The 57,671-nt window shown below is 33.6% G+C and carries 54 protein-coding genes and 1 other annotated feature; of the genes, 6 read left to right on the plus strand and 48 right to left on the minus strand.

All coding sequences use genetic code 11. The features are described 5' to 3' along the window. Positions 1 to 152: 152 nt before the first annotated feature. The 5 genes from J7E16_RS00930 to J7E16_RS00950 form a co-directional block, all read right to left on the minus strand. On the minus strand, positions 153 to 1,736 hold the full coding sequence (locus J7E16_RS00930; RefSeq protein WP_214887656.1) for a peptide chain release factor 3: 1,584 nt from the start codon (positions 1,734 to 1,736) through the stop codon (positions 153 to 155). Between the two features lie 145 nt (positions 1,737 to 1,881). Next, positions 1,882 to 2,430, minus strand: coding sequence for a thermonuclease family protein (locus J7E16_RS00935; protein WP_214887659.1), 549 nt, complete (start codon positions 2,428 to 2,430; stop codon positions 1,882 to 1,884). A gap of 150 nt (positions 2,431 to 2,580) precedes the next feature. Continuing rightward, positions 2,581 to 3,936, minus strand: a complete 1,356-nt coding sequence (locus J7E16_RS00940) for an FAD-dependent oxidoreductase (protein WP_214887662.1) — start codon at positions 3,934 to 3,936, stop codon at positions 2,581 to 2,583. Positions 3,937 to 4,070: 134 nt separating this feature from the next. After that, the gene (locus J7E16_RS00945; protein WP_214887665.1) at positions 4,071 to 5,165 is read right to left on the minus strand and encodes an AI-2E family transporter; all 1,095 of its coding nucleotides are present in this window, start codon (positions 5,163 to 5,165) and stop codon (positions 4,071 to 4,073) included. A gap of 18 nt (positions 5,166 to 5,183) precedes the next feature. Beyond that, positions 5,184 to 6,218, minus strand: coding sequence for a M42 family metallopeptidase (locus J7E16_RS00950; protein ID WP_214887668.1), 1,035 nt, complete (start codon positions 6,216 to 6,218; stop codon positions 5,184 to 5,186). A gap of 158 nt (positions 6,219 to 6,376) precedes the next feature. On the opposite strand from J7E16_RS00950, the gene J7E16_RS00955 reads away from it, so the two are divergent. Next, on the plus strand, positions 6,377 to 6,811 hold the full coding sequence (locus tag J7E16_RS00955) for a GNAT family N-acetyltransferase (protein WP_214887671.1): 435 nt from the start codon (positions 6,377 to 6,379) through the stop codon (positions 6,809 to 6,811). A gap of 108 nt (positions 6,812 to 6,919) precedes the next feature. Here the strand turns inward: J7E16_RS00955 and J7E16_RS00960 are convergent, their stop codons facing one another. From J7E16_RS00960 to yjbM, 6 genes are all read right to left on the minus strand, one after another. Continuing rightward, positions 6,920 to 7,159, minus strand: coding sequence for a DUF3006 domain-containing protein (locus tag J7E16_RS00960; RefSeq protein WP_251006014.1), 240 nt, complete (start codon positions 7,157 to 7,159; stop codon positions 6,920 to 6,922). Further along, complete coding sequence (locus J7E16_RS00965) at positions 7,149 to 8,165, minus strand: ComEC/Rec2 family competence protein (protein ID WP_214887674.1); 1,017 nt, start codon at positions 8,163 to 8,165, stop codon at positions 7,149 to 7,151. The genes J7E16_RS00960 and J7E16_RS00965 overlap by 11 nt, the downstream gene beginning before the upstream one ends. 75 nt (positions 8,166 to 8,240) lie before the next feature. Continuing rightward, entirely contained in the window at positions 8,241 to 9,605 is a 1,365-nt protein-coding gene (gene mgtE, locus J7E16_RS00970; RefSeq protein ID WP_285439359.1) for a magnesium transporter, read from the minus strand. Positions 9,606 to 9,634: 29 nt separating this feature from the next. Continuing rightward, positions 9,635 to 10,546 (minus strand): RluA family pseudouridine synthase, encoded by a 912-nt coding sequence (locus tag J7E16_RS00975; protein ID WP_214887677.1) that lies wholly within the window; start codon positions 10,544 to 10,546, stop codon positions 9,635 to 9,637. After that, positions 10,536 to 11,348 (minus strand): NAD kinase, encoded by an 813-nt coding sequence (locus J7E16_RS00980; RefSeq protein ID WP_214887680.1) that lies wholly within the window; start codon positions 11,346 to 11,348, stop codon positions 10,536 to 10,538. Before J7E16_RS00980 ends, J7E16_RS00975 begins: the two co-directional genes overlap by 11 nt. Before the next feature lie 65 nt (positions 11,349 to 11,413). Continuing rightward, positions 11,414 to 12,070 carry a GTP diphosphokinase gene (gene yjbM / locus J7E16_RS00985; RefSeq protein WP_034548115.1) on the minus strand — a complete coding sequence of 219 codons (657 nt, stop codon included), beginning with the start codon at positions 12,068 to 12,070 and terminating at the stop codon, positions 11,414 to 11,416. Between the two features lie 195 nt (positions 12,071 to 12,265). Between yjbM and J7E16_RS11370 the strand changes: the two genes are divergently transcribed. From J7E16_RS11370 to J7E16_RS00995, 3 genes are all read left to right on the plus strand, one after another. Further along, a complete protein-coding gene (locus tag J7E16_RS11370; RefSeq protein ID WP_251006007.1) occupies positions 12,266 to 12,634 on the plus strand; it encodes a CYTH domain-containing protein in 369 nt (122 codons plus the stop codon). Continuing rightward, entirely contained in the window at positions 12,628 to 12,837 is a 210-nt protein-coding gene (locus J7E16_RS11375; protein ID WP_251006008.1) for a CYTH domain-containing protein, read from the plus strand. Before J7E16_RS11370 ends, J7E16_RS11375 begins: the two co-directional genes overlap by 7 nt. A gap of 186 nt (positions 12,838 to 13,023) precedes the next feature. Beyond that, positions 13,024 to 13,710, plus strand: coding sequence for a DsbA family protein (locus J7E16_RS00995; protein ID WP_214887683.1), 687 nt, complete (start codon positions 13,024 to 13,026; stop codon positions 13,708 to 13,710). Between the two features lie 222 nt (positions 13,711 to 13,932). Here the strand turns inward: J7E16_RS00995 and pepF are convergent, their stop codons facing one another. The 8 genes from pepF to opp3b all read right to left on the minus strand — a co-directional run bounded on the left by pepF (position 13,933) and on the right by opp3b (position 22,769). Beyond that, positions 13,933 to 15,750, minus strand: coding sequence for an oligoendopeptidase F (gene pepF, locus J7E16_RS01000; RefSeq protein ID WP_214887686.1), 1,818 nt, complete (start codon positions 15,748 to 15,750; stop codon positions 13,933 to 13,935). A gap of 89 nt (positions 15,751 to 15,839) precedes the next feature. Beyond that, positions 15,840 to 17,000, minus strand: coding sequence for a competence protein CoiA (locus J7E16_RS01005; RefSeq protein WP_214887689.1), 1,161 nt, complete (start codon positions 16,998 to 17,000; stop codon positions 15,840 to 15,842). 127 nt (positions 17,001 to 17,127) lie between these two features. Then, the gene (locus tag J7E16_RS01010) at positions 17,128 to 17,805 is read right to left on the minus strand and encodes an adaptor protein MecA (protein ID WP_214887691.1); all 678 of its coding nucleotides are present in this window, start codon (positions 17,803 to 17,805) and stop codon (positions 17,128 to 17,130) included. Positions 17,806 to 17,957: 152 nt separating this feature from the next. Then, positions 17,958 to 18,356 carry a transcriptional regulator SpxA gene (spxA, locus tag J7E16_RS01015; RefSeq protein ID WP_214887694.1) on the minus strand — a complete coding sequence of 133 codons (399 nt, stop codon included), beginning with the start codon at positions 18,354 to 18,356 and terminating at the stop codon, positions 17,958 to 17,960. A 374-nt stretch (positions 18,357 to 18,730) separates the two neighbouring features. Next, the gene (locus J7E16_RS01020) at positions 18,731 to 19,672 is read right to left on the minus strand and encodes an ABC transporter ATP-binding protein (protein WP_214887697.1); all 942 of its coding nucleotides are present in this window, start codon (positions 19,670 to 19,672) and stop codon (positions 18,731 to 18,733) included. Then, a complete protein-coding gene (locus tag J7E16_RS01025) occupies positions 19,673 to 20,758 on the minus strand; it encodes an ABC transporter ATP-binding protein (RefSeq protein WP_034548103.1) in 1,086 nt (361 codons plus the stop codon). It lies immediately after the preceding gene. Positions 20,759 to 20,772: 14 nt separating this feature from the next. Next, positions 20,773 to 21,822, minus strand: a complete 1,050-nt coding sequence (opp3C, locus tag J7E16_RS01030; protein WP_214887700.1) for an oligopeptide ABC transporter permease — start codon at positions 21,820 to 21,822, stop codon at positions 20,773 to 20,775. Then, on the minus strand, positions 21,822 to 22,769 hold the full coding sequence (gene opp3b, locus J7E16_RS01035) for an oligopeptide ABC transporter permease (RefSeq protein WP_034548100.1): 948 nt from the start codon (positions 22,767 to 22,769) through the stop codon (positions 21,822 to 21,824). Before opp3b ends, opp3C begins: the two co-directional genes overlap by 1 nt. Positions 22,770 to 23,047: 278 nt before the next feature. On the opposite strand from opp3b, the gene J7E16_RS01040 reads away from it, so the two are divergent. After that, the gene (locus J7E16_RS01040; protein WP_214887703.1) at positions 23,048 to 23,419 is read left to right on the plus strand and encodes a DUF3899 domain-containing protein; all 372 of its coding nucleotides are present in this window, start codon (positions 23,048 to 23,050) and stop codon (positions 23,417 to 23,419) included. 91 nt (positions 23,420 to 23,510) lie between these two features. Then, a complete protein-coding gene (gene trpS, locus J7E16_RS01045) occupies positions 23,511 to 24,515 on the plus strand; it encodes a tryptophan--tRNA ligase (RefSeq protein WP_034548099.1) in 1,005 nt (334 codons plus the stop codon). 51 nt (positions 24,516 to 24,566) lie between these two features. Here the strand turns inward: trpS and lplA are convergent, their stop codons facing one another. From lplA to polA, 29 genes are all read right to left on the minus strand, one after another. Further along, on the minus strand, positions 24,567 to 25,586 hold the full coding sequence (lplA, locus tag J7E16_RS01050; protein ID WP_214887705.1) for a lipoate--protein ligase: 1,020 nt from the start codon (positions 25,584 to 25,586) through the stop codon (positions 24,567 to 24,569). Positions 25,587 to 25,638: 52 nt separating this feature from the next. Further along, positions 25,639 to 26,385 (minus strand): MBL fold metallo-hydrolase, encoded by a 747-nt coding sequence (locus tag J7E16_RS01055; RefSeq protein WP_214887707.1) that lies wholly within the window; start codon positions 26,383 to 26,385, stop codon positions 25,639 to 25,641. Positions 26,386 to 26,450: 65 nt separating this feature from the next. Then, entirely contained in the window at positions 26,451 to 27,923 is a 1,473-nt protein-coding gene (hemG, locus tag J7E16_RS01060) for a protoporphyrinogen oxidase (RefSeq protein ID WP_251006009.1), read from the minus strand. A 196-nt stretch (positions 27,924 to 28,119) separates the two neighbouring features. Then, positions 28,120 to 29,205 carry a M42 family metallopeptidase gene (locus tag J7E16_RS01065; protein WP_214887709.1) on the minus strand — a complete coding sequence of 362 codons (1,086 nt, stop codon included), beginning with the start codon at positions 29,203 to 29,205 and terminating at the stop codon, positions 28,120 to 28,122. Positions 29,206 to 29,372: 167 nt separating this feature from the next. Further along, a complete protein-coding gene (locus tag J7E16_RS01070; protein ID WP_034548088.1) occupies positions 29,373 to 31,031 on the minus strand; it encodes a peptide ABC transporter substrate-binding protein in 1,659 nt (552 codons plus the stop codon). Positions 31,032 to 31,210: 179 nt separating this feature from the next. Then, positions 31,211 to 32,887 carry a peptide ABC transporter substrate-binding protein gene (locus J7E16_RS01075; protein WP_214887711.1) on the minus strand — a complete coding sequence of 559 codons (1,677 nt, stop codon included), beginning with the start codon at positions 32,885 to 32,887 and terminating at the stop codon, positions 31,211 to 31,213. 338 nt (positions 32,888 to 33,225) lie between these two features. Further along, the gene (gene rplT, locus J7E16_RS01080; RefSeq protein ID WP_034548083.1) at positions 33,226 to 33,588 is read right to left on the minus strand and encodes a 50S ribosomal protein L20; all 363 of its coding nucleotides are present in this window, start codon (positions 33,586 to 33,588) and stop codon (positions 33,226 to 33,228) included. A gap of 106 nt (positions 33,589 to 33,694) precedes the next feature. Continuing rightward, entirely contained in the window at positions 33,695 to 33,892 is a 198-nt protein-coding gene (rpmI, locus tag J7E16_RS01085; RefSeq protein WP_034548081.1) for a 50S ribosomal protein L35, read from the minus strand. A 25-nt stretch (positions 33,893 to 33,917) separates the two neighbouring features. After that, the gene (infC, locus tag J7E16_RS01090) at positions 33,918 to 34,439 is read right to left on the minus strand and encodes a translation initiation factor IF-3 (RefSeq protein WP_034548079.1); all 522 of its coding nucleotides are present in this window, start codon (positions 34,437 to 34,439) and stop codon (positions 33,918 to 33,920) included. A 28-nt stretch (positions 34,440 to 34,467) separates the two neighbouring features. Further along, positions 34,468 to 34,610 (minus strand) — a sequence feature (ribosomal protein L20 leader region). Positions 34,611 to 34,749: 139 nt separating this feature from the next. Further along, entirely contained in the window at positions 34,750 to 35,562 is an 813-nt protein-coding gene (locus J7E16_RS01095) for a TspO/MBR family protein (RefSeq protein WP_214887713.1), read from the minus strand. Positions 35,563 to 35,732: 170 nt separating this feature from the next. After that, complete coding sequence (locus J7E16_RS01100) at positions 35,733 to 36,248, minus strand: flavodoxin domain-containing protein (protein ID WP_214887715.1); 516 nt, start codon at positions 36,246 to 36,248, stop codon at positions 35,733 to 35,735. Next, positions 36,245 to 37,846 (minus strand): phytoene desaturase family protein, encoded by a 1,602-nt coding sequence (locus tag J7E16_RS01105; RefSeq protein ID WP_214887718.1) that lies wholly within the window; start codon positions 37,844 to 37,846, stop codon positions 36,245 to 36,247. Before J7E16_RS01105 ends, J7E16_RS01100 begins: the two co-directional genes overlap by 4 nt. A 4-nt stretch (positions 37,847 to 37,850) precedes the next feature. Next, positions 37,851 to 38,780 (minus strand): SDR family NAD(P)-dependent oxidoreductase, encoded by a 930-nt coding sequence (locus J7E16_RS01110; RefSeq protein ID WP_214887721.1) that lies wholly within the window; start codon positions 38,778 to 38,780, stop codon positions 37,851 to 37,853. An 11-nt stretch (positions 38,781 to 38,791) separates the two neighbouring features. Continuing rightward, positions 38,792 to 39,247 carry a DUF2358 domain-containing protein gene (locus tag J7E16_RS01115; protein ID WP_214887724.1) on the minus strand — a complete coding sequence of 152 codons (456 nt, stop codon included), beginning with the start codon at positions 39,245 to 39,247 and terminating at the stop codon, positions 38,792 to 38,794. 386 nt (positions 39,248 to 39,633) lie between these two features. Continuing rightward, positions 39,634 to 41,337 carry a SulP family inorganic anion transporter gene (locus J7E16_RS01120; protein WP_214887727.1) on the minus strand — a complete coding sequence of 568 codons (1,704 nt, stop codon included), beginning with the start codon at positions 41,335 to 41,337 and terminating at the stop codon, positions 39,634 to 39,636. A 1-nt stretch (position 41,338) separates the two neighbouring features. After that, entirely contained in the window at positions 41,339 to 41,896 is a 558-nt protein-coding gene (locus J7E16_RS01125) for a TetR/AcrR family transcriptional regulator (protein ID WP_214887731.1), read from the minus strand. 466 nt (positions 41,897 to 42,362) lie between these two features. Then, on the minus strand, positions 42,363 to 42,791 hold the full coding sequence (locus J7E16_RS01130) for a hypothetical protein (RefSeq protein ID WP_214887733.1): 429 nt from the start codon (positions 42,789 to 42,791) through the stop codon (positions 42,363 to 42,365). Between the two features lie 483 nt (positions 42,792 to 43,274). Next, a complete protein-coding gene (locus J7E16_RS01135; protein WP_214887736.1) occupies positions 43,275 to 44,234 on the minus strand; it encodes a Gfo/Idh/MocA family protein in 960 nt (319 codons plus the stop codon). Positions 44,235 to 44,422: 188 nt separating this feature from the next. Beyond that, positions 44,423 to 44,761 (minus strand): hypothetical protein, encoded by a 339-nt coding sequence (locus J7E16_RS01140; RefSeq protein WP_214887739.1) that lies wholly within the window; start codon positions 44,759 to 44,761, stop codon positions 44,423 to 44,425. Positions 44,762 to 45,363: 602 nt separating this feature from the next. After that, positions 45,364 to 46,029, minus strand: coding sequence for a DUF998 domain-containing protein (locus J7E16_RS01145; RefSeq protein ID WP_214887742.1), 666 nt, complete (start codon positions 46,027 to 46,029; stop codon positions 45,364 to 45,366). Between the two features lie 231 nt (positions 46,030 to 46,260). Further along, entirely contained in the window at positions 46,261 to 47,184 is a 924-nt protein-coding gene (locus J7E16_RS01150) for an SDR family NAD(P)-dependent oxidoreductase (protein WP_214887745.1), read from the minus strand. A gap of 17 nt (positions 47,185 to 47,201) precedes the next feature. Then, positions 47,202 to 47,582: a DUF4332 domain-containing protein gene (locus tag J7E16_RS01155; RefSeq protein WP_214887748.1), complete on the minus strand. Its 381-nt coding sequence runs from the start codon at positions 47,580 to 47,582 to the stop codon at positions 47,202 to 47,204. 479 nt (positions 47,583 to 48,061) lie between these two features. Beyond that, the gene (gene thrS, locus J7E16_RS01160; RefSeq protein WP_214887750.1) at positions 48,062 to 49,999 is read right to left on the minus strand and encodes a threonine--tRNA ligase; all 1,938 of its coding nucleotides are present in this window, start codon (positions 49,997 to 49,999) and stop codon (positions 48,062 to 48,064) included. A gap of 385 nt (positions 50,000 to 50,384) precedes the next feature. Beyond that, entirely contained in the window at positions 50,385 to 51,314 is a 930-nt protein-coding gene (gene dnaI, locus J7E16_RS01165; protein WP_214887753.1) for a primosomal protein DnaI, read from the minus strand. 2 nt (positions 51,315 to 51,316) lie between these two features. After that, on the minus strand, positions 51,317 to 52,765 hold the full coding sequence (locus J7E16_RS01170; protein ID WP_214887754.1) for a replication initiation and membrane attachment family protein: 1,449 nt from the start codon (positions 52,763 to 52,765) through the stop codon (positions 51,317 to 51,319). Between the two features lie 21 nt (positions 52,766 to 52,786). Further along, positions 52,787 to 53,257: a transcriptional regulator NrdR gene (gene nrdR, locus J7E16_RS01175; RefSeq protein WP_034548050.1), complete on the minus strand. Its 471-nt coding sequence runs from the start codon at positions 53,255 to 53,257 to the stop codon at positions 52,787 to 52,789. Between the two features lie 184 nt (positions 53,258 to 53,441). Continuing rightward, positions 53,442 to 54,038: a dephospho-CoA kinase gene (coaE, locus tag J7E16_RS01180; protein WP_214887755.1), complete on the minus strand. Its 597-nt coding sequence runs from the start codon at positions 54,036 to 54,038 to the stop codon at positions 53,442 to 53,444. A 16-nt stretch (positions 54,039 to 54,054) separates the two neighbouring features. Further along, complete coding sequence (gene mutM / locus J7E16_RS01185; RefSeq protein WP_214887756.1) at positions 54,055 to 54,894, minus strand: DNA-formamidopyrimidine glycosylase; 840 nt, start codon at positions 54,892 to 54,894, stop codon at positions 54,055 to 54,057. A gap of 71 nt (positions 54,895 to 54,965) precedes the next feature. Then, complete coding sequence (gene polA / locus J7E16_RS01190; protein ID WP_214887757.1) at positions 54,966 to 57,626, minus strand: DNA polymerase I; 2,661 nt, start codon at positions 57,624 to 57,626, stop codon at positions 54,966 to 54,968. Positions 57,627 to 57,671: the final 45 nt, after the last annotated feature.

Here is a 57,671-nt window from a genome sequence, read left to right on the forward strand (position 1 = left end):
CCTCCAATCGAATGGTAGTGTGGTAACTTCATTCTATACGAGGACGTCATGGGTTTCTTTTATTTCGTCTTGGGTGTTGCACTTAATATTACAATTCATCTAATAAAAAAAAAACAAACCATTCTAAATTAAAATAGAATGGTTTGTTTTTTTTATAATAATGACGTTAATTCGACATCTGGGTATTTATCGGCAAACCAACGCAATGCAAATTGATTTTCAAATAAGAATAAGGGATTCCCGAAACGATCACGTACCAGTAAATTACGACTTGAAGACATATTTTCGTCCAAATCTTCAGGTTTGATCCAACGGGCAATTTTATTTCCCATAGGGGTCATAATGGTTTCTGATTTGTATTCGTTTAACATACGGTATTGAAATACCTCAAATTGTAATTGTCCAACTGCCCCAATGATATAATCTTCCGTATGGAACGTTTTATACAGTTGAATGGCACCTTCTTGAACTAATTGTTGCACACCTTTATGAAATGATTTCTGTTTCATCACATTTTTAGCATTCACTTTCATAAACATTTCCGGAGTAAATTGAGGAAGTTTTTCATATTCCACATTCAATTTTCCCTCAAAAATGGTATCACCAATTTGGAAATTACCAGTGTCATAAAGCCCTATGATATCTCCTGCAACAGCATGCTGCACAACTTCGCGAGTTTCAGCCATAAATTGAGTTGAATTTGATAATTTTATTCTTTTGTTTGTTCTCGCTAATGTAACATCAATTCCACGGTCAAACGTTCCTGAACATATACGCACAAAAGCGATCCGGTCTCGATGGGCAGGATTCATATTAGCTTGGATTTTAAAAATAAAACCAGAAAATTCATTTGTCGTTGGTTCTATTTTTTCACCACTCGTTGTCGTATGAGCTGTCGGGCTTGGTGCAAAATTGATAAAGGTATTTAAAAAGGTTTCTACTCCAAAATTGGTTAATGCTGATCCAAAGAATACAGGGGTAAGTTTGCCCGAAGCAATCTTCTCTTCTGAAAATTCATTTCCAGCTTCATTCAACAACTCGATGTCATCTAAAGCTTGCGAATATAAACTTGACGCTTTAATAGGATGGTCTCCTTCGATCTCCCCAGCCTCATTCAATTTTATGACCTTCTGTCCATTTAAGCCGTTAATTTCAGGACGATGGATCTCAATTGTTTTATTGTAGTTATCGTAAAGTCCTAATAATCCTTTACCCATACCAATCGGCCAGTTCATCGGATAAGAATCAATTTCTAAAACTTCTTCTAATTCTTCTAATAAATCTAACGGCTCTCTTCCATCGCGGTCTAATTTATTAATGAACGTGAAAATTGGAATGCCACGCATTCGACAAACTTTAAATAGTTTTTTTGTTTGGGGTTCGATACCTTTTGCACTGTCAATGACCATCACTGCGCTATCGACCGCCATTAGTGTACGGTAAGTATCTTCAGAAAAATCTTCATGTCCTGGTGTATCTAAAATATTGATTCTTTTATCCTTATAATCAAATTGCATAACCGAACTGGTAACAGAAATTCCACGTTGTTTTTCAATTTCCATCCAATCTGATTTAGCAAATTTCCCTGTTTTTTTTCCTTTTACCGTGCCTGCTTGACGAATTGCTCCACCAAATAGCAGCAGCTGTTCAGTGATCGTCGTTTTCCCCGCATCCGGATGGGAAATAATTGCAAATGTCTTTCGCGACTCTACTTCCTTTTTTAAATAATCTTCCATAATTTATCCCTCATCTAATAAGTCTTTTATTTACCTTAATTAATCTATAACCGTATCCTTAGTCAAACATGCCTCAAGTATGGCAGCATGTATCGTCACCTGAATTATTATAGCATATTTAGTATTACATTTTATACCCTATTCGCTATTTATTAAATCCGTAATCTCCAACATACCCTTCAATAGACCAGATATTCACTTCAACAGCACTTGCTTTTTGTTCTGCCTCTTCAAGTTCCCCCAAGTAAACTTCATCTCCATTTTCGTATCCTACGCGTGCCAAACCTTCTTCAACCATTACTTCTTGTACTAGTTCTCCATCTGCATAAAGGTAGGCTAGCACTCTTTCATAGTCATCGATTTTCTCATGAGAAGGATCATATTCTATTGATAAGTTTTTCTTTTTCAAATAATTGGCAAGAAATTCTTTCGCTTCTATACCGTATGGCTGAGCAGAACCGGTTTTAGTTTTACTGCTTTCTGGAGTATCAATAAGAAGTAGCCTTAACTTTTTTTCTGCACCATTTTCATTAAAGACGATGGTATCTCCGTCAATGGTTCTTACGAGTTCAATAGCTATTTGTTCTGTTTTTAGAGTAGAAGTTGTTTCCTTATCTTGATCTATGATGTATAGCCCACTAACAGAAAGGACAAGAGCGGCTAGTCCAGATATAATTTTTTTGTTCATTTTCATGACTTGCCTCCTAATTATTTACCTATAAAAAGGGTCTGAGAAAGATATCTCAGACCCTTTACTATTTTATTATGAATCTCTTAGACAATCAAGTTTCAGAAATTTATTTTTTCATATAATGTAATGCATTTACTTGATTTACAGTGTCTATTATTTAGCTAATTGATCTTCTTGATCACAAGCTGCTTGAGCTAAGATGTTCAAGTAGTTCCAAGGACGGTCAAAATAAGGTTGGAAGAAGAAATCAACATAAGCTAAATCTTCAATCGTCATTTTATTTTGAATAGCTAATGAAAGTGTATTAGCAGAAGCTGTTACATCATATTTAGACATGATTTGTCCACCAACGATGCGGTTTGTTCCCACTTCATAAACTAATTTCATCATAACTTCTTCAGTTGTAGGCATAAATTCTGGACGGTAATTGTCTTTAACAAAAACTGAACGAACCTCTAGGCCGAAGTGTGAAGCACTATTGACGTTAACACCTGTTGACCCAATATTGTATCCATATAAGTACAGACCAGAAGTAGATTGTGTTCCTCTGTATTTTATTTTAGGCTCAATAATATTTTTACCTACTAAAGTACCCATACGAACAGCATTTGTTGCTAAAGGAATATATGCAGATCCGTTATTTGGATTGTAATGAACTGCACAACTATCTCCAGCTGCGTATATGTCTTTATCACTTGTTCTCATGTAATCATCCACAAGGATCGCACCGTTTGGCATCATATCAACTTTACCTTTTAATAATTCATTGTTTGGACGGAAGCCGACACATAAGATAACTAAATCTGCTTCATATTCTCCTTCTGGAGTTGTTACAGATTTAACTGAACCATTTTCATCAGCATTAAATGAAGTAACTGCTTGATTCAACGCCACTTTAACGCCATGTTCTTCTATAGCACTCTCTAATACATCCGTAAATTCTGGATCTAAATATTTATTAAGAATACGATCTAATCCATCAATTAAGGTTACTTGCTTGCCTGATTGCTCAAATGCTTCTACTAATTCAATACCAATGTATCCTCCACCAACAATTACGACTTTTTTAGCTGTTTGGTTTTGTTTGATCACTTCTTGAGCTTGATTATAGTTTTTGCATAATAAAACATTTTTTGTTTTAATACCAGGAATCGGCGGTATGATAGGCCAAGAACCTGTTGTGTTAACTAACTTATCATAAGTTTCTTCAAATACTTCTCCAGTAGTCATGTTTTCTACAACTACTTTTTTAGCTTCAGTATCAATACTTGTAACATTATGTTCCATTTTAACACTTGCACCCATTTGAGTTAATTCTTCAGGATTAGAATAGAACAAACCAGCAGCATCTTTTACAACTCCGCCAACGTACATTGCAATTCCACAAGATAAGAACGAAATGTTATCATTTCTTTCAAAAACAGAAACTTCCACAGATGGATTTTCTTTTAAAATTGTTTTAACAGCTGAGGTACCAGCATGAGTACATCCAATAACGATTACTTTCATTTTTTGTATCCTCCTACAAAGCTATTTTTTATGTGTTCGTAACTATAACATCTTTTTTGTGAAAAAATGTTCATACTCTCACTATGAAAATTATATCACAAACCGTATGAATAAAACAACGATTTATTATTTTTTTAAGTTGAAGCATGTTTTTTTCTAATCATAAACATATCTTTTAAATAAACAACAATTGTTTTAACAACAGCATATGTCGGAACCCCTAAAATCATTCCGATGATTCCAGCGATATTTCCTGCAACTAATAATAAGATAATAATGGTCAAAGGATGGATTGATAATGTTTTCCCAATCACATTCGGTGAAATAAAAGCACTATCAATTTGTTGGACCACTAAAACAACTAATACAACCAATAATGCTTGTGTTGGTGAAATAGTTAATGCGATAATGACTGCCGGTGCAGCCCCAATATAAGGACCGATATAAGGGATAATATTGGTGATTCCCGCAATGCTGCCTAATAATAAGCCATAAGGCATTCCTGTAATTAAATAGCCTAAATACGTAAATACTGCTACAAATAGGCAAACTAGCGTTTGTCCGCTTATATAAGAAGCAATTGTCTCATTCATTTGGCCTAACAGTTCAATCATTTGGCCCCGATAATCTTTTGGAAAGAATTTAGCAACTGACGGACGGAAATTTTTACCGTCTTTAAACATATAAAATAGAATAATTGGAACAGTAAATATGACAATTGTTGTATTCGCCAATGCTCCTATCAAAGAACCTACACTTGAAGTTAGTGTCGTAAATATTGTATTTGCAATATTCTCGATCGATAAGTCCATTTGGCTTAGACTTTTTTCCAAATCAAAATTATCAAACATCGGTTTTTGAAGAAGTTCATTAGAATAGTCTTCTAATGCCTTCAAAAATGACGGTATACTCGTGATCAATTGTCCTAATTGTTCAAGTATATTAGGAATAACTGAAATAGCTAGAAATACTAAAGATCCTAGAAATAATAAAAAGACGATTATAATACCATACTTTCGTTTAATTTTAATTTTTTCTAATTGTCCAATCAAAGGATTCAATAAGTAATATAAAAATCCAGCTATAATAATCGGTGTAAATAATGTCGAAAAAAATGTAGTTAAAGGTTGAAAAACGAAATCAATTTTTGTACTCATAAATATCAATGTTGCACTAACCAATAGCCAAACTGTCCAAAACATTAATTTTGATTTTTTTAAATAATCCATAAAATTTGTCCTCTCCGATTAATCTAGCATATTGCTTAATAAATAGTACTCAATCAATTGTTCTGTTGCTGTTATCGATTCTTCATGTGTTCTCTCATAAGCATGACTTGCTTCAATACCTGCACCAATCAGCGCATGACGAACATCTGCCCCAGCTGCCATCGCAGCGGATGCATCACTACCGTAAAATGGATAAATATCTAATTGATATGGAATAGCATTATCTTCACAAATTTGTGTAAGTTTTTTTCTCATTTCGTAATGATAAGGACCGCTGCCATCTTTAACACATATAGAAACAGAATATTCGTCGGTTTGTTGGTCGTCACCCATTGCGCCCATATCAACAGCTAGATACTCTACCACTTTATCAGAGATATTTGAATTTCCACCGTATCCAATTTCTTCATTAGTTGAAATATAAAAATGTGTTGTATAAGGGAGGCTAACTTTTTCATCATTAATTTTTTTTAAAAATTGTAATAATATAGCTACACTAACTTTGTCATCTAAATGACGAGATTTAATAAAACCATTCGCTGTAATTTCAGTTCTAGGATCAAAACTGATAAAGTCTCCTACAGATATGCCCAAGGCTTTTGTCTCGTCTTTTGTGTGAACTTTCTCATCGATACGAACTTCCATATTTTCTTGATTTCTTTCGGCAGTTCCTGCATCTTTGTAAACATGGACACTCGTTTGATGCATCAAGATCGTACCGGATATCTTTCCCTGATCTGTATGTACTGTACAGTATTCGCCTTCAATTGCGTTGTAACGAAAACCGCCAATTAAATCCAGTTTTAGGCGTCCATTGGGTTTAATAGCTCTCACCATTGCACCTAATGTATCCACATGTGCTGTTACGAATCGTTGTTTTTGATGGTTTGTTCCTTTTACAGTAACCATTAAGCTTCCTTTATTTGTTTTTTTAGCTTCATAGCCTAACTTGTTTAAATAGTTTTGGATAAAAGCAATTATTTCATACGTATTCCCAGTTGGAGAAGGAATTGTTGTTAATTTTTCAACAAGTTGGATCGTTCTTTCATTCATCACATTAGCCACCATTCTTTTTAGTTTACATTCTTTAGTATAGTTCATCCACAGCAATAAATAAAGAATCTCAAGATAAAAGCTGCAGTAGATTTATTATTATAGCTTCCTTTAATAAGTTATGTTACGATTTTAATTACATAGAAAGAAGGGATATTATGGAATATATTTGGACAACCGATTTAAACACAAGCTATTATAATGATGCCCTAGAAATTAGAAAAAAGGTCTTCATAGAAGAGCAACACGTTCCGCTAGAATTAGAAATTGATGATTTAGAAGATCAAACGGTCCATGTTATTGGTTACTTAGAAAATAAACCTGTTGCTACAGCAAGACTCTATCAAAAAAATGCGACAACCGTTAAAATTCAACGTGTTGCTGTTTCTATTGATTTTCGAAAAAAGAATTTGGGAAATCAATTGATGCTTGAAATAGAGCGTTATGCGCAAACCAAACGTTTCACAAAATTGATACTTGATGCACAAGACCATGCTCTAAATTTTTATAAAAATTTAGGTTATCAAGTTGAAGGTGAAGGCTTTATGGATGCTGGTATTCCACACCATACGATGATCAAGGATCTTAAATGATTTCATTATGGGATGCGCAAAAAATAGTGCTGTAACCAAACGGAATATTGTTCTGTTTGGTTACAGCACTATTTTTCAACCTTAAATCAAATGAATTTTCTTGATATTTCAATGATTTTCATTTTTTTTATTTAGTAGATCTACTCGTTTTTGTTTCATTTTAGCAAGTCGTTTCTGTGTCTCTTCTTTTAAAGGGACAATGTCAAGAACTCGTTCACCTTCAATGGTCACCTCATAGATTTCACCGATTCGATAATTATGTGGCAAATTTTTTTTTGCCACATGAATGGGTGAACCTTCATCAGGGATAAATCGGGCTTGCTCACCTTCTATTTCTTCAAGCATCATCTTCAACAAGATTATCCCCCTTCTCAGTTTCAATACTGTAAGTTCCATCTTCATGAATAGTTGCTGTTATCGTTCCATTTTCAATCGTTCCATAAATTGAAATAGATTGTTTTCTTAAACGATCTATTGCCTCTTCACCAGGATGTCCATAGCTATTATTTTCGCCTGCTGAAAAAATAGCAAATTTTGGTCGACTAGCTTTTATCCACTCTTCACTAGTACTGGTATCCGATCCATGATGCCCCATTAAAATGTAATCTGCTGTTAGATCTGTTCCAGATTCAACAATAGTCTTTTCGATGCCCTGAGAAGCATCTCCACTGAATAGACCACTTACTTGATTGACAGTAATTTTAGTTATAATCGAATCATCATTTTGATCATTTTTTGATTGCTCATTAGGGTTTAACACTTCAATTTTAAAAGGTCCTACTTGATAGTTTTCACCTGTTTTTGGTTCTGTATAAATGGTATTGCTTTTACCGATAGCGTCTAAAAGTCGCTCATAGATTTGACTTGTAGCATCATTTCCATTCATCCAAACTTCTTTGACATCATAATAGTTTGTAATAAGATCTCCATTACCAATATGATCTGAGTCGTTGTGCGTGAAGATAAGCAAATCAATTTTCCCACCTGTTCCAACGTATTGATCCAATTGTTGAATGATTTTTTTATCTTTATCTTCATATCGCCCGCTATCCATCAAAATCGTCGTACCGTCTTTTGCTTGGATCAGTGTTGCAGATCCTTGATTAGCATCCAAGAAACGAATCGTTGTTTCTTGATTTTCTGTTTGATCCATTTCTTCTTTCGTATTAAAAAGAGTGAACAGTTCTTCTTTAAATAACTCTATTCCTCTATTTAAAGTAAGATCAGACTGTTTATTCTCCCCTAAAAATAATCCTACTGAGAAAACTAACAGAAGGACTAATCCAGCAGAAATAAATTTTGTTCTTTTTTCTTTTTGTTTTTTGGTTATCTTCTTTTTCTTTCTTACTGACACAAATGTTCATCCTTTTCTAGCGCAATTGTAGCTTCCATCTTCATAAATTTATTCACTATTTCGCTAATAATTTTTCTAAACTAAATATTCCATAAACAATGCAGCAATATTAAAGTAAATTAATACACTGGTTAAATCTGTAAGTGTCGTAATAAATGGGCCACTAGCAACTGCAGGGTCAAACCCTATTCTTTCCATTAGAATAGGGATGAAACTTCCGGCAAGATTGGCAATTGTGATTGCTACTAGCATTGCTATACCTATAACTGATCCTAAAACAAAATTTTCTTTCCAAATCCCTACTGCTAAGAATATTGTGGCTCCCGTCACAACACCGGTGATTAGACCGGAAGCTATTTCACTTATAATTAATTTCTTGAAATTTCTTTTATTTTCATCATTATCTGCTAATTTACGAACAGCAACCGCTAATGATTGGGTTCCTGCATTACCTGCAGTTCCTGTTATCAATGATATAAATACAGCTAAAATGCTTGCTTTACTGATCATTTCTTCATAATTGCTGATTAAAGTGGAGGTTCCAATTCCAAGGAATAATAATATGATCAACCAAGGAAGCCTTTTTGAAGCAACAACAAATGGGTTTTCAGATCGTTCTTCCACATCGACCCCAGCTAAACCGGAGTAATCGCTAGCTGCTTCATCACTGATAACATCCATGATATCATCTACAGTAATGATCCCTATCAACCGTTCTTCATCGTCTACTACAGGAATGGCTAGAAAGTCATAATCTTGCATAGTGCGCGCGACGTCTCTTTGATCATCATTGCCGTTTACAGATATTAAACGGTCACCCATAATGTCTGAAATCATTTCATCGTCTTCATGCACGATTAAGTCTCTTAATGATATAACACCAACTAATTTTCTATTTGCATCTACTACATATACATAATAAATCGTTTCAGCTTCTGGTGCTTTCTTTTTTAAAATCGCCATGGCTGACTGAATCGTCTGATTTGCAATAATTGAAATATACTCAGTTGTCATAATTGAACCAGCAGTATCGTCTTCATACTTCAATAATTTTTTAATGCCATCAGCAGCTTTTTTTGGCATTAAACTTAAGTATTTTTTGATCGTATAAGGTTCTAGTTGATTCAGCATATCTGCTGCATTATCTCGGTACATTTCACTCAGCATATTTGCAGCATACTGAGGGTTCATTTCTTCCAAATATTTTTCGACTGATTCTTCTTCTTCTTCAAGTATTTCGAACGTATCTGCCATTTCATTAGGAGATAAAAAGTTATATGCTCTTAAACGTTCATCCTTTGACAAGGATAGATAAACTTGACTTTGTTCATAAACGTGTAATTCTAAAAAACTTTCTCTGAATGAATTGATATCTTCAGCTACTAAATAGCTTTTCAACTGTTCTATTTGCTCTTCAAATTCTACTTGTACTTCTTTCAAGGGCTACACCCCTTCCTAAATTCATTTCATTAACGATTGACCTCTTGCTGCTTATGCTGATGTAGCCATTGGGCAATATCTTCAGGATGGTCTAGTGTAAGATTTATTTTTTCGTTTGTAAAAGGGTGTATAAAATTTAACTCGTTACAATGCAACGCTTGCCTAACTATCCAATTATTCTTCTCACCGCCATATAAGTCGTCTCCCATTAACGGGTGGCCAATATGAGTGAAATGAACCCTTATTTGATGAGTTCTTCCGGTATGCAATTGAATATCGACCAAGGTTGCTTGTGGGAAAGACTTTTTGACCCAATATTCTGTTAAAGCTTCTTTTCCAGAGGAATGAGCTCTTCTTGTAATAATGGAATCGACAGTTCGTGCAATAGGGGCATCAATAAATCCGTGTTTTCCTTCGTCCAGCTGACCCTTTATCAGTGCAGTATATTTTTTTTGAATTTCTTTACTTCTTAACTGCACATCCATTAATGCGTGTGCGTAGCCATGTTTAGCGAACAACATTAATCCTGTAGTATCTCGATCAAGTCGAGTCACAATATGAATAACTTGATCAACGTAACCTTGACGCACATAGTAACCTTTAACTCGATTTGCCATGGTACTTTCAGGGTGAACTTGAGACGGTACCGAGGCAACTCCATAAGGTTTATTTACAACTAAATAATGTTGATCTTCATACACGATATCAATCGGAATATCGATAGGAACGGTTGTTTCATGAGGAGCTTCATTAGGAATCGTGATTTGTACGCTATCGTTTTCTTTCAAGAGATAACGCACAGTTACTTCAGTTTCATTGACTTCAATTTTCCCGCCGTGAAACTTTATTTTTGCTAGTAAACTACGTGAAATTCCTTTTGTTTTTAAAAATGATTTCACTTGTAGACTAGTTGGCAGATCATATATCCAACTAAATTTCATATTTTTTTTTCGCTCCAATAAAAGCATCTTCAACTCGGCTCCAGAAATGAGTATGTCTGTAACGAGCAAAGTGAATGCGTTCTTTCGCAATGCTATAATTTAATTCAGTAATATTTTTTTCGGAAGATGTCAATTGATCGATGGTTAAAACAAAACCCTCAGTTGTGATTGGTTTGATTCTGATCCATTCATCCCGTGCAACAATTAAGGGTGAACCTAGAATACGAAATACCCGATTATTAATAGGAGCGATTTCAGTCAGCTGTAGTGCTTCAAGTCGAGGATGGATAACTGCTCCTCCTACTGACTTATTATAGCCAGTCGAACCAGTAGGTGTCGAAACACACATTCCATCTCCTCTAAACCTTTCAAACAGTTCATCCTTTATGAATACATCACACACCATTGTTCCGTCTATCCGTTTCATTGTTGATTCATTTAAGGACAAAAAGTGAGAAGATTCCTTTTGCCCTTGGTATGTTACCTTAACATCAAGCAATGGATAGCTAACACTTTCACCTTCATCTCTAAGCAAACTTGAGACTAAATCTTCTAACTCGTAATCTCGCCAATCTGTATAAAAACCTAAATGTCCTGTATGTACCCCTACAAATCGCACATGATCTAACATATGGGCATACCTATGAAAAGCGGACAACAATGTTCCATCTCCACCGATCGTTACAACGACATCTGGATTTTTATCATCTAATAGAAGACGGTTTTTCAAGCAGAGTATCCGAAATTCTTTAGCTAGTTTTAAAGATTGCTCTCCATTATTATTAACTACTGCTATTTTCAAAGTTGTCCCTCCTTTTTAATTACATCTGATAATGCTGAAATCTCAAACAATAGCTACAAAATAAATTAATATCTGTTTGATGTTTCATCAATAACTGGTCTTTTACTGTGAGAAAATAAGTGTTGTGCTTCTTGTATTTCTTCTCTAATTTGAGACATTTCTTCATCTAGTTGAAAAGCAGCTTCTGCAGCCCGTTTTAAACGAACATTAATAGCATCTGGAAACTCACCCTGGTATTTATAGTTTAATGAATGTTCAATCGTAGCCCAAAAATTCATTGCCAATGTGCGCACCTGTATCTCAACAAGTATTCTTTTTTCACCATCGATCAATTGCACAGGATACTCAAATACAACATGGTACGAACGGTAGCCACTTTCCTTCTTATTCGTTATATAATCTCGTTCTTCAATTATTTTCATATCATTTCGATTTCTTAAAAGTCTAACTACTTCATGAATATCTTCTACAAATTGACACATGATTCTTAATCCTGCTATATCTTGCATCTCAGTATCTATTTTATCGAAAGGAATATTCCTTAAAGCTGCTTTTCCAATAATGCTATTTACCGGTTTTACTCTCCCAGTAACAAATTCGATTGGAATATGCCGATTCCCTTTACTAAATTCTTTACGAATTCCTTTTAGTTTTATTTTTAATTCTTCAACAGCCTGATTATAAGGTATTAAAAAATCTTCCCACTTTTGATCTTGATTCATCACTTTATACCCTCTTCTAGGAACTTATGATTTCGCACTTTTCAAAGCGCTATATGGCTTCATTTTAACATATTTAATTAGAAAGATGAAATATACTAAAATAGAAATAAAATGATATGATAGATAGATAATTTAGTACTAGTAAAATATATACTTATCACAATACTTAAATCAAGTTAAAAAGGGATGAAACAAATGGCTCAGCAGGTAGAAATTGAATTTAACAATAGTTTAACAAAAAGTGAATATACTAAATTGTTAAGCAGCTTAAACTTATCTGAAAAAGATTTTTATCTTCAAGAAAATTATTATTACGATACGAAAGATTGGAAACTAAAAAAATTACATTCTGCTTTACGCATACGTTTATTTTCGGACTCTGCAGAACTAACACTAAAAACACCTACTGGAAAAGATTTTTTAGAAACGACTGATAACTTATCATTGAAGCAAGGAAAACTGCTCTTAAATACTCATACGATTAAATTAGATGGCCATGTAGCTAAGCAATTAACTGAATTGAACGTTAATTTAAAGAACTCTTTTTATTTGGTTCATTGGTAACAAAGCGTTATGAAAAAAAAATTGAGCAAGGTCTAATTGTAATAGACGAAAGTTCGTATAGCTCTAAAACAGACTATGAGTTAGAATTCGAAATAAATTCTCGTGAAGTAGGGGAAGTTTATTTTGACCATTTACTTCAGCTCTATTCAATCAAAAAACGATCAACGAAAAATAAAATCAAACGAATGATGGAATCAAGTTGATTAATTATTGATGGTATTAAGATAGAAAAACCGAAATGTGGCGGCTTTGTTACAATTTGTACAAAAAATCATCCGAAAATGAGACCCTTTATTATATTTTCTTAGCTATTTTTGATAAAGTATACTTGTAAACAACAATAGAGTACGCAAATAGATTTAAAAATACTAAGACTAAGGTGAAGATAAATGTTCTCAACTACGTATACTAAAAATGGATCAGCTCATAATGAGTTAATTGAAATTTATTTATTTATTAATCCAATTGATTCTACTTGTTTCCAAGCTGAAAAGGAAGTATTAAATTTTATTGAAAAAGCTGCTAGTAAAATTCGTGTTAATTTTATTCCAGTTCATAATTTAGCCACGGTGACTCAGTATCTTTCTACAAACAACTTACCAAAAAGTGATTTAGAGTTACGTAATTCTGTACATTCTGTAGTGTATGACATTTGTCTTTATTATACTGCTGCAACTATGCAAGGAAAGAAAAAAGGCCGTAATTTCCTACTTGGATTGCAACATGCATTACTTGAAGAAAATAGAGTCTTTTCAGAAAATCTTGTTTTGGAATCTGCTGAGCAAGCCAAATTAGATATTCCTATGTTTCTTGAAGATAAAGAATTAGACTTTACAAAAACTTCTTTTGAATCTGATCAAAAAATAGCTTGTGAGGTAAATGCTTTTAATACCCCTTCTTGTTTACTATTTAATGACAATCATAAAGAGCACGGTTTATTGATTGAAGAAGGTATTACGGTCGAACTGCTTCAAGCACTGCAAAACCCTAATCCAATGATTATTGAAGCAAGAAATCAAATAATCTCAAAAGATAAAACTCGCTTAATTAATAAAGCTTCATTGCAAGTACTTTAAGATTCAATTTGATCTAATTTTTAATGATACTAAAAAACTAAGCCAACATATCATTTGGCTTAGTTTTTTTTAGTTGCATACTATTAAATTTTTGGTCTATATTTTTTTAGTGCGAGTAAACTAAATTAATTACATGAAAATTTTTCAGGGATGGCAATTTCAATGAAGCCCTTGATTGCTAAAGGAAGCACTAATATTGTAACTGCTTTATTTTCAAACGGCCTAACTTTTTAAGGTTTCAATCAATTCTTCTAATTCATTTAATCTAGCTTCAAACACTTTCATAGCGTCCTCTATGTAGGTTTTATTGGTCATGTCTACTCCCGCTTTTTTCATTACTTCAATAGGATAATCGCTGTTTCCAGATTTCAAATAGGTCAAGTATTTATCTAAAGCTCCTTCTTCACCCTTAACGATTTTATCTGCTAAAGCTGTAGCAGCTGAAAAACCTGTTGAATATTGATAAACATAGTAATTGTAATAAAAATGTGGAATTCTAGTCCATTCGATAGCGATTTCAGGATCTTTTTCAACATCTGGACCATAATACTGTGCATTTAATTCTCCATAATAATCTGTTAAAAAATCACTTGTTAAAGGTGTCCCTTTTGCTGCTTCTTCATGTATAAAATGTTCAAACTCAGCAAATTGAGTTTGTCTAAACATAGTGCCTTTAAACCCATCTAAATAATGATTTAAAACATATGCTCGGACTTTCGGATCTGTTTGTGTCTCTAACAGATGATCCGTTAAAATATTTTCATTTGTAGTAGAAGCTATTTCTGCTAAAAAAATAGAATAATCTCCATACACATATGGCTGATTCGTTCTTGTGTAGTAACTATGGGCACTGTGCCCTAATTCATGAACGAGCGTATACAAATGGTTTAGTGAATCGTGCCAATTCAACAAAATATAAGGATTTGTTTCGTACGCTCCTGAAGAGTATGCACCACTTCTTTTGCCTTCGTTTTCTATGACATCGATCCATCGATTATTAAAAGCCTTTTTTAAAACAGACAAGTACTCCTCACCTAGTGGTTGAAGAGCTTTTAAAGTCTCAGCTTCAGCTTCTTCATAAGTATACTTAATACCAGCTTCTCCACTAATAGGCGTGTACATATCGTACATATGAAGCTCATCTACACCTAACAGTTCTTTTCTTAAAGCAACATAGCGATGCAATAACGGTAAATGATCATGGACGACATCCAATAATGTATCATAAACAGATTCTGGAATATGATTGCTACTTAAAGCTTTTTCACGTGCAGATTGATAATGATGAACTTTTGCATTGTAATTATGGTATTTAACATGTGAAGAGAGAGTACTTGAAAAAGTGTTTTGTAATCCTTTATACACTTTATAAAGATTTCTAAAAGCTGATTCGCGAACAGAACGGTCAGTACTTTCCATTAATTGCCCATAGACTCCGTGTGTTAATTGAATATCATCTCCATTTTCATCTTTGATTGTTGGAAATGATATATCTGCATTATTTAAGATGTTAAACGTCCGACTGGAAGCATTAAAAATCTCTCCTGCTCCTGCTAACAATGCTTCTTCATTAGCACTTAAAACATGTTCTCTAGTCGCTGTTAATTGATCAATAAAGTGTTTGTAGATAGTTAACTCTTCATTTTCATTAAAATAGTGATTTAATCTTTCTTCTGGTAATTCTAACACTTCAGGTTCGAACCACGAAATAGCCTCATGAGCTTGCGTAGCTAATTTAGTGACTTGTTCATACATTCCTTGATAGATTGAGTTCGTTGTGTCTTGATCATTTTTTAATTGACCATAAACGTATAACTTCTCCATTTGATTAGATAAGTCTAAAATAGTTTGAATCGCTCTCAAGAAACTTTCTGATCCGTTAGTTAATGTACCTTTATAAGTTACAACAGACTCTATTTTTTTTTCTAACTCTTCATATGATTGTTTAAATGCTTCATCGGATTGGAAAATCACGCCTAAGTCCCAGGTTGATACTTCAGGTATCTTATCCCTTTTTGGTAATTTTTTTGGCTCACTCATTAAAAAACCTCCTTGAAATTTTCTCATCTTTAATCTTACCATAAAATATTTTTAAATAAAGAAACTTTCACTTAAGAATCAACTATATGCTACTGATCTAAAGATAAAAAATCGGTCATCTTTTCATTCTCATTTCCATACCGTTTAGGTTTTTTTTGAATTATCCAATCTGAATTAGAAATAGCTGACAATACACCTCTTTGGGTCAAAAGAGCCATGAAATGATCAACACACTTTTTTTTGCTTTCAATTGGTATAAGTGGCATAACATGAAAAATCAACTCATTATTTTTTATCATCAAAGAAAATTTTTGGTACACTTCTTTCTTAGTAATAACCTCTTTGTTGTCTCTTTCCATTAACCATTCCAATAATAGGTATTTCCAAAAATAAGATAATGACTTAATAAATATTTGATCTTTCACAGGTAAATAAACTTCTACCGGCAAAGAAATCAAAGAATCTCCTCTTTTATAAATATATTTTTGAAACAATACAATCTCCGGTACTTGATAATTTCTCCCTTGATTCAAAAAATAGTGACTTTGAATCAACTGTTTTTTGGATTCATTTTTATTGCTTTTTCCAAAAAATAATAATTGCTTACTTATATATTCTAAGCTGGTACTCATTTTAGCTAACTCAAATTGACTAGAGCAGGAACTTATATGAGTTGAATTCCCTTGCTGATTGATACGGCAATGAACCATTAATGTATTTTTATCAACATGTAATTCTAAAAAATAGCATCCTACTAATTTATGCTCATTGATAAATAATCTTTGGAAACTAGTTAACCTATTTTTAAAATGATATTGTTTTCCTAAAATCCAATAAACTTTGTATCCATTTTTAATATATCCAGTCGTTCGTTCAACCATCCGTTGAATAGAAAGAGCACTGCATTGAAACTCAATAGCAATTGGGGTTTGTTCATCTAACCAAATCAATAGATCAGGCCGTTGTTTTAAATTTGACAAATAAGCTTCCAATTGACAGGGAATCTTTTGTTGTGTGAACCACTGATAAAGCATATTTTTACCCAAAATATGTTCTTCAGTTTCACCTTCTGAAAAAACATTACACTCACTTTTTTGAAAATGTGTAAAATGAGCTTGTTTGATTAGTCCCTTCTTGAGAAAAACAGGTTCTCTACAATTCGGACAATAATAGTCATATTTTTGATTCTTAATTTTTTGCTCATTCATCGCATTAAGATATTGGTTTTTATTGTTTAACGCAATTAGCATCACTATAGTCTCCTTTCATACATTTCACATACTAACTATCCGCAAAAAAAGAGAGGAAATCTATTTTAAAACAAAAAAATCAAAGAAAGGAAAACCTTCTTTGATTTCATAATCGATACTATTTAGTTTATTTAAAGTAGTGACGTGTTAATTCAAGCGCCTTATTTTCCATAATTACTTTGCCATGTTCTTCTAAAATCCCTTGAGTAACTGGCGTTTTTTCAGCAAATTCTAGTGCAAGTGAAATTTCTTCATCAGCACTTCTTTCAGTCATTTCGTTAATAGGAAAGATTAAATTCAAATAATATCTTTCTTTATAAATAAACAAATTAGAAAGTGCATTATCTAAATACATCATTTTTGATAGTGCAATCATATTTTCAAACTGATCAAATCTTAAAACAATCTCTTTTGTTTCATCTTCAGGACTTTTAATTTCATTCCCGTTCTCATTTTCATTTTCAGATTTATTTAAATTTTGTACCATCTGTTTTTTTATATATTGAGAGAATTCATCTGAATTAAGGTTTTCAGATGCTGAAGAAAAGTCTAATTGATCGTTTATTGGACCACCTTTGCTAATGAATAATTCTAACCCATTCCCATTTGGTAATACTTGAAATGTAATGGCATCAGATTCATGGAATTGTTCGTCTACATCTACTTCTTCTAAAATACTATAAAAGAAATTTTCAATTTGTTTATGATTTCCTAAAAGATCCAAAAAAGTTACGCCTCTCTCTTCTAAATCAGCGTTCTCAATCAATACTCGGATGGTGTTTTCGTTAATATGTTCCATTTCCATAGTCCTACACCTCATTTCTCATCTTCACAGTTAAAAATATTTCAACTTATGAATAATCTATATAACCATTTTAAACGAAATAAATTAAATGTAAAGTTAAAAGTGCCAAAAAAACTACGACACTGTTAAGATGCGTAGTTTTGAACTAATTGTTAATATCCAACTATGAGTTGAGCTTGTTTCAATTCAAGTGCTCTTACTTCGCGAGGCAAGAAACGACGAATCTCGTCTTCGTTATAACCCACTTGCAATCTTTTTTCATCTACCATAATTGGCCGACGTAACAGACCTGGATTATCTTGAATCAAATCGAACATTTTATTTAAAGGTAAATCATCTAAATCAACATTCAGCTCTTGAAATACTTTAGAACGCGTCGAAATGATTTCTTCGGTACCATCTTCTGTCATTTTTAAAATCGATTTGATCTCACCGATTGTTAGTGGCTCTGAAAAAATATTTCTTTCATTATAAGTAATATTATTTTCTTCTAACCAAGCTTTAGCTTTACGACATGATGTACAACTAGGCGATGTATATAAAGTTACCATATGTTACTCTCTCCTTTTTTAATCAGATAAATTGTTCAAAAAAATTGAGGATCATTAATGAAACTATGAAACGCCTTACAAATTCATTATAAAACATTCATTTTAAAAATACTACCCCTTTTGTCATTTTCTTGTCACTTTTTATTAAATTTCGGATAGTATATTTTACCAGTTCTTATTTGCATAATCAAAAATCATATTTAATCATGTTTTATTCTAAATGGAATTAACAATAATTAGTACAAATAAGAATTCATTATAAATAATATTTCGTTCAAAAACAAACTTTTTTCACTATTGATTGTTTGTAGTTTTTCTTTTACAAAAAAAGGCTGTAAATCAGACTTTATTGTCTAATTTACAGCCTTTTCATATTACTTTTTATAGCTTGCTTTTTTTTCTTTTAAAGCTGGTATATCAGATTCTCTACAGTAAACAAAATGTCCTGGAGAGATTTCACGTAATTCTTCAGGTTCTCCATTTGATTCACGGGGGATATATGGAGTACGCACACGGTTACGCTCATATTCAGGATCTGGTAAGGGTACGGCAGACAATAAGCTTTCAGTGTAAGGATGTAAGGGTGTGTTATAAACTTCATTAGCAGGAGCTAATTCAAGCAATTTCCCAGTATTCATTACACCAATTCGGTCACTGATATATTTAACCATTGATAAATCATGGGCAATAAATAAAAATGTTAATTTTTGAGTTTTTTGCAATTCCATCAATAAGTTTACAACTTGAGCTTGGATAGAGACATCCAAAGCAGATATTGGTTCATCAGCAATAATGAATTTAGGTTTAACTGCTAAAGCCCTAGCGATCCCTATGCGTTGTCGTTGCCCACCTGAAAATTCATGCGGATAGCGTGAAGCATGATCTGGATTTAGACCAACAGTTTTCAGTAATTCATCTACTTGTTGATTCCTATCCTCAGTAGAACTGGCTAATCCATGAATATCGATACCTTCAGCAATAATATCACGGACTTTCATTTTTGGATTTAAAGATGCATAAGGATCTTGGAAAATCATTTGCATATCTCTTCTGAATTTCAACATATCTTTTTTACCAGATATATCATGAACTTTTGTACCTTCAAAGTCAATTTCTCCAGCCGTTGGATCGTATAAACGGATAATTGAGCGTCCTGTTGTTGATTTACCTGAACCAGATTCACCAACAAGACCAAAAGTTTCACCTTTATAAATATCAAAAGTAATATCATCTACTGCACGAACTTCATTTTTTGTACCTTTATTGAAGTACTGCTTTAAACCTTTAACTTCTAAGATTTTTTCTTTATTTTCCATTTAGTTTACCCCTCCTTCGACTTGAGTCTTAGCGTCCTTTAAAGATCCATGAAGTGGGGCAAATTTTTCTTCATAAATTTTATGACGTGCTTTAATTTCTGGTGGCGGCTCAACTGCAGGAGCATCCGGATGTAATAACCACGTTAAAGCTGAATGTGTTTCAGAAATTTTAAAGAAAGGTGGTTCTAATTCGGTATCAATTTTCATTGCAAATGCATTACGTGGAGCAAATGCATCCCCTTTTGGAGGATCCAATAGATCTGGTGGTGTCCCAGGAATGGCATACAATGTTTCAGTGATCTCTAATGTTGGCATAGAACTGATCAATCCCCATGTATATGGGTGTTGTGGATTATAGAAAATTTCATCAACTGTTCCAATTTCAACAATTTTACCAGCATACATTACCGCAACTCGATCTGCAACATTTGCTACTACACCTAGATCATGTGTAATAAAGATAATTGACGTTGCAATTTTCTTCTGTAATTCTTTCATTAAATCTAAAATTTGTGCTTGGATCGTTACATCTAATGCTGTTGTTGGTTCATCAGCAATTAATACTTCAGGGTTGCATGCAAGAGCGATCGCAATAACAATACGTTGTCTTTGTCCACCAGAGAATTGGTGTGGGTATTGTTTCATCCGTCTTTCGGCATCTGGTAACCCTACCAAATTTAATAGTTCTAAAGCTCTTTTTCTAGCATCTTCTTTATTTAATTTTTGATGCAACCTAATTGGTTCAGAAATTTGTTTACCAATCGTCATTGTTGGATTAAGCGAAGTCATAGGATCTTGAAAAATCATTGCAATTTCTTTACCACGAATACCTTGCATTTCTTTTTCAGTTTTTTTAATAAGATCTTCACCATTAAATAAAATTTCTCCATTTTCAATATTAGCATTTTGTGACAGTAAACGCATGATGCTACGTGTTGTAACAGATTTTCCTGAACCGGATTCTCCTACGATAGCTAACGTTTCACCTTTTTTCAAATCAAAACTGACACCGCGGATAGCTTTTACTTTACCAGCATAGGTGTCGAACGTAATTTCTAAATCTTTAACTTCTAATACATTACTCATTCGTTTTCACCTCGCTAATCTTTCATTTTCGGATCAAATGCATCACGCAGACCATCAGCCAATAAGTTAAATGAAATCATTAATATACAAATAACTGCAGCTGGATACCACATTAAATGGGGTAGGAAGCGAAATGTTTTGTATCCGTCATTAATCAATGTTCCTAATGAAGCCGTTGGTGCTGGAATTCCTATACCAATGAAACTCAAGAATGCTTCGAAGAAAATGGCAGAAGGAATCGAGAACATCGTTTGAATGATAATTATACCGGATAAATTTGGAATTAGATGTTTAAATGCAATTTTAATTGAAGATTCACCTAATGTACGAGCAGCTAAAATGTATTCTTGATTTTTTAATTTTAAGGTTTGTGCCCTGACTACCCTAGCCATTGAAATCCAACCAGTAATAGCTAAAGCAATAATAATAGATGTAATCCCTGGCTCTAGTACCAATAACATTAAGATAACTACAACAAGGTTTGGAACACCTGATAAGATCTCTAAAACACGTTGCATAAAGTTATCCACTCTACCGCCGATCCAACCTGAAACCAAACCATAAGTTACACCTATAGTTAGATCAAAAAAGGCTGCTACAAAAGCAATGATCAAGGATACCCTTGTACCGTAAAGAATACGGGAAAGCAAGTCACGGCCTAAGCTGTCTGTACCTAGGATATAATACTGATCCTCAGGAACACCCTTTTCGGCATATTTGTCTATACGAGTTTCTCCAACTTTTTGAGTTCCGTTTAAACCATCAATATCGATTCCTGAAATTTTAGGTGGCAGGCTCGCAAACTCTACTGTTTGGATATCTGGATCATAAGGTGCCACGATTGGCGCTGCAATCGTAAGAACGATCATGATTATTAAGACGACCAAACTAACGACAGCCGCTTTATTTTTTTTCAATCTTCTCCATGAGTCTTGAATAAAACTTAATGAAGGTGCAGAAATTTTTTCGTTATCTCCTATACTTGACCCAGTAGCTGGGGCAAACATGTCAGGAGACAAATTTTTAAATTCATCTACAACAGGAGTATTTTCTTGTTTATTCATTATTTGTCCCCTCCTTCAGTAGAAACACGAATACGCGGATCAATTACTCCGTATAAAATATCAACAACTAAAATAATAAATACAAGCATAGCAGAGTAAAGAATAGTTACACCCATGATTGTTGGGTAATCATTTGTCATGATTGATTTAACGAATTGTTCACCAATACCAGGAATAGCATAGATGTTTTCTACAACCATTGAACCAGTCATCAAACCAACAGCCATAGGTCCTAAAATCGTTACTAACGGAATTAAAGCATTACGGACACCATGTTTAAAAGCTACTGTCCATCTGCTTAATCCTTTGGCTCTTGCTAATTCAACATAATCACTACCTAAAACATCTACCATTTCTGTTCTAATAAAACGAGCTGAATCTGCTAAAGGAGATATTGCTAATGCTAACGTAGGAAGAACTGATGAGCTGAATCCTCCATCCCATAAAGCGATTGGGAACCATTGGAGATATACACCGAACACTAGCTGTAACAAAACAGCAATAACAAAGTTAGGAATTGATCTTCCTAATATCGCTGAAAAAGTTGCAAGCGTATCGATCCAAGTATTTTGATACATTGCCGCTATTACACCTAAAACAATACCAAATATTGTCCCTAATGCAACGGCTTGAATACCCAGCTGTAAAGACGGCCCTACACGCGTAGATAATAGTTTCGTTACTGGAGTGTTGCTAAACTGGAATGATACTCCTAAATCTCCTTGAAGTAATCCTCCGATATATACTAAATACTGAACCGGCACCGGTTCATTTAATCCATATTGTTCATTCATAATATAGATTTGTTCTTCTGAAAGTTTATCCTGGTTACTATATGGAGTACCTGGTAAAAGCTTCATTAAGAAAAAAGTAATCGATGCAATTAAAAATAATGTCAACAACATGTATAACACGCGTTTCCCTAAAAATCTAGCATAGCTTTTCATCGATTATAGCACCTCCAACAATTTTAATTTTAATTCTCCTAGAAAAAAGAATATACTATATAGAATAGCTTGTCAAAAGCAATATTGCAAAACTTTTTTTAATTATGCTATCATATTACACTATAAGATTAAAATCAGATTAGAATATGAATAGAAATCAGGTATGTATTGCAAAGTTTGATCCTTATCTCTTTTTAAAATATTCATATATTTTTCATAGTATTCCTATTATAATATAGTTTAGTACTATTGCATGTACACTTTAAGGAGGAAAATCAATGAAACAAAATAAAACACCTATGCGTATCTTTTTGGTGTCGCTCTTTTTATGCTTGTTGATTGAATTAATTGCTTATAAAGAGCTGTCATTCTATCACACCACAAATCTTACTTTCTATGGAGCCTCTTTATTTCTCATTATCGGTCTTTTTGGCGCATCTTTTTCATCTGGTTTCTTTGATTTCTTTAACTACAGTATGCGAAAAACGGCTTTTAATATTCGCAAAGGTAAACATTCCGATGAAGAGTTCACTATTAAACCTCTCTCAAAACTAATTGGCAAAGGGTATTTCCTTTTTTTAAAGGTAGGTTCAGCATTATTAGCCGTTAGTTTGATTACATTGCTAGCGTATTATTTAATTGAAAGATGATTTTTTAGTACTTGTTTTCAACAAAATCTTTAATCGGCTTAAAAATGACGTATACTAGTACTGATGTACTTAGAAATAAGGGGTGGATAAAATGAAGACAATTTTTTCAGGTATTCAACCTAGTGGAACTCCTACTATTGGGAATTACATTGGGGCAATGAAACAATTTATATCTTTACAGGAAAGTTATACAAGTTACTTTTGTATCGTTGATGAACATGCTATTACTGTGCAACAAGAGCCGCTAAAACTTAGGCAACAAACGAAAAGTCTTGCTGCATTATACTTAGCTATCGGGTTAGATCCAGCCAAAGCTATAATTTTCATTCAATCTGAAGTTTCTGCACATGCTGAAGCTGCTTGGATCGTTCAATGCAATACTAATATCGGTGAATTAGAACGGATGACACAATTCAAAGATAAATCCGCAAAAAATAGTCGTTCTGGTGTATCAGTTGGTTTATTAACTTATCCGCCTTTAATGGTTGCAGATATCATTCTTTATCAATCGAATTTAGTTCCTGTTGGGGATGATCAAAAACAACACTTAGAATTAACGCGTGATTTTGTCACTCGTTTTAATAATAAATATAGCAATGGTAATCACTTGCTGACTGTACCAGAAGTTAAAATACCAAAATCTGGCGGTCGTATAATGAGCTTGCAAGATCCTTTAAAAAAAATGAGTAAATCTGATGATAATAAGAAAAGTTTTATTTCGATGTTAGATGCGCCTGCAATCATTCGTAAAAAAATCAAAAGTGCTGTGACCGATTCTAGTGGGGTTATTGAATATGATTCTGAAAATAAACCTGGTATATCAAATTTATTAACGATCTATGCTTCATTTACTGATTTTAGTATTGCTGAACTGGTAGATCGTTATCAAAATAGCGGATATGGTCAATTTAAAGAAGACTTAGGCGAAGCTATTGTAGCTGTACTAGAACCTATTCAAATCAGACACAACGAATTGATCGATTCTGATGAGCTAGACTTGATTCTAGATGAAGGTGCTATTAAAGCTCGTTCTGTAGCCAATAAAACACTCATAAAAATGAAGAATGCCATCGGTTTAGGAAGAAAAAACAGATAGCAAAAAAAGCTGAAGCGCTCAGGATAGTTATCCTAACTGCTTCAGCTTTTTTTAGTATATCAAATGCACTAATTCTTCTTTAGTAATATTTCCAAAATACTTTTTAATATTTATATCGTCTAATGCTTCATTTATAGATAAAATATCATATTTAATACCAGTCAATTTTTCTTCAACATCTGAAATATCTCCTAATCCAAAAAAATCTCCAAAAATACGAATATCTTGAATTAATCCTTTAGCCACATTCATTTTAAATTCAACTGAACCAATTGAAAAACGATGACGGCGAACCAATTCAAATTTTGGTGATTTCCCATAATTCCAATCCCAATTATTAAAATACTTTTCGGAGAGTTCTTCTATCTGATTCCAATCATGATCCGTCAATTTGTATTCCTTAACGTCTTCAGCACTATCCACATCGAATATATTTAATAATAAACGATCTCGGAATTCTTTTGTATTCATAAATTGATAATCATCAGCTAAATAAGGTTTTATGTTCGTCACTCGGCTTCTTATTGATTTGATTCCTTTTGATTCAATTTTATCTTTCCTTACTTTAAGAGCATTTACGACTTCTTCAATATCACTATCAAACATGATTGTACCATGTGCCGTCATTCGACCATCTTTTGAATACATTGCATTTCCAGAAAATTTTTGTCCATTGATCAGCAAGTCATTTCTACCTTCAAGCTTAGCACCTTCAACACCCATTTTGTGTAAGGACTCTATGATAGGCTCTGTAAATTTACCGAAATCGCGGAAAGAATCTCCATCATCTTGTGTAATAAAACAAAAACAAAAGACTCCATAATCATGATAGACAGCTCCACCACCTGAAAATCGGCGGACTATATGAATATTGTTTTTTTCTACATATTCTGTATTGATTTCTTCAATCGTATTTTGATTTCTTCCAATTATGATAGAGGGCTCATTGATATAAAAAAGCAATATTGGTTCATCCAATACAACATTATTTAACAAATGATATTCAATTGCCAGATTGATTGTAGGATCTGTTATTTCTTTACCATCACGAATATTTTTGACATAGTACATCTATTGTTTCCTCATTTCTACATTTTTCTATTTCACTTTATTACAGCTTTCCTCAAATCTCTATGACTAAATCTTTTTCAGCTAATATAATTTCTGTTTTTGGTGTTTCATTGATTACTTGAGCTTTCAACAGCTCATGGTCTCCAACTTGTGGCAAGTGTGTTAGAATAACTTTTTTCACATCTGCCTCTTTTGCAATTCTACCAACTTCAGCTGCTGACATATGAACACGATGATTCTCCATTCCGTTGAAGAAATTTGTATCTGCCAATAATACATCCGCCTCTTTACTGAAGGTAATGAAATCGGGTAGATAACCAGAATCTGCTGTATAGACTAATATCTTACCTGTTTTTATTTCAACAATTCTCATAGCATAACATTCCACTGGATGCAGAGTTCTCATAAGCTGTATTTCAAATGGACCAATATATAATTTTTGACCTTCATCATAAGCTATCCCTTCACTCACAGTGTCCATAGTTAATCGTTTAAAATTTTCATTGTCTCCTTGGTGCCCATAGATAGGAAACATAGGAGCTCTTTCAAGATTATTTTTCATTCGTTTCAATTGACGTGTAAATTGTAAAACGCCTAAATCAGCTATGTGATCATAATGATAATGAGATAAGATAACCGCATCCAATTGTAATGGATCTAAATGATCTTCTAAAGCAATCAAAGAAGCACTTCCTACATCGATCAATAAATGATAATTTTCTGTTTCTAATAAATAAGAACTTGTACCTGAATTTTTTGTTGGGTACCCGCCCCAAAAACCTAATATCGTTAACTTCATTTTCTTCCCTCACTCCTATTTTTAGTTTATCTTTTATACAATACCTTACACTAAGAAAACAAAGTTTAAAATAAAAAGAACCTTTTTAATGTTAAAAAGAGTCTTTTTATTTTTTTATAAGCTATCTCATTTATTATAAATACAATTTTGTTTTTTATATGATCAACTATTTTTTTACTCGTTTTATTAGCTTGGCCAATACATTGATTGACACCAAAACCTTCTAGCCCTATTCCAGAAATATACACTCCCGGATATTCATTTTTTAGCAATTCAATCATTTCTTTTATTTTTTCTTCTTGTATTACGGTGTACTGGGGTATCGCATCAGGCCAGCGTTTTACAATACGATTTATAGGTTTTTCCGTGATTCCGAGTATCGTTTTTAAGTCTTTAAGTATGGACTCCTCTATTTCTTTATTGCTCAAAGAAACAAGCAAGTCTTCCCCTTTTCTACCAAAACTTACGCCAATAAATACATCTTCTTCATCTCTAAGAAACGACCATTTTTTATTTAAAAGAACGATTGACGTTACAAAAGAATCGCTTCGTCTAGGAGTAACTACACCAAATCCTTTTGGTTCATTTTTTATAGCCTCTTTTTTAAACTTAAACAAGATATAGCCGATAGATGCTGTTTCCACTTGATCAAAAATTTGCCCGAAGGTCTCATTTTTGATCAATTTTGAATATTCAGTTACTGGTGTTGCAATGCAAATTGCGCCAACACGCACCTGTTCTTTTCGGTTAAGATCTATAATGTACGTACCTTCAGTACCTTGTTTGATATCAAATACTTTTTTACTTGTTTGAATATGAGGTTTTAAAATTTCGGTTAGTTTATCCGTTAAAACGGATAAACCTTTTTGAAAAGTAACATAATTACCAGGACCATCTAGCAATTCGGGGTGATGTTTGATTCCTTTTGAAAGGCTCCCATATTTTTGTTCTAAAGAATAAATAACTTCTTTAGACGATTTAATTCCCATTTCATCTAAATCACTAGCATAGATCTTTGAAAAAAACGGTTCAACTATATGTTCGACCATTTCTTCTCCAAATCTTTTTTTCAGGTATCTGCTCATTTCAATATCTTTTTCCAAAGGTTTGACAGGGAATAGATTATCTTTAAAGCTAGCTATTTTACCATGAAAAGTTAATAAATTATTCTTCCAGATATCCATTTTTCTTACTGGAATACCTTTATAAGTTGGATAGTCGAGACTATGTAACTTATTATAAAAAAAGATGTCTGGCTTATTTCCTTCACTGTAAATCAATTGGTCCAATAGGCCTAATTCTTTAATTAGATCTATCGCTTCAGGATAGCGAATATCAATAGATTCAGCTCCTAAATCAAAGTAATTATCCCCGACCTTGATTGTATAAATTTTACCACCTAATTTTAACGCAGACTCTATTAAAACAAGTTCAAAGGGCAACTGTTCTTCTATGATTTGCTGCCTAATTCGATAAGCAGTAACTAGCCCCGTTATTCCTCCACCTATTACTGCAATTCTTTTTTTAGCTCTCTTCATCTATTCCCCCCCTTTCTTATCGGATCATTTATATCCAGTTTACTTGTTATGTTACTAAAAAGAAACGTTATTCTAGTTTACCTATAAAAGATTAGTTAAAAATTCATTAATTTTTCACAAAATTGATATCAAAAGAAATAAGCTGTATTCTATAATTTTTCTCTATACAATACAGCTTATTTCTATTTTCCATTTCTTAACTATTGTATTTGATTTTTCCGACAGTTTTAGTATCTAATCGTTTAATTACTTCTGTAACTAATTTCACGGTGTTTAAATAATCATCTTCATGAATGACTGAGGTATGAGAATGCAAATAGCGCGTTGCTACAGTAATAGCTAATGCAGGTATGCCATTTTTACTGACATGCTGACTTCCTGCATCAGTTCCTCCGCCCGCGATCACTGTATATTGGAAAGGAATATCCAATTCTTCAGCAACATTTATAACAAAGTCACGTAACCCTTTGTGGGCTACCATAGAAGCATCATAAATGATAATTTGAGGGCCTTTCCCTAACTTAGAATCTGCTTCCTTTTCAGTCATACCTGGGGTATCTCCAGCTGTTCCAGTATCAAGTGCAAAAGCAATATCAGGATCCACTAAATGAGTTGCTGTTTTTGCTCCTCTTAACCCTACTTCCTCTTGCACATTTCCAACTGCAAATGCTTTATTAGGGTGCCCTTCGGCTTTTAAATTTTCTAATACTTTTAAAGTTACAGCTGTTCCAATACGGTTATCCCAAGCTTTAGCTAATATAAATTTTGATCCGTTTAAACGTTTAAATTCAGTGTAAGGCGTTACCATATCACCTGGTTTAATTCCCCATTCGGTTGCCTCTTCTTTAGAAGTGGCTCCAATATCAATAAACATGTCTTGGATATCATAAGCTTTATTACGCACTTCAACAGTCAAGACATGCGGTGGTTTACATCCAATAACGCCATGGATCACTTTTTCTTTTGCTGTTGTAATTTCGACTTGTTGAGCTAACATAACTTGTGCCCACCAGCCACCAATTGTTTGAAATTTAATAAAGCCTTCTTTTGTAATTTTTGTCACCATAAAACCAACTTCATCTAGATGTCCAGCAAATAATACCTTAGGACCATTTTTATCACCAATACTTTTTGCAATCACGCTGCCTAAACCGTCATAACTGATGCTATCTGCATTACTTTTTGCATACTTAACAAAAACATCCCTTACTTGGCCTTCATTCCCTGCAATTCCATTCGCATCTGTTAATTCTTTTAACATTTGTAATTCTGTTTCTTCCATTTTAAGATCCTCCTATTTAGTTTATTATGTCTCTGCTTTTAAAGAGCTTTTCAATTTAATATTTGGTATTTAACTCTTTTACAATTGGAATATAAATAAAGGAGCGATGGAACCAGGACAATTTCGTCTCAGCCTCATCTCTCCTTTTAAATATACTAAAATTTAAATTAGTTTGTTACAGATGTCCATTTGAATGACCATTCTGCTCCAACTAAATGAGTAGTAAAATCTTTAACGTAGTCTTTTTCTAGAATTGCATAAGCACGTTGATAGATTGGTGCTATTCCTGCTTCTTCCATTAATACTTTTTCTGCGTCAAGCATATCTTGCCAACGTGATTCTAGATCAGTTACATTTGTTTGAGCACTTTCAACTAAGCTATTGTATTCAGCACTATCGTATCCAGAATTATTATTCCCATTTTCTGCATGGAATAATTCTAAGAAGTTTATAGGATCAGCGTAATCTGCTCCCCATAAAGCTAACTGAATATCGTAATCTTGATTACTGTCAGCATCTAAACGTACTTTAAACGGCACATTTCTTAATGAGATTTCTAAACCTTGCAAGTTTTGTGTTAGTTGACCTTGTAAAAATTCGATTGATTTTTTAGCATTCTCAGTATCATCACTTAAAATTTCAAGTGACAATGAATCAACACCTAATTCGTCTAACCCTTTGTCAAAATATTCTTGCGCTTTTTCATTATCAAAACTTAGTAAGTCGCCGTTTTGTTCACGATAATCTTCTCCTGTTGCTGGATCAACTGCTAAAGCTTCTGGAACAAGTCCATCGGCTGGGATAGATCCATTTTGAAGAACCGTGTCAACATAGGCTTGCTTATCGAACGCCATTGCGATCGCTTTACGAATATTTTCATTTGCTAAAGCCGTTTCTTCTCCGTTACGTTCTTGGTTAAATTTAAGGTAAGCAACAGTAGAAGTTGGTTGAGTTTTCAAATCTGAATTGCCTTGTTGTGTTTGAACATAGTCACCAGATAATACCATACGATCGATTGAACCAGTGTCATATAGATTCAAAGCAGTTGAAGTTTCTTTGATAACGTCGATGTTGATCGTATCTAACTCAACAGCATCTGCATCCCAGTAGTCTTCGTTTTTATTCATTACCCAGCTCAAGCCGGTTCCATCCCATTCATCTAGTACAAACGGTCCGTTGTAAAGAATATTATCACTATTTGAAGCATAAGCTTCCCCTTTTTCAGTTACATAAGCTTCGTTTTGTGGGAAGAACATTGACAATGTTGTCAAACTTTCAAAATAAGGAACAGCTTTTTCTAATTGAATTTCTAAAGTTTTATCATCAACAGCTGTTACGCCTAATTCAGATGGTTCCATTTCACCTTGTAAAATAGCTGTTGCATTTGCAACTACTCCATCAATCATATATGAGTACTCTGCAGCTGTTTCAGGTGTGGCCAAGCTTGTCCATGAAAAAACAAAGTCGTTTGCTGTCACAGGGTCACCATTTGACCACACAGCATCTTCTCTGATTTTAAATGTATAAGTCAATCCATCTTCGCTAACGACTGGTTCTTCTTCAGCCATTCCTAACTCAAGTTCGCCATCTGGTCCTTGACGTAATAACCCTTCATTAACATTATTCATTACGTTAAAACTTACAGAGTCTGTTGCTAATACGGAATCCATTGTTGGAAGCTCAGCTGACTCAACTAAGTTCAATACTTGCTTGTCGTTACCATCTTTATCAGTTGTTGATTCTTCTGAGTCTCCGCCACATGCTGCTAATAAACTAACAGAAGCAAGTGATAATCCCATTAACTGAAGATATTTTTTCTTTTCCAATGCTGTTCCTCCTAATAAATCATAATAAATTTAATCACAAATAATTCATAACTTCATCATTTTATCATCATTTAAAAGAGAGAGAAACGAGTATCGAATTACTCTCATAGGAATCTTAGCTTTTTCACATAGTAAACACAAAAAAAGAGCGAATAAAATTCGCTCTTTTTTTAAAAAAATTATTCTTTTCCTTCAATTGAAGCCCATTTATAAGAATATTCTGCACCTGTTAAGTGAGATGTTAAATCCTTAAGGTAGTCTTTTTCTAGAACAGAGTATGCACGTTGATAGATTGGTGCAATTCCGGCTGTTTCCATCAAGATTTTTTCGGCTTCTAACATATCTTCCCAACGACCTTCTAAATCAGATACGTTTGTTTGAGCACTTTCAACCAAAGCATCGTATTCAGGGTTAGCGTAGCTAGATTTATTGTTCCCATTTTCTGAATGGAACAATTCTAAGAAGTTAATTGGATCAGCGTAATCTGCACCCCAACCAGCCATTTCGATATCGTAATCTTGGTTTGTATCTGCATCTAAACGAATTTTAAACGGTACATTTCTTAGATTGATTTCCAATCCAGGAAGATTTGAAGTTAATTGTGCTTGCATAAATTCTAAAGATTTTTTAGCATTTTCAGTATCATCACCTAAAATTTCTAAAGTAAGTGAATCCACTCCCAATTCATTCAAACCTTCTTCAAAATATTTTTGAGCTTCTTCAACATTATATGTTAATAGATCTCCACTTTGTGCACGGAAATCATCACCTGAAGCTGGATCAGCAGCTAAAGCTTCTGGAACTAACCCATTGGCTGGAATAGAACCATTTTGAAGAACAGTATCAGCAAAGGCCTGTTTATCAAATGCCATTGCGATTGCTTTACGGATATTTTCATTTGCTAAAGCTGTTTCTTCTCCATCACGTTCTTGATTAAATTTAAAATAAAATACAGATGATGTAGGTTGAGTTTTTAATTCAGGATCCCCTTGTTTTGTTTGGACATATTCACCTGATAAAGTAATACGATCTACTGCTCCAGTATCGTACAAGTTGATTGCAGTTGACGTTTCTTTAACCACATCGACATTGATCGTATCTAGTGCTACAGCTTCTGCATCCCAGTACTCTTCATTTTTATTCAATACCCAGCTTAAACCTGTTCCATCCCATTCATCTAATACGAAAGGACCATTGTAAAGCACGGTATCGCTATTTGTTGCATAATCCCCACCTTGTTCAGTTACAAATGCTTCATTTTGTGGTAAAAACATTGGCAATGTCAATAGATCTTTGAAATACGGTTTCGCTGTTTCTAATTGTACTTCTAACGTTTTATCGTCAACAGCTTTAGCGCCTAATTCTGAAGGTTCCATTTCCCCAGTTAAAATCGCAGAAGCATTTTTAACTACTCCATCGATCATGTATGAGTATTCAGCAGCTGTTTCTGGATTTGCTAGACGTTGCCATGCAAAAACAAAATCATTAGCAGTTACAGGATCTCCATTAGACCAAACTGCATCTTCTTTAATTTTAAAGGTAAATGTTAAACCATCTTCGCTGACTTCAGGTTCTTCCGCCGCCATCCCTAACTCGAGTTTATTTTCTGGATTTTGACGATACAATCCTTCATTCACGTTGTTCAAAACAGTACCACTTACTGTATCTGTTGATTTTGCAGAATCCATATTTGGCAATTCAGCACTTTCAATAAGATTTAGAACCTGTTCTTCACTTGATCCAGAATCTTGACTTCCAGTATCTGTTGTATCTCCATCGCCACTTCCGCAAGCTGCTAAAACTAGTGCAGATGTCGCTGTTAAACCTAATAAGCTAAGTAATTTACTTTTTTTCATGTTATTTCCCCCTTGTTCTCTTATCATTCATTTATAAAATAAATCGAGTAATTATTTATTCATTTTTTAATATTAGTTTACTCAAATTATATTATCATCTTATTATCACAATTTCAATATAAATTATTAAAATAATGCAATAATTGCATTTATTTTTAACCAGATACTCATTTAAAATGATTAGAAACACTTATTCATAGGCATTTCACAGCAATCAATACTCACAGTTTATTCTGTAGTTTATTTGTCGAAATTAACAACTTTTTATTTTTTTATAGACGAAAAAAGCTGCTTCGCATTAAAACGAAGCAGCTTTTAGTCTTTAATAAGTTTGAAATTTATTTGTTGTTTAATGCAGTTTTAGCTTGTTCAGCCAATGCTGTGAATGCAGGAGCATCCGTTACAGCAATATCAGCTAACATTTTGCGGTTAACTTCAATTTCTGCTAATTTAAGACCATGCATTAAAGTGCTGTAGCTCATGTTATTTAAACGAGCAGCTGCATTAATACGAGCGATCCATAATTTACGGAAATCACGTTTCTTTTGACGACGGTCTCTATAAGCATAAGTATAAGACTTCATTACTTGTTGCTTAGCAGTTTTGAATAAAACATGTTTTGAACCATAGTATCCTTTTGCTAATTTTAATATTTTTTTACGACGTTTACGAGTAACCGTTCCACCTTTTACACGTGGCATATTAATTTCCTCCTCTAAGATGTTTTCTCTACAAGAAAACTCTTTTGACTAATTTGAATTACATTTGTTCATTTCACAATGAACCGTTTATGCTAAAAGTAATTGATTACCATTTAGCTAATTGTTGACGGATACGTTTCATATCGCTAGAAGATACCATTGTTGATTTACGTAATTTACGTTTTTGTTTTTGTGATTTGTTTGCAAACATATGGCTTGTTTTAGCATGGTGACGTTTTAATCCGCCGTTACCCGTTCTTTTGAACCGTTTTGCTGAACCACGGTGTGTTTTTTGTTTTGGCATTTGTTATTTCCTCCTCAAAATACTCTTACTTTTCAGTCTTTGGTGCTAAAATTAAGAACATACTACGACCATCCATTTTAGCAGCTGATTCAATAGTTGAAATATCAGCTGTTTCTTTAGCCAGACGATCTAACACTTCTTTACCAATACTTTTATGGGTAATGGCACGACCTTTGAATCGGATTGAAGCTTTAACTTTATCTCCATTTTCAAGGAATTTACGTGCATTACGTAATTTGGTATTGAAATCATTCAAATCAATTGTAGGACTAAGTCTTACTTCTTTGAGATTAATGACTTTTTGATTTTTACGAGCTTCGCGTTCTTTTTTCTGTTGCTCAAAACGGAATTTACCGTAATCCATAATACGTGCTACAGGCGGTTTTGCTTTTGGAGCTACTAGTACTAAGTCTAAGTTTGCTTCTTCTGCAAGTTTTAACGCTTCACTTTTGGTAATTACACCAAGTTGTTCGCTGTCACTACCAATAACGCGCAATTCACGTGCACGAATGCCGTCATTTACCATCATATCTTTTGCTATGGTCATACACCTCCATTAGATTTGAGAGAAAGAACAGCAGAAAAATAGACGAGTTCATTACGAACCCGCCTATAAATAATTTCTAACTCACACCGAATGCAAGTTATCATCGTTTATATCTAGCCCAGAGACACTTTCGTCAACTTAGGCGAGAAGCGGGTGCTTCTGCTTGATTTTCTCAACTCATTTATTATACTTCACCGAATTAGAATTGTCAATCTTATTTGTTTATTTTTTGCTATTTGTGTTATCAAATAAGACTATCTTACTAATTGATATGAGAAAGAGACTTCTGAAAGTTGATTCTTCTAGGCATTTACCTAACCGAGTATTGATTTGTGTTCACCGAATTATCCGGCATAATACTATATCGATTTTTATAAAATTGGATTGCTGAAATACCAACCAAAAGTACTATTCCTATTAATGCAACATTTTGCAAGAAGTTATACTGTCCTTGGAAACCTTCTGGTGCTAATAAATAATTATAGATCCCAAAATATGCCCAAGCAATAGGAATTGGGAATATTGCGTTTTTTGTACTTAATAAGACTACCAAAGTCAATCCTACTGCAACTAAAAGAATAATAGAACTCCAAGTTTCAGCAGCTATTCCAAATCTATCCCATTCAATTTTAACAAGCCAAGCGGCTATATTTACTACCGTTGCTATAAAAAGCCATCCTGAATATAAACCAAAAGTTATTGGAAGTAACCAGCGTTTTCGCGTTTGGATCCTCCCAATTTTTTTTACAATTAGAATCATAATGACTAGAAAACCAAAAATAAAAATTGTTGATAAACCAATCAAGTTATAAGAAAAGCTTATTATCCAGACAATATTTAAAGCACATGATACCCAAAAGAGAAAGCTGATTTCATCAACAGCACGTCCATAATATGACTCTTTATGTTTAATGATCATGACAACTATCGAAATAATCAAAAATGTGTAAATAACACTCCAAATGCTAAAAGTTGAGGGTGCTGGTGTGATTAAAGTTGGGTACATATTTGATACTTCTTTTTGCGAAAGACCATTGATTAAACCAAAAGCACCCATACCATTAATAATTAATGTGATAACTAATAAAATTGCGTTGATATATGTTTTTGTTTTTTGTTTCATTTTCCTACTCCTTTTATAATTTTTTTGACGTTCCACATCACTATAAAGTTTATGTTTCAACCTTTAAAACAATACTGTGATTTTTCTGACTTATTAGTTTTTAACGAATAAAGATCTATAATCTGATTTTACAAACAAACTGATATAAAGAATAAATCCCTAAGTCCATCTTAAATCTTTTTAGCATAAGAAACAATCGCTTGAATGTGCTTTTTATCTACATAATTTGTCGGATGATAATAACTCTTAAGTATTGCATCCTCGTCTTTCGTTTTACTCTTCTTCTTTTCCACAATTTTTATAAATACATTTATCATTATTTTAATAATGCCTTTTACCTTAGAAAAATCAACACCTCCAGGTAAATAAAAGAATGTATGAAATGCTAACTGATTTTCATTAAAATTATTATTTTTGATATCATTGATATCTTTCTCAACATTATTATTGCCACCACAAGCAAAAATAATAATTGGCTTTTCTTTGAACCATTCAAGAACTTTTTTGATTTTATTCATTTTACCCACATATACGCCACTACCAAAAACAATAATGTCATAATTTTTTATTTCTGCTTTTTTAAACTTTGAAAAATTTTTTAATTCCCAGTTTAATTCTTCCGCGATCCAAGTTGCATACTGAAAAGTATTCCCATATTTACTTTTATATAGAACAATATTTCTCATTGTCTTCTTCCTTTCTTCAAAGTCTTAACTGCTTTATCGGCTGCAATCTTTCCAGTTAAGATACTGATTGGTAAACCTGAAGGACTAAAGGTCCACTGACCGGCTTGTAATATATCTGGAATTGGTGTATTACAAGTTTTTTTGATTTTAGTCATCTTAGTTATGGTTGGTATATCATCATTCGTAAAAGCCCAACCGGTTATTCCGCCTTCAAGGTTACCACTTAGCCTTTCAATAGTAAGTGGCGTAGAACTGAATTGATGAATCACTTTTCGCCTTATTTCTCCATAAATACTGTCATCAAGGACACTAATCATCTTATCTTCAGCAAAGTACTTAAACTCTTCATACAAACCTAAAGATTTAATATTACTGATAAAATCATAATCCATCAGGACACTGACCATTAATCCAGTCTTTCCTTTTGGAGCAAGTTTTTCATTCCGCAATGCTGGGATAGCAATTTCATAAGTAGTATAATCCAGATACTCACTCATCCAATCAAAGATTTCTTTTTTTTCAGTTGCTTTACTTACTGTCTCAAGTTTCTCAAAAATGGTAGATTGACCCTTTTTATCAGGTGTATAGAAAAAATGACCACTCGATTTTTTTTTAAAGTACTGATTATCCAAATCAACAGCTAGATACAAGGAATAAATTGAATCCCCCGCTCTTTTTCCTTTGAGAAGTTTTTTCTGCTTCTTTATTCCTTTCTTGATTTTACTATCATCGATTGTTTCCATATCGATCGATTTGTATAGCTGATTCGTATCCGCTGCCCAAATCAACTGTTTATATTCGTAATACTGGTCATTCTGATCAATAAGGGTTTTATTAAAAAGGTCGATTTTTTTTATTTCTGTACTTGTTTTTATAACGCCTTCTGTTTTAATGATATACTCTTTTAGCTTTTCAGCCAAATCAAGGGTTCCTTTAAGTGGGTACTCATAATCCAAGTACAAACTGAAATAACTTAACGCAAAAGAAGCAGGAGTCTTTTGGAAAAAATGTTGACTTATTATATCAATCAATGATTGATTATCAGTTAACTGACTCAGATAATCATAAACGGGTAAATTGAAATTCTTGATTTTACCTGATTTTGCCAAAAATTTGAATAGCCAGGGGAAAAATGTCTTAAAAAGATAGTCTTTATCTTTTTTTAAATCTTTGAACAAAGGGTTCTCAATTCCATATAGAACATCCATATAATCCATAACTTTTTTTATCTCACGGAGTATGACATCGATATCATTTTCACTATCAGGATAAAGGTTTACAAGCATTTTTCGATAATCATTCAAACTGTCAATTGTTTCAACTCGTATCGCTTCTTTTTCAATCCCGATCGTTACAATACTCTTGACAAATTCAACATTTATATTGAGCTGCTGTAACATAGGCTTAACAATTCCGGAATCAATGATTCCTCTGGCACCCGTATCAAACAAAAAACCGTCATAATAGAATGAGTTCGCTAAACCACCAACTTTATCTTCTTTTTCGCATAGCAGTATTTTATAGCCATTTTTTGATAGAAAAGCTGCACTTGTCAATCCGGCGATTCCCCCACCGACAATAATTGCATCATATCTCATTCTATCACCCACCTTTTTGTATTAAACCGGTCATTTCCAGACTCAGATTCCATATTTCTTCTTGTTTTTTCGAATCTAAAGCATGTTTTGCTGGTTTTTCTTCGATTGTTAAGTTAAAAAATTTACCATTAATATTGCTTAGTTCACTAGCTGAAGCTAAATAATAAATTGCTTCCCCAGATATTTCCGGATCTTTTAAAAAATGCCAAGTTACATGATGTAAAAACCATCGATATAATCTACCGTTGTTATTACCAATGTTAGTTTTCACACCACCCGGGTGCATTGCATTGATCGTAACACCGGTACCTTTTAGATTTTCCGCCAACTGCCAAACGGTCAATAACTGTGCCGTCTTAGAAGCCCCGTAACTTCTCAAGCCAGTATAAATACGCTTTTCCCAATTTAAATCGTTTGTTTTCAGTCCGTTAAAGCGATGTCCTTCAGAATTAACTTGGATAATTCTTGATGGCGAAGATTCAATCAGTCTATTTAATAAAAGATTAGTAATCAAAAAAGACGCCAAATGATTGACACAAAAAACCATTTCATAACCATCTTTATTTAATATCTTTTTAGTTGAATGGATGCCAGCACTATTGATCAATACATCTACTCTCGGATATTTATCTACGATTGCCCCAACAGCTTTTTCAACTTGTTCCAAATCAGAAAAATCGGCAATAAAATAATCGACAAAAATGGAATATTTTTTTTCAAGCTCTTTTTTGACAGCCTTAGCTTTCTTTTCGTTCCTAACCAACATCACAATATCCGCTTTGCCGGCAGCTAATTTTTTTACAGCTTCATAACCTACACCGGAAGTTGCACCAGATACGACACAAATTTTTCCATCCATCAATTCATCACTCTTTTTTTGAACAGTTCTACTATTTTTAATGAACAGCAATTGTTCTGGAAATTTATTTATCACTTTGCATCTCCTTATCCAAAAAATGCTCTCATAAACCAACGATAAATTGATCTAATAATAGGAATCCCATCATAAATATCACCCCAAAGATCGTAATAATCTCTTTGTTCAATAATTAGACCCTTGCTATCAAAAGTTAATCTTGTTGAGCCATAAATCGGTTTCGCTGGAAAAAAACGAAAGGACATTGTCATCTTCCAGTCCATCATTACAACATTATCATTTTTAATAATATGGTAGATATCCATTTCTAAACTTTTGCAGCGTTTAGCCAAACGATTACACATTGCTTCAAACTTAACTTTACCTTCTATTCTCTGGATTGAATCTTGAAAGATGATATGTTCATGGTAAAACGGAAAAATATGTGACCAGTCTGGTTTTCCTTCTCCACTATAGGTTTTTGACCACACCTCTTTAATTTCTTCAATAGATACTAGTTTATTTTCTGGTACGTCTGTTGCCATAAAGACACCCCATCTTTGTTTCTTATTAATACCATTGTACCAAACTATTATAGAAATCGTTTACAATACGAATAGCTGCTTTATAGAACTTTAAACTGAAAAACACTACCCAGTAAAAAAATCAAAAATTCACTATCGTTAGATGAATTTACTTTTGTAAAATACTTTAGAAATAAGTAATGATAGTATCCGTTTGTTGTTTAATCCAAGATGAGCTCTTTCTATACTGTACTTCCCGTATAGCGAGCTGATCATTTAAAAATTCATAAAAAAAGAACCAATGGCTTAACCGTCTACATAAGCTGACGGAAGCATTGGTTCAAGATCATGATAGTTTTTCTAGAATAAATATTAAAAGCTTATTGTCGTTAGTTTGTATAAGATTTTTATAGAAGAGATTTGCGATCTGCTTTCACCATTTCGCTTGCTGCTTTAATTGCATCTTTAGTTGTATCAAAGAAACGATCTTTTCCGTTTTTTTCAACAAACCCACTTTTTTCTAAAACATTCATGGGTTGAGTATTCGTTTCAGAATATAAAATCAGTATATTTTGAGCTTTGCATCTTTTCTCTAACTGTTTTACGGCATTCAACGCTGTTGCATCCATACTGTTAACATTCTTCATTCTTAATATCATTACATCTGTTGTACTCTTCATCTCATTAAGCATATCTAGGAATGTATTAACGACCCCATAAAATAGCGGACCATTCACTTCATAAATTGCGATTTTACTATCTAATTGTTCTTTTAATGATTCATCCAAAATATCTGATTCGTCATCTTCTTCATCTGTAAAAATTCCAAGTTCATGGCTTACATTCTCTATCAGTTTATTTTCTGACATTCTTTTTACAAATAAAAACATTGCAATAATCATTCCAACTTCTATTGCGACAACTAAGTCGAATAACAAAGTTAACACGAAAGTGACTAGCAACACAGCTACATCACTTTTAGTTGAATAAAAAATACCTTTAAACGATCTCCATTCGCTCATATTATAGGCAACAATAACCAATATGGCTGCCAATGTAGCCATCGGAATTAGCTTCGCTAATGGCATAAAGACCAACATGATCAATAACAATGTTAATGCATGAACTATTCCAGCTACTGGTGTTCGTCCACCATTTTTTACATTTGCTGCTGTACGTGCTATTGCGCCTGTCGCTGGGATACCACCAAATAATGCAGATGAAATATTAGCTATACCCAGTGCAACAAGTTCCATATTTGAGTTATGTTTCTTCCCAATCATTCCATCAGATACAACTGCAGATAACAATGATTCGATACTTGCTAAAAATGCAATTGTCAGTGCGGGTCTGATCAATTCTTTAATAATTGGTAATGATATATCGATCGATGAAAAATCGATCAACTGAATAGAATTGGATATATTTCCAAATCTACTTCCAATAGTTTCAACTGGAACATTAAATACTTTAACAAAAAGAGTAACCAAAACTAATGCTATTAATGATCCTGGAATTTTTTTATTGATTTTCGGCCAAACTATGATAATCAAAAGTGAAATTAATCCCACTAAAGTTGTTGATAAATCTATTGTATTAAAATTTTGGATATAAACTTCCCATTTTGCTATAAATTCAGAAGGAACTTCATCAATCTCAAGTCCAAAAAAATCTTGAACTTGGGTGGATAATAGTACGATTGCGATTCCGCTTGTGAACCCCGTTGTCGTTGGGTAAGGTATATACTTGATTACACTACCTAACTTCACTACTCCCATAATGATCATGAATATACCTGCTAGAATTGTCGAAATCAGCAAACCATCCAAACCAAATTGTGCAATAATTCCATATACAATAACAACAAACGCTCCAGTTGGTCCGCCGATTTGGACTCGGCTTCCTCCTAAGAAGGAAATTAAAAACCCTCCGATAATAGCTGTTATGAGACCTTTTTCAGGTGCGACTCCTGAAGCAATTGCTAGTGCAACTGATAAAGGTAACGCTATAATAGCAACAATAACACCAGCAATTATATCATCTTTTAGTTGAGTTATAGGTAATTCTTTTTTTCTATTTTTTATGATTGAAAAAAATTTTGGCTTTAGCATGTCATTCTTCCTTCTTTAACATATTTTCTAAGATTTTCCACTCTTTTTCATAACTACTTTTTATATTTAGTTTTGAATAAATAATTTCACTCGATAATAATCCATGAATAACAGACAAGAACATAACCGTTAATAAATCATCATTTTGTTCTTTATTGTCATTTGGAGATGAACTACTACTTATAAGCTCTTTTACTTTTTTAAAGCGTTGCTCTGACAAATCTATTATTTTTTGCCTTATTTCACTATCCATCGTATCAGGTGGAAACAAAAGCAATCTTTTCCAAAACAACAGTTTTTTTCGTGAACTATTGTAATAGTTTAAAATTCCTAAAAAAAATTCTTTCAGACTCTTTGATTGAGATTCTACAACAGTAAAGTATTCTTCAATCTCTTGATTAAATAATTGATATAACAACTCTTCTTTACTTTTAAAATGTGCATAAATAGAAGCTTTTTTTATCCCTACAATATTAGCAACTTCATTCAAAGAAAACTCCATACCCTTTTCAGCAAACAATCCAAATGTTGCATCTATAATTTTTTTTTTTGTTTCCAAAGTGATCCCGCTCCTTCCCTACCTTCCGTTTGGTAGGCAATTAATATCTTACATAGATTTAAGAGAAATGTCAAATGAATTATATATATATTAGAGAGCTATTATACATACGACATTAAAAAAATTTAGACCTCATACTTATTTATTACTTAATTAAAAACAGTCAGTGCCCCGTCACATCAAACTATTTCTTCATTATAAGAACTAATAGTACCTACAAATAATAGATAAGGTTGAAAACAGAGAAGGCACTCTACGATGAAATTAATCATCGTGGAGTGCCTTCTTTTGGTTTCTCAAATACTTTATTATATTGAAATATCAAAGTTGCGATCACAGCAAAACTTATATCCAAACGATGATTTGTTGCGATTCAACTCAGTCTTCATTTATGCACTGATTTCTTTCATATCGTACTCAAAAAAAGGTCCAACATCCTATTTTTTCAATAGTTTCGGGTAATAGGTTATAAGTAAAATAATGTAGCAATCATAGAAATTACAATAGAGTAGTAACGATACCATTGCTTCTTCATTCTATGCAGCAAAAATATACCCGTTGCAACAACTGCAAACATGATCAAGCCGACTATGATCGGATTTTCAAATAATTGTACTCCAGTTCCAATCATAAAGGTAGTAAGTGAACCAGTAAGCATGCTAGCTTTAAGCCAGTCGCGTATCTTTGTACGATATATTATCAAACAGAGAATCAGCCATATGATCCCATATCCAACTCGCAAAGGTGCCACGAAGTTATAAGAACTACCTTGATTTGCTCCTTTTTCAAAAACCATAAAGATAAGAAAATACAATATAAAAGTTGCTGCTAAAGTAATAAAACTACCTATTGTAACAAGTATTCCTTTCTTGATTACATCATAATTTTTATTCATATATCAGTCGCCTACTCTCCTCATACGTAACTCGTGATCAAGCTAAACGATTTATTTTCCAAAGATTTAGTACAGTAAAAGCTAATTGTGAACCGAGTATACATAGCCCATTCTTGTCACCCACTTTTGCACTTCTTCTCATATGTACGTAAAGTCAATTGGGCAAGTGGAAATATAGTTTCGTAACACTAGCAATGAAGTACTGGCTATCTTTTTGCATTTCACCAGTGGTTCCTGTTCATGAAAAGCTGTTATCCCCGCTTTCCACGCAGAGTATCGCACTAAAAACACCTTTTCTATTACCAATTTCTTCAACAATATTATCCAGGAATTCTTCTTTTCTTCAGATCACCATTGCTTCTCCATCTTTACAAACCTAAAGTTTTGGAGTTGCAGATCTACATTAGACTTTGATTGTCCAGGACTGATCATTTTAACTTTTAGTATTTGATTATTTGTTTTTTCTCACTCAAAATCTCTAGCCTATTCTTGAGGGTACACAAGCCCCATCTGTCTACGGCATTCATCCAATAGTGACATTACTTCTACAGTACTTTTGGCAGGAATCATTTCTCCTTCTTTTTTTCCAGCACGAATCTCAGCTGCTACATTGGAAAATTGTGTGCCATATAAAAGTCCCTCCATCTCGAATATTTCTTCTTTCCCATCAGTTCTCAACGTTGCCTGCTTTGCTGAATTAAACTTTGGAACAGAAATAGAGCCCTTTGTTCCTTTTATTTCAAAGAAGTTTCCAGCTTCTTCTATCATGGAAATATGCATTTCAGCCTGAAAGTCTGGATACTTAAATTTGATTTCTTCCGCGTAATCCACCGCGTGCATGTCGCCTTGGCACTGAATGGTTTCTGGCATACCAAAAAGCTCGTAGCAATATCTGATTGCGTAGACACCAAGATCTAAAAGCGCTCCACCAAGCATAGAAAGGGTTGTAAGTCGCAGATTATCAGAATGTTTGAGCAATTGGACCGCGAAGGCACAATCAACTGACTGTATATCTCCGATTACACCAGATTTCACCCACTTTTTTACCTGCAAAGCTGTCTCGTTGTGCCATGTCCACATTGCTTCTGAGACATAGACATCTTTTTCTGCAGCATAATCAAATACTTCCTTTGCCACTTTTTCATTGACAGCAAATGGTTTCTCACAAAGTATCGGTTTCTTGTTCTTAATAGAAAGCTTTGTGTATTCGGCATGCTTATCACCGTTTACATTAACATATACACCCTCTACACCTGAAGCGTTAATCGCTTCTTCTGCGGTATCATAGACAGTTCCACCATATTCTTTTGCAAAGTCTTCAGCCTTCGATTTTGTTCTATTCCAGATAGCCACGATTTGATTATCATCTGTCTTCACCAATTCGTTTGCTGTTGTGTGAGCAATACTTCCACAGCCAATATAAGCCCATCCAAATTTATCCATAAGTATTTTCCTCCGTTTTTCATTTGTCTTTTAATCTACTTTTTAGTGCTTCTTTTCTGTAAATTCAAAAAAAGGGGCAACTTTATTATGTCCATGTGACTAAAAAAAATTTAAGAACCTATACGTTACACAGACCTTTATCGAAGTTAGATTACAATAAAAACGCATAAATTATATTTAATCAATTTTTATAGCTTTCTAGTTTTTCCAGTTCGACGGAGCCATCCTTCCAGTAAAACGCCATATACGATCCCAGCCACAAAACTGATAGGATCTTGAAATTCAGTACTACTATAGAATGCAAAGGAAACTAAAAGGCCTAGCAGAGCTCCACGAAGTAATGCTTTATTTCTAACTGTTTCACCCCATGGAGCGCCCACGACTAGGCCAATAATGACCCGATTATACCAGAGTGAAAACACAAAAACGGGAGTCGCTGAAAAACCAGACCGAACGTATGCTCCTACTACGCAAACAATTCCTAACAAAGCTCCTCCAATAAGAGCTGCTTTCATTCTATTCTTCATCTCTCTACTCCTTCCAAAACGATTACGGCCATGTTTTTTTATTTTAGCATCCAATTCTTCTTAAACTTTTATCTCTGATTTTAGTATAATACTCGTAGCCTTAATCACATAACTGAATTGATTACTTTTTGAAATAAATCTATGACACTGATAGATTTATAAAACTCGTATCATTAAATTATTTAATTCATTTAAAATTTTTTGTTCTATAGTAGTCCATAAATATCCAAGTTTGTTAAAACGTTAGCATCAAAGAGGCGAGCTCATGATGAAAAATAAAAAAAGCCTGCCACTATTAGTTTATTTTATACTTTCATTGTTCTTTATGGAGTTTATCTTGAGATTGAACGTAGTGGGAAATGCTTCTCAGATATTTAAGCTGTCTTTAAATCCAAATTTGTTCTTGCAAATGAAAGAAGCCTTAAGATAACCGCATAAATGTGCTTGTCTTAGACCAATATATTTATTTTTAATCAGACACCGTACCTCCACATCAGAGAGTCTACCATCCTAATGCCTAATACCTTCTAACACTAATTAGGCTAAAATTGAGATTAAATTATGGCTACTGATGAAATATGATGACCTAAAGAAATGTTATCTTATACGTCCTTTCGATATTTAAAGTTTTCTTCGACTCTATCAATGAAAACAAAGCCATACAACCCTAAGACAGCATTAAACACAGCCACACTATAAACGCTAAAACGCTCCGCTATTCCGAAATACGCGTTGGGTACTATGCTTGTGCCGATGGGACCGATAATCATAAACACTAGCGTGACTGCTGCCCATATAGCCAATGACTGATATTTTTTGTGATCCTTGAATCCTCCGATAATAATCAGACTAATTGAAACGATCGATAAAACGACAACACCACCTGTAACAACGTATACATGCATTACATCTTGAAAGGTTCCAGCATAACCACTATGCGTCAATGGAAAAAGAGTGTATCCTATCGCTGATACCCAATTCATCACAGCAAAAAGATATATCCCAATTCGTAATACCTTGTTCCCTTTACCCTGAATGATTATGCAAACCAGTACAGAGCTCAAGCAGGCAAATAAATGGTGAATGGATGTTAACCCATTTGCGACCACAAATGATGGGGCATCCGTTGCAGTTAAATCACTTACTGCTTGGCTTCTCCAATCGTATCCAGGATAATTCATCGCCCCGACTACAGTATGCAAGATATAAAATATGAGGCTTGCTATGCCTGAAAGGCATAACCAGTTAGTCAGCGTTTTCCCTTTCATTTCATCTCCCCTCCCCCTAATACACTAGAATAAGTAGCAATTTAATCCTAAATCATTTTCTGATATATCATATCTGTTTTTTCGAAATTCAGTACTTCATGGACAACCAGATTTGGATTCAACGTAATGGAACTGGAGACAAGTTGTTAGCGATGGAATCAGACCGATTTCCAGATGGTTTACATTTACTTTTTCTCGTTTCGATTTATAAAAGAAGAGTCCTGAGCAATCTTATTCATCGAATTGCTCAAGATTAAAAAGTGATTTAGAAATTTGATTTGTTTTTTCATCTGCACATAATTTGAGACTGATTTCCCATAATTTTTCTTGCAACTCTTGATTCAATATGACCATATCTTCTTTGATTTCTATAAATTCATCATTTTTCAAAGTAATAAATTTTCCGGATTTTTTAAGGCTTTCTTCCTGAGTTTCAGTAAACAGAGGAGCCATCATTTCTCCACATTCTTCTATCGTAATAAACCTTCCAAATAACTTCATCAAAGTTGCCATCATTCTCATAGGCGCAGGGATAATATTTAATTGGTTGCTCCACACAGTTTTAGGGATTTGAAAGCCGATAAATGATATTTTTGTATTATGTTTATTTTTGTATAAATCATGTAATTTCACAAGAAACATTCTTTTGGCAACCATTGCCTGTTGGATACCAGCTTCGTACCCCCAATCATTTTTCATTTGCATATCATCCCAATATATTTTACCTCCTTCTGTGACATTAAAAATGACTCTACCTCCGCTTTGAGACCTTTCCAATAAGCTCAATAAGTTTAAGGTCAACATAAAATGAGATAAATAATTGACTTGAAAATGTGGATCCATACCGTCTTCTGTTTCTACTCTTTTGGCAGCATAGCCTAATCCGGCATTAATAAATATTCCATCCAGAAAAGTATGTTTACTTTGAATCTCATTTATCGCATTGTGGACATCACTTAGTTTTGTAAGGTCACATATAATTAGTGACACTTTTTCATTGAGAGTCGTTTCCTTAAATTCTTGTATTACTTTCTCGCCAAGTTCTCTCGATCTGCACAAAATAATTATTTCATGTGAGTGGTCATCTGTAGCTGCTAATACTTTAGCAACGCCTTTTCCCATTCCATTCGTACCACCGGTTACCATTATTTTCATAGTTCCTTCCTCCTTATTCATGAAACATATGACGCCGCTCTTACTAGCCGTTTGATATTTCTAAGGCCAATTTTCATTTTAAAATAGTTGTTTTCTTTATTCACCTTATCAAGTTTACTAAATAATTCGTCTGCATCAGCCACTGAGACCATTTTTGCATTAGTATATCCGGCAGAAACTAACATCCTGGCAAAATTAGAACTGACCCATTGAATTCTTGTGAAATCAATCAAAGTATGAATAGATTCAATAAACTCCGGTTCAAATCCATAGTCATTGATAATTTCAGTTTTTTTATCAGATGAACTCAATGTCTCAAAGAATATAACAGAATTCTTATAACCGAGAGATTCCAATCTCTCTATATCTTTTTTATTAAGTTCATTATACCCTATCACTTATTCATAGTTCATTGATTAACCCTCTGATTTTCATGTTTTTAATGTCCAAAGAACGATTGATTTTATCCTGCTTTTACCAATCATTTCCGGATCAAATCCTGCTTCTATAAATAGTTGCTTCTTTCTGCACGAAGTGCAAGTGATGTAGATTGTGAACTTGAGAAAAGTAACGTTTCTTCAAGTATCGCCTTATTCTTCTTTATATCCGTATACAAAAATAGACCCTATAGAAAGCACCTTTTTGTAGTGTCCATTCTATAGAGTCCATTTTACTTTTACACAGTATAGCTATGCTTGCCAAAAATTGAGAATCAAGTTGATCACAACAAATATCTCGTAGGCAAAGAAAAAATCGATTGATATTTGCGAAACTAACTAAACAAACCCCAGTTCAAAAATAATTTCAGTACATGCTATCTTCTAAGCTTTATCATAATCTCATAGTTCATTTACTAGCTATTTATCATTAATATCACTTATTTACTGAAGTTTTTAATTTCTGCTGAAACTTTTTCTAAATAATCACTTAATGCAATTGTTTCAGTAGTTTTCTCACCATACTTGCGTACAGCAACTGTGTTGTCTTGAACTTCATTATCTCCAACAACTAATTGATAAGGTATTTTTTGTGTTTGAGAGGCACGGATTTTATAGCCCATTTTTTCATTCCGTCCATCAACTTCCACGCGCATCCCAATACTGTCCATTTGTTTTTTGATCTCATAAGCATAATCAGTATGCATATCTAAATTAACTGGGATTATTGTAGCTTGAACTGGTGCTAACCAAGTAGGAAAAGCCCCCTTGTATTCTTCGATCAAGTAAGCTACGAAGCGCTCCATTGTAGATACGATTCCGCGATGGATAACTACCGGACGGTGAGTATTTTCGCCATCTTCTCCTACATATGTTAGGTCGAACCGTTCTGGAAGCAAAAAGTCTAATTGGATCGTTGAAAGTGTTTCTTCAATCCCGATAGCTGTTTTTACTAACACATCTAGTTTTGGACCATAAAAGGCTGCTTCTCCTTCTGCTTCAAAGTAATCTAATTCCATATCATCCATTGCTGTCTTAAGCATCATTTGAGCTTTTTCCCACATATCATCATCATCAAAATATTTTTCTGTATTTTTAGGATCTCGGTAGCTTAAACGGAAACGATAATCGGTAATATTAAAGTCTCCATATACAGCTAACATCAATTCCAATGTTCGTTTGAATTCTTCTTCAATTTGATCAGGGCGTACAAATGTATGACCATCATTCAGAGTCATTTCACGCACTCGTTGTAATCCAGATAAGGCCCCACTCTTTTCATAACGGTGCATTTGGCCTAATTCAGCAATTCGAATCGGCAATTCACGATAGCTGTGCACATCATTTTTGTAAACTAGCATATGATGAGGACAGTTCATCGGACGCAAGACAAGCATTTCGCCGTCTCCCATATCCATAGGTGGAAACATATCATCATGATAGTGATCCCAGTGACCGGATGTTTTGTATAAGTTTACATCCGCCATGATCGGTGTATAAACATGTTGATAACCTAAACTGATCTCACGGTCGGTAATGTAACGTTCGATCGTGCGACGGATCGTAGCGCCTTTTGGTAACCAAAAAGGCAACCCCGAACCAGCTTCTGGAGAAAGCATAAATAAATCTAGTTCTTTACCTAATTTACGGTGATCACGTAATTTAGCTTCTTCACGCATTTGGATAAACTCTTTTAAATCTTTTTTATCGAAAAAGGCTGTTCCATAAACCCGTTGCATCATTTTGTTATCCGAATTACCTCTCCAATAAGCACCAGCAAGAGACAATAATTTAAATACTTGAATGCGGCCTGTTGAAGGAACATGAACTCCACGACATAGATCTACAAAATCTCCTTGATCATAAACCGTGATTTTTTCTGATTCTGGAAGGTCTGTAATTAATTCGACTTTGTAAGGATCATCTTTGAATATTTCTAAGGCTTCTTCTCTAGAAACTTCTTTGCGGACAATTGGGTTATTCTCTTTTACAATTGACATCATCTCAGCTTCGATTTTTGGAATATCCTCTTCAGTAATCGGAGTTTCAGAGTCTGTGTCATAGTAAAATCCAGTTGAAATTCCAGGACCTACTCCAAATTTTATATCTGGGTACAAACGACGTAAGGCATTTGCCATTAAATGAGCCGTTGAATGACGTATGATCTGTAATGCATCTTCATGATCTGGTGTAATGATTTCAATCTCACCATCTACTTCTAGCGGGCGTACTAAATCAACTAATTCCCCATTAAACTTACCAGCTAGTGCTTTTTTAGCTAATCCTTTGCTGATACTTTCAGCAATATCTTTTGTAGATGAACCAGTAGGAAAGACTTTTACCGCTCCATCTGGAAATGTGATTTTAATTTCTGACATAGTGTATTCCTCCATGATCTAATTTTAAAATACTATCTTTATTCAGCTAAAAAACAAAAAAAGTCCCATCTATAGTATATTAAATACTATAAACGGGACGTTCATTACGTGGTTCCACCCAGATTCAGAATTTAGCAAATACACTAAATTCACTCTAAGCTGTTAACGCTAGCTAAACGACCAACTGCTAATACGAAAAAAGTTCACAGCGGCACTCGAAAGGGGTCAAAACAAGAACGAAATTAGAAAACTCTCAGCAAATGTTTTCTTCTCTAAAAAATCGCAACCAAGTTTAGATGTCTTTCTCAATGATTTCTTTTATACCTATCATTAAAGCACTTTTTAATTTTAATTTCAAGGGGATAATGTTTATTTGTTCATTTCTCTATTGAAGATGGCGTCGATTAGAACCCGTCATTTTAACTTCTTTAGCTAAATAACGAACCCGTTCCATAATCCTCTTGGCTTTTAATGGCTCATCTTCGCCTCTTTGAGTTACTCTTAAATGTTCTTCTTCAAGTTGCTTCATATCAAAATTAGAAGAGAAAAAAGTAGGTAATTGTTCTTGCATTCGGTACTGTAAAATTACTCCTAATACATCATCACGTATCCAACTAGACATTGAATCAGCACCAATATCGTCAAGCATTAGTATAGGCGCTTTTTTAACAAACTCTAATTTTTCGCCTGTGTTATTCTTACCGATAGACTGTTTCATTTCTACTGCAAACGATGGGAAATGCATCAAGGTAGTAGAAAAACCTTTTTCTGCCAGTTCGTGTGCTAGTGCTCCTAACAAATAGGTTTTGCCAACACCAAACGATCCTTGTAAATACAACCCTTTATAAAATTCTTTTGGATTAGTCAAATAGTCATGAATGAAATTATATACTTCTGAAACAGCTAGTCTTCGTTCATCAGTCATCTCAAAATCAGCTAATTTTGCATTACGAACATCTTTAGGCATATCCATAGAATAAATCCGATTTTTAATTTCTAATTCTTTTTGTTTAGCTATCAATTCAGCAGAAGGCACATAAGTTACATCAATGTAATGGTAGTTCAAAACTAATTTAGGATGGTAGCCTGGTGCCATCATTCCTTTTTTTAAATGAAATTTCTTTTTTTCTTGCACATATTCATACAACTTAGCATAACTTTTGACAATTGCTTCATTACTAAGTTTTTGACGATTTTCTTCAATAAATTCAGCTACATCTGGATCATCTAATACTTCTTGGATCAATTCCTCGTATTTATGATTTAAGTTTCGTTCCTTGATCATTCGTGTCAGACTCTCACCGATATCTTCCATTACTATTCACCTTCTTTGCCAAAATTTTGTATTCGTTTCAAACGTTCCATAAAGGACTGTTTCTCTTCTTCACTCATTGGCGTTTCTTCTGTTTGGCTATTTTCTGCTTTAGCCCAATCAGGAAGTGTTTCTTTCCTTATAGTCGTTTGCTTGCCATAACTACCTTTATTTCTATTTTGTGCGTAAGTTTTACTACGATTTTCTTGTTGTTGTCTTTTCTCAGAATTTTCTAAATACATTTTTTTCACTTTATGAATTGCTTCTTCAGGTGCGACTACTTTTTCTTGCGCCCAGTCATTTGCAATTTTATAAGCTAACTTTTGATCAAGTGTTGGGTTGTTTCTCACAACTAAAATATAATGAATCAGGATATTGATAACTGAGGTCGGTAAATTAGCTTTCTTAACGATTTCTTCCAAAGTCCACTCTTCATGTTTTGTGACAAAACCACCTTTTTGATCTTTTATAGAGTTCATAAAATCAACCGGACTTATTTGCTCACTCACTTCAATAACTGCAATATCCTCTTTTGTTAAACCTCTTTGGGTCAGTTCATTCTCACGCATTTGTTGTTGGTTAGAATCAACTTGTATATCTTTTTCTACCACATCTTTTAAAGAAATATTTTGTTGGTTTTTATTATGATAATCATCATATGCTAGCTTCTTCATTTTTTTTTCATCAATTTGACCTGTTTCAATATCTGAAGCATTCAGCACAAATTGTTGCAACGCTAATTCATCTAATCCGTATAATGTATGCAACACCAGTACCGCTTCTTCTATTTCTTTAGTGATAGAAGAGCGATTAATATATTGCTGATTCAATCCTGCATAAAAAAACTTCAAATCAAATGTTTTCGAATCGATTTTAGGATTTGAAGAACTTGTTTTACCGATATATGAAACAGGTTCTTTTAGCAGTTCTTTTTCTCGTTTTAATAATTCAGTATCAAATTGAAAAACATCTAAAAAAGACTTCGTGACTTCTTGAAACTTCTTTTTATCTATACTTTCAATAATAAATCGATTTCTTAATTTTTTAAACTTTCGTTCTCCTACTCTTTCTAATAATAATAAGCTCAATAAGTCATCTTTAAAAAAGACATCGCTTGTTTGAGGAGCTTGCAATTCATATATTATTAGTTTGGTCGGATCTGTTTGAAGATACGTTTTAAGTAATCCAATTGCTTCCAACTTGATTCTAGCTTGGTATAGCTCAGGAATACCGATATTGAGCAATGCTAATAGCTCAGAATGTAAGACACCTTCACTCCAGTAGGCTTCTTCTTCTATCTCAGTCCACAATGTCATATAAAGACTGTATGCTGCAGTCCCTATTAGAGGTTGATACAAAAAAGTTAGAATTTTTTGATCGATATCCGAAAGTAAAGCTTGTTGTTTTACTAAAAAACCATCTTTAGGACTTAAGTTTTTCCATGGATACCCCAAAATGACTCATACCTTTCTATCTCAATTAATTTTTCCAGCTTTTTTTCTTTCAAATTCTTGTAATTCTTTCAAAAAGACACTCATATCTTTAAACTGGCGATAAACACTAGCAAAACGGATATAAGCTACTTCATCAATATCAGCTAATTTCTCCATAATGTACTCCCCAATAATAGCAGAGGAAATTTCATTTTCACCTAATCCTCTGATTTGGTTTTCTACTTCATCTACTATTTTTTCAACTTGTTCCATTGCTACTGGACGTTTTTCACAAGAGCGTATTAGACCTCTTAAAATTTTTTCTCGATTAAATTCTTCTCTAGTGCCATTTTTTTTAATGACTAAAAGAGGTGTTTTTTCTACTCTTTCAAATGTAGTAAAACGAAACTTGCAAGCTTCGCATTCTCTTCTTCTACGAATAGCACGACCATCATCTGCTGGACGACTATCGACAACTTTAGAATTATTATTTTGACAGCGTGGACATTGCATGTTTATCATCCCTATCTTAAGTGTCATTCGTATCTACACTAATTTCGCACGAAAATGTTTACTCTATTATACCATACAACAACCAGAGATAAAACCGCTTAAAAACGAAGTAATCCTTTGACTGTAAGGCAAAAAGAACAATCCATAAATGATTGTTCTTTTCGCCTTACTATTTATGCTCTTATCAGTCTTTATTTTTGTTTATCCAGTCTAGAACTTGTTTTTTTGTATTTTCGATCGTCCCGCTATTATCAATTATAATATCTCCAAGAATGACTTTTTTTGAAATAGGCAACTGGGAATTGATCCTTTGAGTTGCTTCTTTTTTTTCAATATTGTCTCTCTTCATTAATCGATTTAATTGGATCTCCTCTGATGTAGCTACCACCATAATTTGATCCACTTCATTTTCATAACCCATTTCAAATAAAAGGGGAATATCCAGAACAATGATTGCTGGGTCTTGCTTCAGATAGTCATTCTTTTTAGTTACGATCCATTGATGAATATGTTGTGACAACATTTTATTCAGTAACTCTCTCTTTTTCACATCATCAAATATGATTTTAGCCAAAGCAGTACGATCTAATGTACCATCTGCCAGAATAACCTTATTTCCAAATTCTTTTTTTATTTTTTCTAAACCATCTGTTCCTGGTTTCACTACTTCTCTTGCTCCAATATCTGCATCTACTACCGGATAGCCTTGCTCTTTGAATATCTTGCTTACAGTTGATTTTCCTGTAGAAATCCCCCCTGTTAATCCTAAAATCACAGTCATCTTATCTCCCCTTTTTTTACCGATCAGCTTCCAATCGTTGACATTTAGAACAAAAATGAGTCCCTCTTTGTGCAACTTTTATTTTTTCTATTGGCGTACCACAATGAATACAGGGGATTCCTTTTTTACCATAGACCGATAAATTCACTTGAAATGTTCCCGCTTCCCCTAACGCATTTTGGTAGCTGCGAATAGTCGTTCCGCCCGCTTCAACTGCATCACCAAGTACTTTTATGATTGCTTTGTGTAACTGAGAAACTTCATCTTTTTTCAAGCTGTTAGCAATCCTTAATGGATGTATTTTGGCTAGAAAAAGTGCTTCATCTACATAAATATTTCCTAAACCAGCTACAGTCTTTTGATCCAACAAAAGCGGTTTGATTGCTCTTTTTTTAGTTTGCAGACTATTGTAAAAAGTTGTTTCATCAAATGCTTCTTCAGTAGGTTCTGGGCCTAGCAATTTTATGCCCGTCATACTGAATTCTTTTCCCAAGGGTACTAGGGTCATTCGTCCAAACTTTCGTACATCCAAATACCTTAAATCTCTCCCATCAGCTAAGTGGAAAACCACGTGCGTGTGCTTTTTAAGTGGCTTTGATGAGTCTTCTACCTCATATTTACCTTCCATACGCAGGTGTGAAACCATCGCCCACTGCCTAAAATGAAAGATAATATATTTACCACGTCGATCAAAGCCAATAATTTTTTCACCTGTTAGAAGCTGCTTAAATTCACTACTTGCGATAGAACCAGAAATAATCCGATCCCAGTATACATCAACGGATTTTATGCTTGCCCCTGACACAAGTTTTTCTAAACCTTTTCTAACCGTTTCAACTTCTGGCAATTCTGGCAAATTTCTACTTCCTCTCTACATATAGAAAAGTGTTTCTGCTGCGAACGAACACAGCGGAAACACTTCAGTTATTATTTGGCTTCATACCAACTTTTCCCACTATTGCTATCAACTTTTAACGGAACAGATAATTCTACTGCCCCTTCCATAACTTCGATAACTAATGCCTCTAATTGTTCTATTTCATCTTCGGGCACTTCAAAAATAAGTTCATCATGAACTTGCAACAACATGGTTGCTTTCATATTTAATTCTTTTAATTTTTTATCCATTTTGATCATAGCGATTTTCAAAATGTCTGCTGCACTACCTTGGATAGGTGTATTGATAGCTATTCTTTCAGCGAATGAGCGTAAATTGAAATTTCGAGAGTTTATTTCTGGTAAATAACGACGGCGTTGGAAAAGCGTTTCAACAAACCCTTTATCTTTTGCCTCTCTCACAATATCTTCCATGTACGTTTTTACGCCTGGATACTTTTCAAAATACGTATCAATAAACTGTTGTGCTTCTTTTCGACTGATACCTAAGTTTTGTGATAAGCCATAATCGCTTATGCCGTAGACAATTCCGAAGTTAACTGCTTTAGCTCTGCGTCGCATTTCAGGGGAAACTTCTTCTGGAGAAGCAATACCAAAAACACGCATAGCCGTACTTGAGTGGATATCTTGGCCCTCAATAAAAGCTTCTTTTAATAGTGTATCATTTGAAACATGTCCCAATACACGCAATTCGATTTGTGAGTAATCGGATGCAAAGATTTTCCAACCCTCGTGACTAGGAATGAAAGCTTGCCTGATTTTTCTGCCTTCTTCTAATCGAATCGGGATATTTTGTAAGTTAGGGTCAACCGAACTTAAACGACCAGTTTGTGCGACCGTCTGCATATAGCGTGTGTGAATTTTACCCGTTTCTTTATCGATCACTTTCAGTAATCCTTCTATATAGGTTGATTGGATTTTAGCAATTTGTCGATAATCTAAAATGTGCTCTACAATAGGTGCTTGTTCTCTTAATTGCTCTAAAACATCAACTGCAGTTGAATAACCTGTTTTGGTTTTTTTGATGACAGGATATCCCATCTTTTCAAATAAAATAACACCTAGTTGTTTTGGTGAATTTAGATTGAATTTTTCACCAGCTAATTCATAAACTCGCTGTTCAATATCATTTAGTCGAATAGCAAATTCTTCTTTCATTTCCATTAGGCGTTTGTCATTTACTTTTACTCCAGTAAGTTCCATATCAGCTAAAATAAATGATAAAGGCAATTCCATTTCATTAAACAACTTAGTTTGCTCATTTTCTTCTAAGTTATCACTCAATTGTTTGCTTAAAACGCGGATTGCTTTTATCTTTCTTGCTATATGATCGTATGTTACTGATTTTTCTTCCGGAATAGCAAGCTTTGCACCTTTTCCATAGACACTTTCATCAGAAGAGACTTCATAATAATCATGTTCTATAGCAACTTCAGATAAGTCTTTACTATTATCTTTTGTATTCAACAAATAAGAAGCTAATAAGATATCAAAATTAATAGATTTGATGTCAATCTTTTGTCTCTTTAAAGCTACGTAAGTTCTTTTAGCATCAAATACTTGTTTTTTAGCTTCTTTTTTACTTGCCCAACTTTTAAAATCTTCTGACGCAAAAACAACTTCAGGTTCTGCAATATATATTTGTTTATCATTGCCCCATCCTATGCAAAAAATTGGAGACGTATGATAGTTATCTTCTAACATTTCAACGTAAAGAGCCATATCATTATTAAACATATCTGCTGTAATTTCGCTCACTATTTTATATGAAATTTCTTCTTTTTGGTTATTTTGTTCAGCGTCATATTCAGAAGTATCTAATTTACTTAGATGAGAATTAAAATCCATTTCTCGATAAAAAGCTATCAGTTTTTCCATATTTGATCCGGAAAAAATTAAATCATCAATTTTAATTTCTAGTGGAGAGTCTGTATCGATAGTTGCTAATTTTTTACTTAACAATGCTATTTCTTTTTCATTTATAAGATTTTCTTTCATCTTACTTTTCTTTAATGAATCAATATTTTCATAGATTCCTTCGACTGAACCGTATTCTTTCAACAGTTTAAGGGCCGTCTTTTCACCAATTTTAGTTACTCCTGGTATATTATCCGAAGCATCCCCAGCTAAGCCTTTCATATCAATGATTTGTAGTGGGCTAATGCCCATCTCTTCTTGGATGGTTTCAATTGTGTGCCCTTTTAATTCGCTGACCCCTTTTACCGTGATATCAACACGCACATTTTCTTTTGCCAATTGTGTTAAATCTCGGTCCCCAGAAATAACCACTACATCATAAATAGTTGGATCAACTTGTGTTGCCAAAGTTCCAATAATATCATCTGCTTCAAAATTTTTCAATTCATAATGTTTGATACCAAATCCGTCCAACAAATCTCTCAAATAAGGCATTTGTTCTGAAAATTCTCCTGGTGTTTTTGAACGTCCAGCTTTATAATCTTCAAAATAACTATGACGAAATGTCGTATTTCCAGCATCAAAAGCGACCAATATATGAGTTGGTTTTTCTTTTGTTAAAACATTGTCAATCATATTATGAAATCCATATAATGCGTTAGTGTGTAATCCATTTTTATTTTTCATTCTCTCTAATTGAGAGTGCAACGCGAAGAAGGCTCTATATGCCACACTATTCCCATCGATTAGAACTAATTTTTTTTTCTCATTCATAAGAAATCTCCTTTTGGTCACTACTTTTAGTTATTACTATTATTG

Origin of the sequence: Carnobacterium sp. ISL-102 (assembly GCF_018612935.1) — a bacterium.
GTDB classification, from domain to species: Bacteria; Bacillota; Bacilli; order Lactobacillales; family Carnobacteriaceae; genus Carnobacterium_B; species Carnobacterium_B alterfunditum.

Coding starts and splice junctions, on each gene's coding strand:
- coaE (WP_214887755.1), bottom strand. CDS start 54,038: ATGACTGTGATTTTAGGATTAACAGGGGGGATTTCTACAGGAAAATCA.
- J7E16_RS01145 (WP_214887742.1), bottom strand. CDS start 46,029: ATGAAAGGGAAAACGCTGACTAACTGGTTATGCCTTTCAGGCATAGCA.
- nrdR (WP_034548050.1), bottom strand. CDS start 53,257: ATGCAATGTCCACGCTGTCAAAATAATAATTCTAAAGTTGTCGATAGT.
- J7E16_RS01040 (WP_214887703.1), top strand. CDS start 23,048: ATGAAACAAAATAAAACACCTATGCGTATCTTTTTGGTGTCGCTCTTT.
- pepF (WP_214887686.1), bottom strand. CDS start 15,750: ATGAGTGAGCCAAAAAAATTACCAAAAAGGGATAAGATACCTGAAGTA.
- J7E16_RS00975 (WP_214887677.1), bottom strand. CDS start 10,546: ATGAAATTTAGTTGGATATATGATCTGCCAACTAGTCTACAAGTGAAA.
- J7E16_RS01120 (WP_214887727.1), bottom strand. CDS start 41,337: ATGCTAAAGCCAAAATTTTTTTCAATCATAAAAAATAGAAAAAAAGAA.
- J7E16_RS11370 (WP_251006007.1), top strand. CDS start 12,266: ATGGCTCAGCAGGTAGAAATTGAATTTAACAATAGTTTAACAAAAAGT.
- lplA (WP_214887705.1), bottom strand. CDS start 25,586: ATGTACTATGTCAAAAATATTCGTGATGGTAAAGAAATAACAGATCCT.
- J7E16_RS00945 (WP_214887665.1), bottom strand. CDS start 5,165: ATGGATTATTTAAAAAAATCAAAATTAATGTTTTGGACAGTTTGGCTA.
- polA (WP_214887757.1), bottom strand. CDS start 57,626: ATGAATGAGAAAAAAAAATTAGTTCTAATCGATGGGAATAGTGTGGCA.
- J7E16_RS01135 (WP_214887736.1), bottom strand. CDS start 44,234: ATGGATAAATTTGGATGGGCTTATATTGGCTGTGGAAGTATTGCTCAC.
- yjbM (WP_034548115.1), bottom strand. CDS start 12,070: ATGAATCAAGATCAAAAGTGGGAAGATTTTTTAATACCTTATAATCAG.
- J7E16_RS01140 (WP_214887739.1), bottom strand. CDS start 44,761: ATGAAGAATAGAATGAAAGCAGCTCTTATTGGAGGAGCTTTGTTAGGA.
- J7E16_RS01020 (WP_214887697.1), bottom strand. CDS start 19,672: ATGGAAAATAAAGAAAAAATCTTAGAAGTTAAAGGTTTAAAGCAGTAC.
- J7E16_RS00955 (WP_214887671.1), top strand. CDS start 6,377: ATGGAATATATTTGGACAACCGATTTAAACACAAGCTATTATAATGAT.
- dnaI (WP_214887753.1), bottom strand. CDS start 51,314: ATGGAAGATATCGGTGAGAGTCTGACACGAATGATCAAGGAACGAAAC.
- J7E16_RS01025 (WP_034548103.1), bottom strand. CDS start 20,758: ATGAGTAATGTATTAGAAGTTAAAGATTTAGAAATTACGTTCGACACC.
- J7E16_RS01055 (WP_214887707.1), bottom strand. CDS start 26,385: ATGAAGTTAACGATATTAGGTTTTTGGGGCGGGTACCCAACAAAAAAT.
- hemG (WP_251006009.1), bottom strand. CDS start 27,923: ATGAAGAGAGCTAAAAAAAGAATTGCAGTAATAGGTGGAGGAATAACG.
- J7E16_RS00960 (WP_251006014.1), bottom strand. CDS start 7,159: ATGATGCTTGAAGAAATAGAAGGTGAGCAAGCCCGATTTATCCCTGAT.
- J7E16_RS01005 (WP_214887689.1), bottom strand. CDS start 17,000: ATGCTAATTGCGTTAAACAATAAAAACCAATATCTTAATGCGATGAAT.
- opp3C (WP_214887700.1), bottom strand. CDS start 21,822: ATGAATAAACAAGAAAATACTCCTGTTGTAGATGAATTTAAAAATTTG.
- thrS (WP_214887750.1), bottom strand. CDS start 49,999: ATGTCAGAAATTAAAATCACATTTCCAGATGGAGCGGTAAAAGTCTTT.
- J7E16_RS00950 (WP_214887668.1), bottom strand. CDS start 6,218: ATGAATGAAAGAACGATCCAACTTGTTGAAAAATTAACAACAATTCCT.
- infC (WP_034548079.1), bottom strand. CDS start 34,439: ATGACCATAGCAAAAGATATGATGGTAAATGACGGCATTCGTGCACGT.
- J7E16_RS01150 (WP_214887745.1), bottom strand. CDS start 47,184: ATGAAAATAATGGTAACCGGTGGTACGAATGGAATGGGAAAAGGCGTT.
- J7E16_RS01065 (WP_214887709.1), bottom strand. CDS start 29,205: ATGGAAGAAACAGAATTACAAATGTTAAAAGAATTAACAGATGCGAAT.
- J7E16_RS00940 (WP_214887662.1), bottom strand. CDS start 3,936: ATGAAAGTAATCGTTATTGGATGTACTCATGCTGGTACCTCAGCTGTT.
- spxA (WP_214887694.1), bottom strand. CDS start 18,356: ATGGTAACTTTATATACATCGCCTAGTTGTACATCATGTCGTAAAGCT.
- opp3b (WP_034548100.1), bottom strand. CDS start 22,769: ATGAAAAGCTATGCTAGATTTTTAGGGAAACGCGTGTTATACATGTTG.
- J7E16_RS01075 (WP_214887711.1), bottom strand. CDS start 32,887: ATGAAAAAAAGTAAATTACTTAGCTTATTAGGTTTAACAGCGACATCT.
- J7E16_RS01105 (WP_214887718.1), bottom strand. CDS start 37,846: ATGAGATATGATGCAATTATTGTCGGTGGGGGAATCGCCGGATTGACA.
- J7E16_RS00935 (WP_214887659.1), bottom strand. CDS start 2,430: ATGAAAATGAACAAAAAAATTATATCTGGACTAGCCGCTCTTGTCCTT.
- J7E16_RS01010 (WP_214887691.1), bottom strand. CDS start 17,805: ATGGAAATGGAACATATTAACGAAAACACCATCCGAGTATTGATTGAG.
- J7E16_RS00995 (WP_214887683.1), top strand. CDS start 13,024: ATGTTCTCAACTACGTATACTAAAAATGGATCAGCTCATAATGAGTTA.
- J7E16_RS01115 (WP_214887724.1), bottom strand. CDS start 39,247: ATGGCAACAGACGTACCAGAAAATAAACTAGTATCTATTGAAGAAATT.
- J7E16_RS01095 (WP_214887713.1), bottom strand. CDS start 35,562: ATGAAACAAAAAACAAAAACATATATCAACGCAATTTTATTAGTTATC.
- trpS (WP_034548099.1), top strand. CDS start 23,511: ATGAAGACAATTTTTTCAGGTATTCAACCTAGTGGAACTCCTACTATT.
- J7E16_RS00930 (WP_214887656.1), bottom strand. CDS start 1,736: ATGGAAGATTATTTAAAAAAGGAAGTAGAGTCGCGAAAGACATTTGCA.
- J7E16_RS01130 (WP_214887733.1), bottom strand. CDS start 42,791: ATGAATAAAAATTATGATGTAATCAAGAAAGGAATACTTGTTACAATA.
- rpmI (WP_034548081.1), bottom strand. CDS start 33,892: ATGCCAAAACAAAAAACACACCGTGGTTCAGCAAAACGGTTCAAAAGA.
- rplT (WP_034548083.1), bottom strand. CDS start 33,588: ATGCCACGTGTAAAAGGTGGAACGGTTACTCGTAAACGTCGTAAAAAA.
- J7E16_RS01100 (WP_214887715.1), bottom strand. CDS start 36,248: ATGAGAAATATTGTTCTATATAAAAGTAAATATGGGAATACTTTTCAG.